This window comes from Microbacterium kunmingense (assembly GCF_023155745.1).
Lineage (GTDB): Bacteria > Actinomycetota > Actinomycetes > Actinomycetales > Microbacteriaceae > Microbacterium > Microbacterium kunmingense.
In genome coordinates this window covers 1-55,846 of sequence record NZ_JAKNUS010000011.1, presented here as the reverse complement: position 1 = coordinate 55,846, position 55,846 = coordinate 1, and the positions used below count along the sequence as shown (strand labels likewise).

General features: G+C 67.9%; 59 protein-coding genes (1 of these 59 cut by a window edge). 23 read left to right on the top strand and 36 right to left on the bottom strand.

The genetic code is table 11. The annotated features are described in order from the left end of the window. Both MA875_RS14675 and glgB read left to right on the top strand, forming a co-directional pair. Positions 1 to 1,821: the 3' portion of an alpha-1,4-glucan--maltose-1-phosphate maltosyltransferase gene (locus tag MA875_RS14675; protein WP_372492591.1), read on the top strand. The gene continues 267 nt to the left of window position 1, outside the view; the window shows 1,821 of its 2,088 coding nt (coding positions 268-2,088); the start codon falls outside the window, past its left edge; the stop codon is at positions 1,819 to 1,821. After that, positions 1,818 to 3,998 carry a 1,4-alpha-glucan branching protein GlgB gene (gene glgB, locus MA875_RS14670; RefSeq protein WP_248243004.1) on the top strand — a complete coding sequence of 727 codons (2,181 nt, stop codon included), beginning with the start codon at positions 1,818 to 1,820 and terminating at the stop codon, positions 3,996 to 3,998. Before MA875_RS14675 ends, glgB begins: the two co-directional genes overlap by 4 nt. 34 nt (positions 3,999 to 4,032) lie before the next feature. On the opposite strand, the gene MA875_RS14665 is transcribed toward glgB, so the two are convergent. Both MA875_RS14665 and MA875_RS14660 read right to left on the bottom strand, forming a co-directional pair. Next, on the bottom strand, positions 4,033 to 4,992 hold the full coding sequence (locus MA875_RS14665) for a tetratricopeptide repeat protein (protein WP_248243003.1): 960 nt from the start codon (positions 4,990 to 4,992) through the stop codon (positions 4,033 to 4,035). Continuing rightward, the gene (locus tag MA875_RS14660) at positions 4,989 to 6,860 is read right to left on the bottom strand and encodes a DUF8094 domain-containing protein (protein ID WP_248243002.1); all 1,872 of its coding nucleotides are present in this window, start codon (positions 6,858 to 6,860) and stop codon (positions 4,989 to 4,991) included. Before MA875_RS14660 ends, MA875_RS14665 begins: the two co-directional genes overlap by 4 nt. Before the next feature lie 191 nt (positions 6,861 to 7,051). Between MA875_RS14660 and MA875_RS14655 the strand changes: the two genes are divergently transcribed. Further along, a complete protein-coding gene (locus tag MA875_RS14655) occupies positions 7,052 to 8,122 on the top strand; it encodes an AI-2E family transporter (protein WP_248243001.1) in 1,071 nt (356 codons plus the stop codon). 12 nt (positions 8,123 to 8,134) lie between these two features. Here the strand turns inward: MA875_RS14655 and MA875_RS14650 are convergent, their stop codons facing one another. The 9 genes from MA875_RS14650 to rpsB form a co-directional block, all read right to left on the bottom strand. Further along, on the bottom strand, positions 8,135 to 8,863 hold the full coding sequence (locus tag MA875_RS14650; protein ID WP_248243000.1) for an alpha/beta hydrolase: 729 nt from the start codon (positions 8,861 to 8,863) through the stop codon (positions 8,135 to 8,137). Next, positions 8,863 to 9,147, bottom strand: a complete 285-nt coding sequence (locus MA875_RS14645) for an Rv1322 family protein (RefSeq protein ID WP_248242999.1) — start codon at positions 9,145 to 9,147, stop codon at positions 8,863 to 8,865. Before MA875_RS14645 ends, MA875_RS14650 begins: the two co-directional genes overlap by 1 nt. A gap of 4 nt (positions 9,148 to 9,151) precedes the next feature. After that, a complete protein-coding gene (locus MA875_RS14640; RefSeq protein ID WP_308221537.1) occupies positions 9,152 to 9,967 on the bottom strand; it encodes an aggregation-promoting factor C-terminal-like domain-containing protein in 816 nt (271 codons plus the stop codon). Positions 9,968 to 10,024: 57 nt separating this feature from the next. Continuing rightward, on the bottom strand, positions 10,025 to 10,618 hold the full coding sequence (locus MA875_RS14635) for a DivIVA domain-containing protein (RefSeq protein WP_248242998.1): 594 nt from the start codon (positions 10,616 to 10,618) through the stop codon (positions 10,025 to 10,027). Further along, positions 10,615 to 11,664: a phosphatidate cytidylyltransferase gene (locus MA875_RS14630; protein WP_248242997.1), complete on the bottom strand. Its 1,050-nt coding sequence runs from the start codon at positions 11,662 to 11,664 to the stop codon at positions 10,615 to 10,617. Before MA875_RS14630 ends, MA875_RS14635 begins: the two co-directional genes overlap by 4 nt. Before the next feature lie 7 nt (positions 11,665 to 11,671). Further along, on the bottom strand, positions 11,672 to 12,226 hold the full coding sequence (frr, locus tag MA875_RS14625; RefSeq protein ID WP_248242996.1) for a ribosome recycling factor: 555 nt from the start codon (positions 12,224 to 12,226) through the stop codon (positions 11,672 to 11,674). Between the two features lie 90 nt (positions 12,227 to 12,316). Beyond that, the gene (gene pyrH / locus MA875_RS14620; RefSeq protein WP_248242995.1) at positions 12,317 to 13,036 is read right to left on the bottom strand and encodes a UMP kinase; all 720 of its coding nucleotides are present in this window, start codon (positions 13,034 to 13,036) and stop codon (positions 12,317 to 12,319) included. An 86-nt stretch (positions 13,037 to 13,122) separates the two neighbouring features. Continuing rightward, positions 13,123 to 13,950 carry a translation elongation factor Ts gene (tsf, locus tag MA875_RS14615; RefSeq protein ID WP_248242994.1) on the bottom strand — a complete coding sequence of 276 codons (828 nt, stop codon included), beginning with the start codon at positions 13,948 to 13,950 and terminating at the stop codon, positions 13,123 to 13,125. Between the two features lie 85 nt (positions 13,951 to 14,035). After that, positions 14,036 to 14,956: a 30S ribosomal protein S2 gene (rpsB, locus tag MA875_RS14610; RefSeq protein ID WP_248242993.1), complete on the bottom strand. Its 921-nt coding sequence runs from the start codon at positions 14,954 to 14,956 to the stop codon at positions 14,036 to 14,038. A 323-nt stretch (positions 14,957 to 15,279) separates the two neighbouring features. Here rpsB and MA875_RS14605 point away from each other — a divergent pair, with 323 nt between their 5' ends. Further along, positions 15,280 to 15,840, top strand: a complete 561-nt coding sequence (locus tag MA875_RS14605; protein ID WP_248242992.1) for a murein hydrolase activator EnvC family protein — start codon at positions 15,280 to 15,282, stop codon at positions 15,838 to 15,840. A 12-nt stretch (positions 15,841 to 15,852) separates the two neighbouring features. On the opposite strand, the gene MA875_RS14600 is transcribed toward MA875_RS14605, so the two are convergent. Next, the gene (locus MA875_RS14600) at positions 15,853 to 16,764 is read right to left on the bottom strand and encodes a tyrosine-type recombinase/integrase (RefSeq protein WP_248242991.1); all 912 of its coding nucleotides are present in this window, start codon (positions 16,762 to 16,764) and stop codon (positions 15,853 to 15,855) included. A 54-nt stretch (positions 16,765 to 16,818) separates the two neighbouring features. Beyond that, positions 16,819 to 17,298: a DNA-processing protein DprA gene (locus tag MA875_RS14595; protein WP_372492590.1), complete on the bottom strand. Its 480-nt coding sequence runs from the start codon at positions 17,296 to 17,298 to the stop codon at positions 16,819 to 16,821. Here MA875_RS14595 and MA875_RS14590 point away from each other — a divergent pair. After that, positions 17,289 to 18,608 carry a recombinase family protein gene (locus MA875_RS14590; protein ID WP_248242990.1) on the top strand — a complete coding sequence of 440 codons (1,320 nt, stop codon included), beginning with the start codon at positions 17,289 to 17,291 and terminating at the stop codon, positions 18,606 to 18,608. The genes MA875_RS14595 and MA875_RS14590 overlap by 10 nt on opposite strands. Here MA875_RS14590 and MA875_RS14585 read toward each other — a convergent pair. The 5 genes from MA875_RS14585 to MA875_RS14570 are packed head-to-tail and all read right to left on the bottom strand — an operon-like array spanning position 18,550 to position 20,745. Next, positions 18,550 to 18,846 carry a hypothetical protein gene (locus tag MA875_RS14585; RefSeq protein ID WP_248242989.1) on the bottom strand — a complete coding sequence of 99 codons (297 nt, stop codon included), beginning with the start codon at positions 18,844 to 18,846 and terminating at the stop codon, positions 18,550 to 18,552. The genes MA875_RS14590 and MA875_RS14585 overlap by 59 nt on opposite strands. A 16-nt stretch (positions 18,847 to 18,862) precedes the next feature. Then, positions 18,863 to 18,997 carry a hypothetical protein gene (locus tag MA875_RS17630; RefSeq protein ID WP_282449147.1) on the bottom strand — a complete coding sequence of 45 codons (135 nt, stop codon included), beginning with the start codon at positions 18,995 to 18,997 and terminating at the stop codon, positions 18,863 to 18,865. After that, positions 18,994 to 20,406 (bottom strand): AAA family ATPase, encoded by a 1,413-nt coding sequence (locus tag MA875_RS14580; protein WP_248242988.1) that lies wholly within the window; start codon positions 20,404 to 20,406, stop codon positions 18,994 to 18,996. Before MA875_RS14580 ends, MA875_RS17630 begins: the two co-directional genes overlap by 4 nt. Then, positions 20,396 to 20,587: a hypothetical protein gene (locus MA875_RS14575; RefSeq protein ID WP_248242987.1), complete on the bottom strand. Its 192-nt coding sequence runs from the start codon at positions 20,585 to 20,587 to the stop codon at positions 20,396 to 20,398. Before MA875_RS14575 ends, MA875_RS14580 begins: the two co-directional genes overlap by 11 nt. Then, positions 20,584 to 20,745: a hypothetical protein gene (locus tag MA875_RS14570; RefSeq protein ID WP_248242986.1), complete on the bottom strand. Its 162-nt coding sequence runs from the start codon at positions 20,743 to 20,745 to the stop codon at positions 20,584 to 20,586. Before MA875_RS14570 ends, MA875_RS14575 begins: the two co-directional genes overlap by 4 nt. 1,651 nt (positions 20,746 to 22,396) lie before the next feature. Between MA875_RS14570 and MA875_RS14565 the strand changes: the two genes are divergently transcribed. The 14 genes from MA875_RS14565 (at position 22,397) to MA875_RS14505 (ending at position 34,211) form a co-directional block, all read left to right on the top strand. Next, positions 22,397 to 22,678: a hypothetical protein gene (locus MA875_RS14565; RefSeq protein ID WP_248242985.1), complete on the top strand. Its 282-nt coding sequence runs from the start codon at positions 22,397 to 22,399 to the stop codon at positions 22,676 to 22,678. Between the two features lie 2 nt (positions 22,679 to 22,680). Continuing rightward, positions 22,681 to 22,815 carry a hypothetical protein gene (locus MA875_RS17625; RefSeq protein ID WP_282449146.1) on the top strand — a complete coding sequence of 45 codons (135 nt, stop codon included), beginning with the start codon at positions 22,681 to 22,683 and terminating at the stop codon, positions 22,813 to 22,815. A gap of 88 nt (positions 22,816 to 22,903) precedes the next feature. Then, positions 22,904 to 24,463: a hypothetical protein gene (locus MA875_RS14560; protein WP_248242984.1), complete on the top strand. Its 1,560-nt coding sequence runs from the start codon at positions 22,904 to 22,906 to the stop codon at positions 24,461 to 24,463. A gap of 119 nt (positions 24,464 to 24,582) precedes the next feature. After that, the gene (locus MA875_RS14555) at positions 24,583 to 25,656 is read left to right on the top strand and encodes a hypothetical protein (protein WP_248242983.1); all 1,074 of its coding nucleotides are present in this window, start codon (positions 24,583 to 24,585) and stop codon (positions 25,654 to 25,656) included. Next, complete coding sequence (locus MA875_RS14550) at positions 25,649 to 27,385, top strand: hypothetical protein (RefSeq protein ID WP_248242982.1); 1,737 nt, start codon at positions 25,649 to 25,651, stop codon at positions 27,383 to 27,385. The genes MA875_RS14555 and MA875_RS14550 overlap by 8 nt, the downstream gene beginning before the upstream one ends. Before the next feature lie 15 nt (positions 27,386 to 27,400). After that, positions 27,401 to 27,934 carry a hypothetical protein gene (locus tag MA875_RS14545; RefSeq protein ID WP_248242981.1) on the top strand — a complete coding sequence of 178 codons (534 nt, stop codon included), beginning with the start codon at positions 27,401 to 27,403 and terminating at the stop codon, positions 27,932 to 27,934. Then, the gene (locus tag MA875_RS14540; protein ID WP_248242980.1) at positions 27,924 to 28,325 is read left to right on the top strand and encodes a hypothetical protein; all 402 of its coding nucleotides are present in this window, start codon (positions 27,924 to 27,926) and stop codon (positions 28,323 to 28,325) included. The genes MA875_RS14545 and MA875_RS14540 overlap by 11 nt, the downstream gene beginning before the upstream one ends. A gap of 3 nt (positions 28,326 to 28,328) precedes the next feature. Next, positions 28,329 to 28,733, top strand: coding sequence for a hypothetical protein (locus tag MA875_RS14535; protein WP_248242979.1), 405 nt, complete (start codon positions 28,329 to 28,331; stop codon positions 28,731 to 28,733). Between the two features lie 188 nt (positions 28,734 to 28,921). Next, positions 28,922 to 29,236: a hypothetical protein gene (locus MA875_RS14530; RefSeq protein ID WP_248242978.1), complete on the top strand. Its 315-nt coding sequence runs from the start codon at positions 28,922 to 28,924 to the stop codon at positions 29,234 to 29,236. Positions 29,237 to 29,265: 29 nt separating this feature from the next. After that, positions 29,266 to 30,426: a hypothetical protein gene (locus MA875_RS14525; protein WP_248242977.1), complete on the top strand. Its 1,161-nt coding sequence runs from the start codon at positions 29,266 to 29,268 to the stop codon at positions 30,424 to 30,426. A 1-nt stretch (position 30,427) separates the two neighbouring features. Further along, positions 30,428 to 30,790, top strand: a complete 363-nt coding sequence (locus tag MA875_RS14520) for a hypothetical protein (RefSeq protein WP_248242976.1) — start codon at positions 30,428 to 30,430, stop codon at positions 30,788 to 30,790. 61 nt (positions 30,791 to 30,851) lie between these two features. Further along, positions 30,852 to 33,158 (top strand): hypothetical protein, encoded by a 2,307-nt coding sequence (locus MA875_RS14515; RefSeq protein WP_248242975.1) that lies wholly within the window; start codon positions 30,852 to 30,854, stop codon positions 33,156 to 33,158. A 10-nt stretch (positions 33,159 to 33,168) separates the two neighbouring features. Beyond that, positions 33,169 to 33,369 carry a hypothetical protein gene (locus MA875_RS14510; RefSeq protein WP_248242974.1) on the top strand — a complete coding sequence of 67 codons (201 nt, stop codon included), beginning with the start codon at positions 33,169 to 33,171 and terminating at the stop codon, positions 33,367 to 33,369. A 2-nt stretch (positions 33,370 to 33,371) separates the two neighbouring features. Further along, complete coding sequence (locus MA875_RS14505) at positions 33,372 to 34,211, top strand: fibronectin type III domain-containing protein (protein ID WP_248242973.1); 840 nt, start codon at positions 33,372 to 33,374, stop codon at positions 34,209 to 34,211. On the opposite strand, the gene MA875_RS14500 is transcribed toward MA875_RS14505, so the two are convergent. The 8 genes from MA875_RS14500 to MA875_RS14465 all read right to left on the bottom strand — a co-directional run bounded on the left by MA875_RS14500 (position 34,208) and on the right by MA875_RS14465 (position 39,930). After that, a complete protein-coding gene (locus MA875_RS14500) occupies positions 34,208 to 34,969 on the bottom strand; it encodes a DNA-processing protein DprA (protein ID WP_248242972.1) in 762 nt (253 codons plus the stop codon). The two genes, MA875_RS14505 and MA875_RS14500, sit on opposite strands and share 4 nt — an antisense overlap. After that, positions 34,966 to 36,492, bottom strand: coding sequence for a YifB family Mg chelatase-like AAA ATPase (locus tag MA875_RS14495; protein WP_248242971.1), 1,527 nt, complete (start codon positions 36,490 to 36,492; stop codon positions 34,966 to 34,968). Before MA875_RS14495 ends, MA875_RS14500 begins: the two co-directional genes overlap by 4 nt. Further along, positions 36,489 to 36,851, bottom strand: a complete 363-nt coding sequence (locus tag MA875_RS14490) for a YraN family protein (protein WP_248242970.1) — start codon at positions 36,849 to 36,851, stop codon at positions 36,489 to 36,491. Before MA875_RS14490 ends, MA875_RS14495 begins: the two co-directional genes overlap by 4 nt. A gap of 101 nt (positions 36,852 to 36,952) precedes the next feature. Next, positions 36,953 to 37,276 (bottom strand): DUF2469 family protein, encoded by a 324-nt coding sequence (locus MA875_RS14485; RefSeq protein WP_124293411.1) that lies wholly within the window; start codon positions 37,274 to 37,276, stop codon positions 36,953 to 36,955. Positions 37,277 to 37,335: 59 nt separating this feature from the next. Further along, entirely contained in the window at positions 37,336 to 37,995 is a 660-nt protein-coding gene (rnhB, locus tag MA875_RS14480; RefSeq protein WP_248242969.1) for a ribonuclease HII, read from the bottom strand. Positions 37,996 to 38,006: 11 nt separating this feature from the next. Next, positions 38,007 to 38,768 (bottom strand): signal peptidase I, encoded by a 762-nt coding sequence (gene lepB, locus MA875_RS14475; RefSeq protein ID WP_248242968.1) that lies wholly within the window; start codon positions 38,766 to 38,768, stop codon positions 38,007 to 38,009. 149 nt (positions 38,769 to 38,917) lie between these two features. After that, the gene (gene rplS / locus MA875_RS14470; protein ID WP_124293414.1) at positions 38,918 to 39,265 is read right to left on the bottom strand and encodes a 50S ribosomal protein L19; all 348 of its coding nucleotides are present in this window, start codon (positions 39,263 to 39,265) and stop codon (positions 38,918 to 38,920) included. A 176-nt stretch (positions 39,266 to 39,441) separates the two neighbouring features. After that, positions 39,442 to 39,930 (bottom strand): MFS transporter permease, encoded by a 489-nt coding sequence (locus MA875_RS14465; RefSeq protein WP_248242967.1) that lies wholly within the window; start codon positions 39,928 to 39,930, stop codon positions 39,442 to 39,444. 107 nt (positions 39,931 to 40,037) lie between these two features. Between MA875_RS14465 and map the strand changes: the two genes are divergently transcribed. Continuing rightward, the gene (gene map, locus MA875_RS14460) at positions 40,038 to 40,820 is read left to right on the top strand and encodes a type I methionyl aminopeptidase (RefSeq protein WP_248242966.1); all 783 of its coding nucleotides are present in this window, start codon (positions 40,038 to 40,040) and stop codon (positions 40,818 to 40,820) included. Between the two features lie 7 nt (positions 40,821 to 40,827). Here the strand turns inward: map and treZ are convergent, their stop codons facing one another. The 7 genes from treZ to rpsP form a co-directional block, all read right to left on the bottom strand. Beyond that, complete coding sequence (gene treZ / locus MA875_RS14455; RefSeq protein ID WP_248242965.1) at positions 40,828 to 42,552, bottom strand: malto-oligosyltrehalose trehalohydrolase; 1,725 nt, start codon at positions 42,550 to 42,552, stop codon at positions 40,828 to 40,830. Further along, a complete protein-coding gene (treY, locus tag MA875_RS14450) occupies positions 42,549 to 44,987 on the bottom strand; it encodes a malto-oligosyltrehalose synthase (protein ID WP_248242964.1) in 2,439 nt (812 codons plus the stop codon). Before treY ends, treZ begins: the two co-directional genes overlap by 4 nt. Then, positions 44,984 to 47,188 carry a glycogen debranching protein GlgX gene (gene glgX, locus MA875_RS14445; protein ID WP_248243067.1) on the bottom strand — a complete coding sequence of 735 codons (2,205 nt, stop codon included), beginning with the start codon at positions 47,186 to 47,188 and terminating at the stop codon, positions 44,984 to 44,986. Before glgX ends, treY begins: the two co-directional genes overlap by 4 nt. A gap of 140 nt (positions 47,189 to 47,328) precedes the next feature. After that, positions 47,329 to 48,006, bottom strand: a complete 678-nt coding sequence (gene trmD, locus MA875_RS14440; RefSeq protein WP_248243066.1) for a tRNA (guanosine(37)-N1)-methyltransferase TrmD — start codon at positions 48,004 to 48,006, stop codon at positions 47,329 to 47,331. A 19-nt stretch (positions 48,007 to 48,025) separates the two neighbouring features. Further along, positions 48,026 to 48,688 carry a ribosome maturation factor RimM gene (gene rimM, locus MA875_RS14435; protein ID WP_248242963.1) on the bottom strand — a complete coding sequence of 221 codons (663 nt, stop codon included), beginning with the start codon at positions 48,686 to 48,688 and terminating at the stop codon, positions 48,026 to 48,028. After that, the gene (locus MA875_RS14430; protein ID WP_248242962.1) at positions 48,681 to 48,911 is read right to left on the bottom strand and encodes an RNA-binding protein; all 231 of its coding nucleotides are present in this window, start codon (positions 48,909 to 48,911) and stop codon (positions 48,681 to 48,683) included. The genes rimM and MA875_RS14430 overlap by 8 nt, the downstream gene beginning before the upstream one ends. A 13-nt stretch (positions 48,912 to 48,924) precedes the next feature. Continuing rightward, positions 48,925 to 49,347, bottom strand: a complete 423-nt coding sequence (gene rpsP, locus MA875_RS14425; protein WP_248242961.1) for a 30S ribosomal protein S16 — start codon at positions 49,345 to 49,347, stop codon at positions 48,925 to 48,927. Between the two features lie 189 nt (positions 49,348 to 49,536). Between rpsP and MA875_RS14420 the strand changes: the two genes are divergently transcribed. Beyond that, positions 49,537 to 50,706 (top strand): glutamate--cysteine ligase, encoded by a 1,170-nt coding sequence (locus MA875_RS14420; protein WP_248242960.1) that lies wholly within the window; start codon positions 49,537 to 49,539, stop codon positions 50,704 to 50,706. Between the two features lie 100 nt (positions 50,707 to 50,806). On the opposite strand, the gene ffh is transcribed toward MA875_RS14420, so the two are convergent. Then, positions 50,807 to 52,378 (bottom strand): signal recognition particle protein, encoded by a 1,572-nt coding sequence (gene ffh, locus MA875_RS14415; RefSeq protein WP_248242959.1) that lies wholly within the window; start codon positions 52,376 to 52,378, stop codon positions 50,807 to 50,809. 61 nt (positions 52,379 to 52,439) lie between these two features. Then, entirely contained in the window at positions 52,440 to 53,411 is a 972-nt protein-coding gene (locus tag MA875_RS14410) for a TetR family transcriptional regulator (RefSeq protein ID WP_248242958.1), read from the bottom strand. 77 nt (positions 53,412 to 53,488) lie between these two features. Between MA875_RS14410 and lipB the strand changes: the two genes are divergently transcribed. Both lipB and lipA read left to right on the top strand, forming a co-directional pair. Continuing rightward, positions 53,489 to 54,127, top strand: a complete 639-nt coding sequence (gene lipB / locus MA875_RS14405) for a lipoyl(octanoyl) transferase LipB (protein WP_248242957.1) — start codon at positions 53,489 to 53,491, stop codon at positions 54,125 to 54,127. Next, a complete protein-coding gene (gene lipA, locus MA875_RS14400) occupies positions 54,124 to 55,125 on the top strand; it encodes a lipoyl synthase (protein WP_248242956.1) in 1,002 nt (333 codons plus the stop codon). Before lipB ends, lipA begins: the two co-directional genes overlap by 4 nt. An 18-nt stretch (positions 55,126 to 55,143) precedes the next feature. Here the strand turns inward: lipA and MA875_RS14395 are convergent, their stop codons facing one another. Further along, entirely contained in the window at positions 55,144 to 55,644 is a 501-nt protein-coding gene (locus MA875_RS14395) for a DUF2004 domain-containing protein (RefSeq protein WP_248242955.1), read from the bottom strand. Between the last annotated feature and the right edge of the window lie 202 nt (positions 55,645 to 55,846).

Below are 55,846 nucleotides of genomic sequence, written 5' to 3'. Positions count from 1 at the left end.
TCCCTGCACCGGCTGTCCCCCCTCAACGACGGCTTCGACCGTTGGACGACGACCGTGGCGCCCCTGGAGACCGGTGTCTGGCGCTTCCGCTTCGAGGCCTTCAGCGACGATTTCGCCACCTGGCAGCACGCCGCCGACATCAAGCTCGCCGCCGGCCTCGACCCCTTCGTGATGCGCGAATCCGGCGCTCGCCTGTTCGACACCGCGATCAGCGAGAAGGGCCGCTCCGCCGCCGAGCGGAAGCTGCTGATGACCGCCGCCGCACGGTTGCGGGCCGAGGACGTCTCCGACGCCGAGGCTCTGGAGATCGTCCGCGACGAGCAGATCGCCCGCCTGTTCGCCCTGCGTCCGACCTCGGCGATCATGAGCGCCGGCGAGGAGGCAGAGCTCCTGGTCGAGCGCGAGCGGGCCGGCGTCGGCGCCTGGTACGAGTTCTTCCCCCGCTCCGAGGGCGCCACCCGCAACGAGGACGGCTCCGTCACCAGCGGCACCCTGCGCACGGCGATCGACCGGCTTCCCGGCGTCGCGGGCATGGGCTTCGACGTCATCTACCTCCCGCCCATCCACCCGATCGGAACCACCAATCGCAAGGGCCGGAACAACAGCCTGACCTCCGAGCCCGGCGACCCCGGATCGCCCTATGCCATCGGCTCCCCCGAGGGCGGCCACGACGCCATCCATCCCGATCTCGGCACGGAGACGGATTTCCTGGCGTTCGTCGACGCGGCGCGCGAGCACGGACTGGAGGTCGCGCTGGACCTCGCCCTCAACGCCTCTCCGGATCATCCCTGGGTCACCGAGCATCCCGAGTGGTTCACGACCCTCCCCGACGGTTCGATCGCCTTCGCTGAGAACCCGCCGAAGAAGTACCAGGACATCTACCCGCCGAACTTCGACAACGATCCCGCCGGGATCTACGGCGAGATCCTGCGGGTGGTCCAGCACTGGATCGGCCTGGGCGTGAAGATCTTCCGGGTCGACAACCCCCACACCAAGCCCGTGCAGTTCTGGGAGTGGCTGATCGCCACCGTGAACGAGGCCGATCCGGACGTCATCTTCCTCTCCGAGGCGTTCACGCGCCCCGCGATGATGCGCGGGTTGGCGATGGCGGGCTTCCAGCAGAGCTACACGTACTTCACGTGGCGCAACACGAAGTCCGAGCTCGAGGAGTTCTTCACCTCGATCTCGCACGAGACCTCCGACTTCATGCGGCCGAACCTCTTCGTCAACACGCACGACATCCTCACCGAGTACCTGCAGTACGGGGGACGGCCGGGGTACCGGATCCGCGCCGCGCTCGCCGCCACGGCGTCACCGACGTGGGGCGTCTACGCCGGGTACGAGCTGTTCGAGAACGTCGCCCGTCCGGGCTCGGAGGAGAACATCGACAACGAGAAGTACGAGTACAAGTTCCGCGACTGGGACGGCGCAGAGGCACGGGGCGACTCCCTCGCACCGTGGCTGCGGCGCCTGAACGAGATCCGTCGGGCTCATCCCGCGCTCCAGCAGCTGCGCAACCTCGCGGTGCACTGGAGCGACGACGAGGCGATCCTCGTCTACTCCAAGCATCTGGATGCCGCGCTGTCGCCGACCGGCGAATCCGACACCATCCTCGTGGTCGCCAATGTCGATCCGCACTCCACCCGCCAGACCATGGTCCACCTCGACACCCGGGTGTGGGACGTGACCCCGGGTGAGCCCTTCGAGGTCGAGGACCTCGTGACCGGAGCGCGATGGACCTGGTCAGACCACAACTTCGTCCGCCTCGACGCCTTCACCGAACCCGTGCACATCCTGCACATCACAAAGGACCGCGCATGACCGCCACACCCTCTCCCCTCGATGCCGGACTCCTCGACGCCGTCGCCCACGGCGCCCACCACGATCCGCACTCCGTGCTCGGCCTTCACGCCCGCGACGGCGCCGGATGGGTCGTCCGTACACGTCGGCCGCTCGCCGACACCGTGGTCGCCGTTCTCGACGACGGCACCCGCGTTCCGCTGAGCCACCAGCACGCCGGGATCTGGGAGGGCGCTCTCGACGCACGCCCGCGTGCGTACGTCATCATCGCCACCTACCCCGACGGCTCGGAGTACACCGCGGACGACCCCTACCGTCACGGACCCACCATCGGCGAGCTCGACCTCCACCTCGTGGGAGAGGGCAGGCACGAGGAGCTGTGGAACGCCCTGGGTGCGCATCTTCGCACCCACGACGGTGTCGACGGCGCGTCGTTCTCGGTCTGGGCGCCGAACGCTCAGGCGGTCCGCGTCGTCGGAGACTTCAACAGCTGGGACGGCACCGGGCATGCGATGCGGTCGATGGGCGGCAGCGGGGTCTGGGAGCTGTTCATCCCGGGGCTCCGCGCCGGCGGTCGCTACAAGTTCGAGATCCTCTCCCGCCACGGCGCCTGGGTGATGAAGGCCGACCCGATGGCGCGCCGTGCGGAGGTCGCCCCCGGCACCGCTTCCGTCATCGACGACTCGTCGTTCTCCTGGGGCGATACCGCCTGGATGAAGGAGCGCGCCGCCTCTCGTCCGGCCGGGAGCGCGATGTCGATCTACGAGCTCCACTTCGGCTCGTGGCGTCCGGGGCTGTCGTACCGTGACGCCGCCGATCCCCTGATCGAGTACCTGACCGATCAGGGATTCACCCATGTGGAGTTCATGCCCCTGGCCGAGCACCCCTTCGGCGGGTCCTGGGGCTACCAGGTCACGGGCTATTTCGCCCCCACCGGGCGGTTCGGAACACCCGACGATCTGCGGTACCTCATCGACCGCCTGCACCAGGCGGGCATCGGCGTGATCATGGACTGGGTGCCCGGCCACTTCCCGAAGGACGACTGGGCGCTGGCCCGCTTCGACGGCGAGCCCCTCTACGAGCACGCCGATCCCCGGCGCGGCGAGCACAAGGACTGGGGCACCTACATCTTCGACTACGGGCGCCGTGAGGTGCGCAACTTCCTCGTCGCGAACGCCCTGTACTGGCTCCAGGAGTTCCACGTCGACGGCCTGCGTGTGGACGCCGTGGCATCGATGCTGTACCTGGACTATTCGCGCAATGAGGGCGAGTGGCTTCCCAACGTCTACGGGGGCCGGGAGAACCTCGACGCCATCGCGTTCCTGCAGGAGGTCAACGCCACGGCCTATCGGCGCTACCCCGGAATCTCCATGATCGCCGAGGAATCCACCAGCTTCCCCGGCGTGACCGCACCCACCGACCACGCCGGTCTCGGCTTCGGTTTCAAGTGGAACATGGGCTGGATGAACGACTCGCTCCAGTACATCTCCCGCGATCCGATGTACCGCGGTCACCACGAGGGCGAGATGTCGTTCTCGTTCGTCTACGCGTTCAGCGAGAACTACATCCTGCCGATCAGCCACGACGAGGTCGTCCACGGCAAGGGCAGCCTCTTCCAGCGGATGCCGGGCGACCACTGGCAGAAGCTGGCGAACATGCGCGCGTACCTCGCGTACATGTGGGGACACCCCGGCAAGCAGCTGCTGTTCATGGGACAGGAGTTCGGTCAGCTGTCGGAGTGGTCCGAATCCCGGGGTCTGGACTGGTGGCTCCTGGAACAGCCCCCGCATCGGCAGCTGCAGGACTTCGTGGCCCAGCTGAATCGCCAGTATCGGGCGCACTCCGCTCTGTGGTCGCGGGATGCTGACGGGTCGGCCTTCCACCGCCTCGGGGCACCCTCGTGGGACCCCAATGTCATCGCCTTCTCCCGTCGCGACCACCACGGGAACACCGTCGCGGTGATCGCCAACTTCTCGGGCGTGCCCATCCAGCCGTTCACCCTCGACCTGCCCGCACCGGGCGTCTGGGAGGAGATCCTCAACTCCGACGCCGGCGAGTACGGCGGTTCGGGTGTGGGCAACATGGGAGTCGTGCACGCCGACGACAACGGCCGGGCGACGATGGTGCTCCCGCCCCTCGGCGTCCTCTGGCTCCGGCACCGCACCCCGGCGCACATCCCCTCCCCGACCCGGGGGTGAGGCGGCGCGGGAGCGGCGGTCGAACCCGATCGGATCAGAAGAGCAGGGAGGCCAATCGGCCGCGTGCCCGGATGACCCGCGGGTCGGTGTCACCGATCACGCCGAACAGTTCCAGAAGGCGCTCACGAACGGGTGCCCGCTCATCATCGGGAAGCACGGCGAAAAGATCGAGAAGGCGCGCGAACGCGTCATCCACGTGTCCGCCGGCGAGATCGAGATCGGCGACCGCGAATTGGGCCTCGGGATCCTGCGGGGCCGCCGCGGCGGCAGCACGGGCGGCGGCGAGATCCAGACCCTGAACGCGCTGGAGGAGGCGCACCTGGCCGAGCGCCGCGCGCGCATCGGCGTCCCGCGGATTCTCGGCCAGCGCTCGCTCATAAGCGCTCACCGCGCGTGCGTAGTCGCCCGCCTCGATCGCATCCGCCGCTTCCGCGTGCAACGGCGGCAGCTCCGGTTCCGCGGGGCCCTCCGACTCGGCGCCGTCCGCGTCCGCTGCGACGCTGCCGGTCACGCCGTTCTGGGAGGCGAGCTGGAGGAACTGCGCGAAGACCTCTCGCACCTGCTGCTCGGGTACCGCCCCGGTGAACAGCGGCACCGGCTGACCGGCGATGACACCGACGACCATCGGGATCGACTGGGCGCGGAAGGCCTGCGCAAGTTGCGGGTTCGCGTCGACATCGACCTTCGCCAGGACGATGCGACCGTCCAACTCACGCACCACGCGCTCCAGCGCAGGGCTCAGCTGCTTGCACGGACCGCACCACTCGGCCCAGAGGTCGACGACCACCGGGACGGTCCGCGAAAGCTCCAGGACCTGGCCGAACGTCGCGTCGGTGACGTCCATGACGAGCGAGGCGACGCGTCCGGACGGAGCGGCCGACACGCCTTCCGCCGGTGGTGACGCCGCACCGGTAGCCGGGGCGGCGGGACGGTTCCGGAGGGAGGAGAGGTCGACGGCGCCACGGAGCGTCGCGCCAGGAGAGACGTCGGTCACGGGATCACCTTCGCGTTCAGGATGTCGGATGCATACCCGAGAAGGCGGATCTTCTCGGTGGAGCCCTGGCCGGGCACGTAGAAGAACAGCTGGTCGGTGTAGGTCGTGGTGAAGCCTGTCGGCGACTGCTCGGCGCCCGAGAGCGTCCGCACCGTGGGGTTGTTCTCGAGCTTGATGACGGCGTCGGGGTTGGTGGGCTTCACCGTGTCGATCTCGTCGATGTTCACCGCCACGATCGCCCCGCTCTCCAACGTCGCCAGCGCCCGAGGTTCGAAGGAGCCGGGGGCGGCCTGGAACGTCAGCTCTCCGGTGGAGGCGCCCGTCTGGTTGAACTCGTCCAACCGCTTCTGCCGGTCACCGGCCACACTCACCCGGAACTGATCGCTGGCGACGTCGAAGAGGTCGTAGTACTGGCTCTCCTCCCCGGCGTTCAGGATGTCGGCGTAGGCCTCGGCGAGCTGCGCGGGAGGGAGAAGGAGGAACGGGGAGTCCGGCGCGGGCTGGACCGCCCCGATGTAGGCAGGGGCGACGACCGGGAGCTCGGTCGCGGCCTCAAGGCTCGCCAGGTAGGTCAGCTTGTAGGGGGACCACTGATCCTGCTGCGTGAGCATCATGATGCTCGAGGTGTTGGCGGCGGTGTCGTCGACGACACCGACGATCGACCGCGGCCACTCGTCGTACGCCTGCGGGAGCACCAGCGTCAGGGGCTCGGCGGGCAACGCGGCGGGCGCCGGATAATCGCCGATCGCCGCGCGCAGGGCGTAGTTGGTGGAGCGGGCGGCGAGGACGGCGCCGTCGAGGCGGGTCGCCGCGAGGGTCTCGTCCGCCGCCTCGTCGGCCGCGGCGACCGTCTCGGCGATCCTCGTCCAGATCCGGTCGGCCTGCGCCTCGGTGACGACCGGGGCCTGCTGCCCCTCGGGCACGATCACCGACGCGGACGGGGTCGGCGACGGCGACGGCGCGAACTGCGGCCACGCCTCGGAGGAGCATCCGGCGAACAGCAGCGCGGACACCGCGACGGCGGGCACCACGATCAGACGACGCCGACCCCCGGTGAGAGCACGACGACCGCTCGCGCTGATCACCCCCTTGCCCTTGCCCTCGACGGCGAGGTCGATCGGCTCGGTGACGGGCACCGGAAGGCCTTTGCGGCGCGGGCCGCGGGAGCGGCGCAGGTGACGGATCGCCAGGATGTACAGGAAGACGCCCACGGCCATCATCACGCCGCCGGCGACGATGAGCGGACCTGCCCAGGGCGTGGCGTTGGCGATCGGCCACGAGACGGTGATGTCGGCGGGCGCCGGCTCCGCGCCATCCGCCGCCACGAGGACGCTCATCTCCTCGGGCAGCTGAAGCGGGGCGATCAGCACGTCCTCCTGCTGGAATTCGTCCAGCCAGAGGTCCGAGCCGACCGGGCTGCGCGCCTCGTCCGCGCTCTCCTCGGCACCGGCGGCGGACTCCTCGACGGCGGCCTCCCCCTCCGGGGCGGCGGACTCCTCGGGCGCCGGGGTCGAGCCCTCGTCGGTCTCGTCCGCCACGGCGAGACTCGGCGTGACCTCCTCCGCCTCCAGGGCACCGTCCTGGTCGACCGTCACCCGCGTGTAGGGCGTGTCCGAGAGCCAGGCCTCGAGGTCTGCCGTGCGGCCGTACGCGGCGAAGATGGTCCCCTCCCCCTGCGCGCGCAGCGTCTGGGAGCCGGGGCGGCTGTTGAGCACATCGCCCTCGACGAGCACATACGGCGTGTCCTCCTCGAGCGAGAGCGCCGCGGTCTCGGTGTCAGGACCCTGGAAGACCGTGCGCTGGGCGATTCCCACGCCGATCATCAGCGCCGCCAGCACGAAGGCCGCCACAGCCCACACGAAACGCACGAATGCCTCACCTCTCCTCGCTCCGAAACCGATCAGGACGCGGTGGAGCGCAAAACTCGACGTTCCAGACTACCGAAGGGCGCCTGGATGTCGCCCGGGAGCGAGTGGTGCCCGGTGTGATGACCGGCTATCAGTATCCTGACAGGGCCGGACGCCCACGCGCCGGCTCAGCCGAGAGAGGGCGCCCGCCGATGAAGATCCACAATCCGTTCCGCGTGGCGCTCGTCGCCACTCTCGGGGTGGGTCTCGGGCTCCTCCTCATCGCGAGCATCCAGACGCTCTCGACGATCCTGCTCTATGTCGGGACGGCGCTTTTCCTGTCGCTGGGCCTTGATCCGATCATCTCCTGGTTGGAGCGACGCGGACTCCCCCGCTGGGCGGCCGTGCTCATCACGATCCTCGGGGTGCTCGGCATCTTCGCCGGCATCGTGCTCATGGTCGTCCCGATCATCGTCGCGCAGATCGCCCAGCTCGTCGAGGCCATTCAAAACCTGGTTGAGAGTGGGTCGTGGGATCCTGTGAACGCGATCCAGGACTGGCTTCGCGACACCTTCCCCGCTTTGAACGTCGATCTGGTGTGGGGATACGTCGAAGACTGGTACACCTCGCTCGATCTGCAATCGATAGGCACCACGATCGGCGAGGGTGTCCTCGGCGCTGTCGGTGCTGTCATTGCGGGCCTCGGCGGCGCGTTCATCGTCCTCATCCTGACCATCTACTTCACCGCCTCGACCCCGAACCTGAAGAAGGCCGTCTATCAGCTGGTGCCGGCCTCCAAGCGCCCGCGGTTCATTGACCTCGCCGAGCAGATCACCGCATCGGTGGGCTTCTACGTCATCGGTCAGCTGAGCCTCGGCGTGACCAACGGCATCCTCAGCTTCATCTTCTTGTCGATCATCGGCGCGCCCTTCACCGCGGTGCTCGCCGTCATCGCTTTCTTCTTCTCGCTCATTCCCCTGGTCGGCACCCTCACCGGTTCGACGATCATCGTGCTGACCTGCCTTATCCCCGGCGTTGGGTCGCCGACCACCGCGCTCGTCGCCGCGATCTACTACCTGATCTACATGCAGATCGAGGCGTACATCATCTCCCCGCGCATCATGAACCGGGCGGTGTCGATCCCGGGTGCGGTCGTGGTCATCGCCGCCCTCGCCGGAGGCTCGCTGCTCGGACTCCTGGGTGCTCTCGTCGCGATCCCTGTCGCCGCGAGCATCCTGATCATCTATCGACAGGTGATCATCCCGCGCCAGAACGAGCTCTGACGCGGCTGCCGATCACGCAGGATCCGCGGTGGGCCCGTCCCACTCCACAGGGAGCGGAAGGGCATCGGGGTTCACCACCGCGACGATCTCGGTGAGAACGCGCCGGGTCTGGTTCTCGCCGACCCAGAGATGTTTTCCCCCCTCGACGGGGATCAGCGTCGCATGCGGGATCGCGGCGAACCGCTCCCGGGCGGCGTCGGGTCGAAGGTAGTCGTCGAACTCCGGGATCAGCGCGATCACGGGACGCAGATCGTCCGCCCAGCCTGCGAGGTCGTGCGGTGTCGCGCGGTGAAGCGGGGGCGAGAGCAGGATCACGCCCTCGACGTCGTGGTCACGACCGTACTTCAGCGCCAATTCGGTGCCGAACGACCAGCCGACCAGCCACGGACGTGGAAGCCCGCGCTCCCGGACGAAGGCCATGGCCGCAGCCACATCGAAGGCCTCGTTGCGTCCCCCGTCGAAGGATCCCTCGCTCGTGCCGCGCACGGATGTGGTCCCCCGGGTGTTGAACCGCAGCACGGCGAGATCGGCGAGAGCCGGCAGCCGACCCGCCGCCTTGCGCAGGATGTGGGAGTCCATGAAGCCGCCCGCGGTGGGGAGCGGATGCAGCGTGACGAGGGTGGCGACCGGCGCCGCGCTTTCCGGCGAGGCGAGCTCCCCCACGAGCGTGAGGCCGTCGACAGTGCGAAGCTCGATGTCCTCGCGGCGTGCGGGCAGCAGGACGGGTCCGCGAATCTCCATCAGGCGATCCTCCAACAGTGCGTGTGCCAATGACGCCGATCGGCGAGGGCGGCCGCGTCGCCGAGGATGCTGTCGGCCCGCCAGACCACCACGTGCGCCGTCGACGGCGGGATCTCCTGGCTGCATCCGGGGCACACGTACGACTTGGCGGCCTGCCCCGTCGAGACGGGCTGCACCGTCCAGGTCGCGCCGCGGCGCTCTTCCGTCCGCTTCCAGCCGGCGAGCAGCCGTTCGAAGGAGTCGTCGCGCGCGGGTTCCGGGCGACGACGGTGCGAGCGCGGCATCGGGTCAGTACCACCCGGTGCGGGTGGAGTGATCCCACGCCCCGCACGGGGTGCCGTAGCGTCCGGCGATGTAGCCCAGGCCCCAGGTGATCTGCGTCGCGGGGTTGGTCTCCCAGTCCGCTCCGGCGGAGGCCATCTTGTTGCCGGGGAGCGACTGCGGGATCCCGTACGCTCCGCTGGAGGCGTTGTAGGCGTTCACGCGCCAGCCGGACTCCTTGTTCCATAGGGCCACCAGGCAGCTGAACTGGTCGTCGCCCCAGCCGCGGGCGAGAACCATGTCGTAGGCGATCGCCTGGGCGCTTCCGGGATCGGGAGTGACGAAGGGCGGCACCCAGCCACCCGATCCTGACGAGGACGCAGCGGAGGCCGATCTGGTCGCGGTCGGCGTGGGCGTGGGGGTCGGTGTAGGGGTGACGTACACGGTGTAGCCGCTGCGGTCGAGCGAACGGGCCTCGCCCTCGGCCCCGGCGTCGACGGTGACCGCCTGCACGTCGCCGAGGGTGCTGGCGTAAAGCGAGATGGGAGGCACCTCCTCGGCACTCGCCCGCGAGAGGGCCGCACCGGTCGGACCGATCCAGGCCGCGGCGAAGGCCACCGCCGCGAAGGCCGCGAACGTCGCCACCGTGCTCCGTCGCCGGGACCACCGGGCGGCGGGGCGCGCCGGAGCGCGACGGCGTTCGATGCCGCCGTCCGCGCGGGTCAACGCCGCCGTGCGCCTGCCGGCGATGTCACGACGCCTCGTCGGGACGACGGCGCGAGCGTCCGCGGCATCCTCATCGGATGCCGGCGTGTCGTGTGCAACGGGACCGTCGGAAGTCACAGTGTCGCCGAGTCTACCGACCCGATTCCGGTCCCGCCATGAGCGCCCGGCACGTGGTCACGACACCGCGAGCATGACCTCGACGACGGAGTCCAGCACGGCATCGACCTGCTGCTCACGGTAACCCCCGCGCTGCATGCGGAAGGCGACCGCGCGGACCTGCTCGACCGTCACGGTCTGGCCCGACTCCAGGTAGCGGCAGATCCGGTCGGCAACGAGGTCGACCTCGTCCACCCGGTATCCGAAGCGGAGCACGCTCACGCGATCGAAACGGCGCCCCGGCGGACGAGACAGCCGGTCCAGCACCTCCTGTGCGAGCTCTCGGGTGCGCCCGACCCATCCGGCGGCGCCCAGGCGACCGACTTCGGCCTCCCGCTCGCGGGCGGCGAATGCGTCCTCGATGCGGCCGAGGGCGGAATCGACGGCGTCGATCGCGTAGCCGCCCCGGACCAGCGCGAACGCCGCGTGGCGGACATCCCAGGAGGTGAGGGGCTCCGCAGAGCGCCCCTCGAAGGACTCCCGGGCGCGCAGGAGGAAGTCGTCGACCGCGTCGCGGTCGTACCCCTTCTCGCGGCCGCGCGTGACGGGGAACGCGGCGCGAGGGCGGGCGTGTCCTTCGCCGGCGGTGTCTGTCGGTCGGAGATCTGTCATGCGACTCCCAGGGGAGAGAGCAGGTAGTACAGCGCGAGCGCGGCCGTCGTGGAAGGGAGGATCGAATCGAGGCGGTCCAGGACTCCCCCGTGACCGGGAAGCCACGAGCTCATGTCCTTGATGCCGAGATCCCGCTTGATCATCGACTCGCCGAGGTCTCCGGCGGTCGCCGTGCCGAGGATCACCAGCCCGATGATGACGCCGGTCCAGATCGGCAGACCGAGCATGAGCGGAGCGAGCAGCAGCCCGGCCACGACGGCCGCCACCGCCGCCCCGGCGAAGCCCTCCCACGTCTTCTTCGGGCTGATCCGCGGGGCCATCGGGTGACGTCCGCCCCGACCGAGGGTGAGTCCGGAGACGTAGGCGCCGGTGTCGGACACCACGGCGACGATGATGAAGGCCAGCACCCACCACTGTCCGCCGTCCTGAGCGAGGAGTGCGACGCACAGGCTCGCCAGGAACGGGACGTAGAGCTGCACGAGCGCGGCGATGAGGACGTCACCCAGAACGAGCCGGTGGGGTCTGCCGTCGTCGGCGAACAGCTGCGCCACCCGGCGCCACACGACCACGAGTGCGACCGCGGCGAACGCGCCGATCCAGTGCAGCCACGGCTGGAGGAAGAAGCCGGCGACGACCAGAAGAGTGCCCGCGACGAGCTGAGCGACGATATCGACCTTGCGGCCCGACGCCCGCAGCGCCCTGCTGAACTCGAAGGTGCCGAGGGTGCTCGCGGCCAGCGCGAACAGGACGAACAGCTGCTTGAAGAAGATCAGGGAGGCCAGGACCACCACGCCGATCGCGAGCCCGATGAGGATCGCCAGGATGAGGTTGCGGCCGGTGCGCTGCGTGATGCGGGCATTGGCCTCCTCGAACTCCGCTCGCGCATGGGCGAGTTGGGTCTCGAGTTCGCTGCGTGCGGCACGCACGTGCGTCTGGAACCCGGGCTCGCCGGCGACCATTCCCCGTCGGGCCGCCGCGGCCTTACGTCGGGTCGCGGGAACCTCGGGGGCACCACTGCCCCGCTCTCCGCCCGCGGTGTCTGTCATGGCCGGCTCACACTTCGAGCAGCTCAGCCTCTTTGCGCTTGAGCGCGTCATCGATGGCGTCGACGTGCGTGCGCGTGAGAGCGTCGAGCTCCTTCTCGCCGCGGGAGATCTCGTCCTCGCCGACCTCGCTCTTGAGCGAATCGAGGTCATCCTTGGCCTTCCGACGGATCCCGCGCACGTGCACCTTGGCGTCCTCGCCCTTTGCGCGGACGATCTTGACGAATTCCTTCCGGCGCTCCTGTGTGAGCTCGGGCAGGGTCACCCGGACGATGTTGCCGTCGTTGGTGGGGTTTGCGCCCAGATTCGGGCTGTCGCGGATCGCCTGCTCGATGGCCTTCAGCGCCGACTTGTCGTAGGGGGTGACCACGAGCGTGCGCGCCTCGGGGTTGTTCAGCGAGGCGAGCTGCGCGAGGGGCGTGGGCGACCCGTAGTAGTCCACGAGGATCTTCTGGAACAGCTGCGGGTTGGCGCGCCCGGTCCGCACGGTCGCGAAGTCCTCCTTGGCGGCCTCGACCGCACGGTCCATGCGGGAAGCGGCATCTGCCAGTACGTCGGCGATCACAGGAACTCCATTCTCCGAACTCATCAGAAGTCTAGTGCGCGTCCTCGGATCGACCGGGGCAGCGCACCGTGGCGGGTAGGTCTGCCGTGCTCAGACGGTGACGAGGGTGCCGATGGATTCGCCGAGCAGGGCTCGGGTGACGTTGCCCTCCGGTTCCATCCCGAACACGCGCATGTCCATGCCGTTGTCCATGCAGAGGCTGAAGGCCGTCGAATCGACCACCTTCAGGCCACGCTGGAGCGCATCGATGTAGGTGATGCGATCGATGCGGGTCGCCGTGGCATCCTTGCGCGGATCGGCCGTATAGACACCGTCCACGCCGTTCTTGGCGACCAGGACCTCGACGGCGCCGATCTCGAGCGCGCGCTGGGCGGCGACCGTGTCGGTGGAGAAGTAGGGCAGCCCGGCGCCGGCACCGAAGATCACCACGCGCCCCTTCTCCATGTGGCGCTCGGCACGACGAGGGATGTAGGGCTCGGCGACCTGGGTCATCGAGATCGCCGACTGAACGCGGGTGGCGGCGCCCGCCTGCTCCAGGAAGTCCTGCAGGGCGAGGGCGTTCATCACGGTCCCGAGCATGCCCATGTAGTCGGCGCGCCCCCGATCCATGCCTCGCTGGCTCAGCTCGGCTCCCCGGAAGAAGTTTCCTCCGCCCACGACGACGGCGATCTCGACGCGGTCGACCGCCGCGGCGATCTCGCGGGCGATCTGGCTGACGATGTCGGGATTGACACCGAGCTGTCCTCCGCCGAAGGCCTCTCCGGACAGTTTCAGCAGTACCCGACGGCGGCGGCTCGTCTCATCGATCACAGATCATCCTCTCGTCCAACGCAGACTATCGAAGCGTGAGAAAGGGCCCGCATCGACGGTGTATCGATGCGGGCCCCGGTGCGGTCTCAGGCGCCGACCTTGAAGCGGGCGAACCCGGTCAGGGTCAGTCCGGCGTTCTGCGCGACCTGCGCCACCGACAGCTTGTTGTCGCGGGCATAGTCCTGGTCGAGCAGCGACACCTGCTTGAAGAAGGCGTTCACGCGACCCTCGACGATCTTGGGCAGTGCCGCCTCCGGCTTGCCCTCGTTGCGAGAGATCTCGGTGACGATCTGACGCTCCTTCTCCACGTCCTCCTCCGGTACCTCGTCACGGGAGAGGTAGGAGGGGTTGGCGAAGGAGATGTGCTGCGCGAGGCTGCGCGCGGTCTCGGCGTCCTCCCCCGAGTAGGCCAGGACCACACCGACCTGCGGGGGCAGGTCCTTGTTGGTCTTGTGCAGGTAGATCTCGAAGTTGTCGCCGGAGAGCGTCCGCACGCGGCGGAGCTCGACCTTCTCGCCGATGATCGCGGCCTCGTCCGAGATGAGCTCGGCGACGGTCTGCGAGCCGGCAGGAGCCGCGAGAGCGGCCTCGACCGAGTCGGCGCCGGCGTCGGCGGCCGCCTGGACGACCTTGTCGGCGAGCGCGACGAAGCGGTCGTTCTTGGCGACGAAGTCGGTCTCGCAGGCGAGCTCGATCATCGTGACCTTGCCGTCCTGCTCGCGTGCCGCGATGAGACCTTCGCTCGTGGAGCGATCGGCGCGCTTGGCGTTGCCCTTCGCGCCCTTCAGACGCAGGATCTCGACGGCCTTCTCGACATCGCCGTCGGCCTCCTCGAGGGCCTTCTTGGTGTCGACCATTCCGGTGCCGAGCTGCTCGCGCAGAGCCTTGATGTCGGCGATGGTGAAGTTTGCCATGGGTGGCGGCTCCTTATGTGGCGGGTGCTGTCGTGTGCATGCGTGTCGTCGGGGAGGGGGTTTCCCCTCCCCGAGGACGAACGCCTTACTTCTCTGCGGCCTCGGTCGACTCGGCGCCGGCGTCCGTCGCCTCGGCGGTCTCGGTCGACTCGGTGGTGACGGCCTCTTCCGCCGCCGCGGCCCCGGCCTCGTCCGCCGGGGTCTCGGTCGCGGCGACCGAGACGTCGGCGGCGCCGGTGACGGTCGAGCCCTGCTCGAGGAGCTCGCGCTCCCACTCGGCCAGGGGCTCTGCGGCCTCGTCGGCGTCGGCGGGCTGGTGACGCTGGATGAGACCCTCGGCCGCGGCGTCGGCGATGATGCGCGTCAGCAGCGACACCGAGCGGATGGCGTCGTCGTTACCCGGAATGGGGTACTGGAACTCATCGGGGTCGGCGTTGGTGTCGAGGATGCCGATCACCGGGATGCCCAGCTTCGTGGCCTCGTCGACGGCGAGGTGCTCGCGCTTGGCGTCCACGACCCAGATCGCCGAGGGCGTCTTGGACATGTTGCGGATTCCCCCGAGCGACTTGTGCAGCTTGTCGAGCTCGCGCTTCTTCAGCAGCAATTCCTTCTTGGTGAAGCCGCTGGCTGCCGGGTCGTCGTAGTCGAGCTCCTCGAGCTCCTTCATGCGGGCCAGGCGCTTGGACACGGTCTGGAAGTTGGTCAGCAGACCGCCCAGCCAGCGCTGGTTGACGTAGGGCTGGCCGACGCGGGTCGCCTGCTCGGCGATGACCTCCTGGGCCTGCTTCTTGGTGCCGACGAAGAGGACGGTGCCGCCGTGGGCGACGGTCTCCTTGACGAATTCGTACGCCTTGTCGATGTAGGACAGCGACTGCTGGAGGTCGATGATGTGGATCCCGCTGCGCTCGGTGAGGATGAAGCGCTTGACCTTCGGATTCCACCGGCGGGTCTGGTGTCCGAAGTGCACGCCGCTGTCGAGCAGCTGGCGAATGGTGACGACGGCCATGGCCGTTCTCCTTCTCTGGCGCGTCCGCGCCGTTTCGGTTTCCTTCCGGTCGATCGACCGGCATGCCTGGTGCCCGACCGCCTTCCGCTCGCACACGACGATGTCGGGTGGGAGACCGTGGGAAGGATGCCACGCGTGGCGGGACCGAGGCCACCGCACCGCGCTTTGGGCACGCGTAGTCACCCCGGTGTCGGGGTGCAGGGGAAGTCTATCAGCGCCGGGGCCATCCCGTCCTCTCCTGCCCAGGTGGGCCGGCGGGTGCAGTCCCCACAGATTCGGTCCGCCCTCCCCCGCCGCGTCCCGGGTAGGACGAGTGTGAGGCCATGTCCCCGCCCGTACGCGGCCGTCGCCCGGGGCGCACCGGGGTGGCCGCCCTTCTGGTCGTCCTCCTCGGTATCGCTCTGGCAGGCGCAAACCCGGCCGCCGGCCGTGCCGCCGAAGGGACGGACGGCGTGTCCATTCCGCGAGCCGGCGCGTGGGAGTGGCCACTGGATCCGTTCCGGCTCATCCAGCCCTATCTCGCCCCCGCACACCGATACGCGCCCGGCCACCGAGGCATCGACATCGCTCCGACCGGTTCGACAGCGGCGGCGCAGATCGTCGCACCTTCGGACGGAGTCATCGCCTTCAGCGGACAGGTGGCGGGGCGCCCGGTGGTCACGATCGACCATGGTGGTGGTCTCGTGTCGACTCTGGAGCCTGCCGCCGGTGTCCTTCCACCCGGCGCAGCGGTCCGACGCGGCGACGCCGTCGCGACACTCTCGAGAGGTGGCCACAGCGCCCCCGGTACGCTCCACTTCGGGGTGCGACGGGACGGGGAGTACATCAATCCGATGCTGCTGTTCGGCGGCGTTCCCCGCGCCGTCCTCCTCCCGTGCTGTTGAGGACGCGCAGGTTCACGCGCGCGGATGCGCGAGGCGGTAGGAGGCGGTCAGCCGCTCATGCGAGACGTGGGTGTAGATCTGCGTCGTACCCAGATTCTCGTGCCCGAGAATCTCCTGGACGCTGCGCAGGTCGGCACCGCCGTCGAGCAGGTGCGTCGCCGCGCTGTGCCGGAGCGCATGCGGACCGACAGGCCGGCCGACCAGCGGGCCGACGGTGCGGGCGACCAGATCGTAGACGGCGCGCGGACCGATCCGTGACCCGCGCGCGCCGAGGAAGAGTGCGCACTCCTGGACTCCCGGATCCGTCCGCCGCGCGATGATCGCCGGCCGAGCGCGGACGAGCCAGGCCTCGACGGCCACGGCGGCAGGTCGGCCGAAGGGGACGACCCGCTCCTTCGACCCCTTCCCCCAGACCCGCACGGTGCGCCGTTCACCGTCGAGATCGTCGAGATCGAGGCCGCAGAGCTCGGAGACACGGATACCGGCGCCGTAGAGCATCTCGAGGATCGCATGGTCGCGGAGCGCGAGGGGATCCCCGCTCTCGGACGCCGTGCTCTTCAGATCGGCGAGCGCGTCCGCGAGGGCGTCGGCGGGCGCGACCGTCGGGAGCGTTCGACCCCGTTTGGGGGTGATCAGCTGGGCGGCGGGGTCTGTCGGAACCTCGCCCGCGGCGACCGCCCACCGGAAGAGCCCGCGCGTCGCCGCCGCCCTGCGGGACAGCGTCGCGCGGGACGCGCCGCGCTCCTGCGTGTGCCACAACCACTCTCGGAGGTCATCGCGCCCGATCTCGCCGATCTCAGGATCGTCGAGCACGTCGACGAGGTCGCTGAGGTCGGCGCGGTAGGCGCGGACCGTCGCCGGGGAGAGCCGCCGGACCTCGCCGAGGTGTGCGAGGTGGCGCTCGATCACCGCCGAGAGTCTCATGGCTCCAGCATGCCCGACGCTCTCGAGCCGTCGTGCTGCCGCGCGGGGCGCGGGTCACCTCGCCCGGGACACGACCCTGCGCCAGCCACGCGAGCCCTGCTCAACCCCACCGGCGAGCGCGAGCAGGCCCAGCTCCACCTCGACCTCGGCCGGCGCGAGACCGGAGGACCGGGCGATCTGCGCGAGATCCTTCTCCGTGCGGACGCTGAGCGCATCGATGACCCGGGTCGTGCGATCGGTGCGGTCGTCCATCGGGTCGGGGAACAGGGCGCCGTCCCCCCACCCGGCGAGCTCTCGGACATCGTCGGACGATGTGATGCACCGTGCGTCGTACTCCCGCATGAGCCGGTGACACCCGGCCGAGGCCGTGCTCGTGATCGGTCCGGGTACCGCACCGAGGGGTCTTCCGAGCGCGGCGGCATGACCGGCCGTGTTCAACGACCCGCTCCGCCAGCCCGCCTCGACCACCACCGTCGCATCCGAAAGGGCCGCGATCAGTCGATTGCGCTGGCAGAATCGACAGCATGAGGGCAATCGTCTACACCCGTCAATCCATCGACAAGGCGGAAGGCATCGACCGCCAGAAGGCGCGATGCCTGGCGCTGGCCTCCTCGCGCGGGTGGGACGTGCTTGAAGTATTGGAGGACAACGCCACCTCCGCAACCAAGACCCGCGGCAAGGGCTCAGCCTGGGACCGCCTCCTCCGCTCTGACGCGGACGTGGTGGTAGCCGTGAATATGGACCGCTTGCTCCGCGGACAGGCTGACCTTCTCAAGCTGGTGGACTCGGGCCTCCTGGTGGCAACCGTTGAGGGTGACCTTGACCTCACCACCGCTGAGGGGAAATTCCGCGCCGAGCTTCTGACCAGCCTGGCGAGCTTCGAGACTCGCCGGAAGGGTGAGCGTCAGGTACGCGCCAACGAGTCCCGCGCCACCAACGGCATGCCGGTGCCGGGTAAGCGCCGCTACGGCTACAAGCCGGGCAACGTGGAGGCACACCCCGAGGAGGCGCCGGTAGTCGCGGCCATGTTCCAACGGGTCCTAGACGGGGAGTCCATCTTCTCCATCGCCAAGAGCCTGGGGTGGCGCACGAGGCGGGTGCGCGAGACACTGACCAACCGCTCCTATGCGGGCTACGTCACGCGCAAGGGTGAGTGGTTTACGGCAGACCCGCGGGTAGCGCGCCTGGTGGATGAGAAGACGTGGACCGACGTGCAGACGCTCCTTGCCGACCCCTCCCGCAAGACCTCACCCGGTAATCAGATTCGATTCCTCGCCTCCGGCATCGCCCGCTGTGGTGTCTGTGAGGCGCGCATGGTGCACCAGTCCGGCAACTACCGATGCAAAGATCACCTGTCACACCCCACCATCAAGGCCGCGATGCTGGACGAGGCGCTTAAGTGGGATGCGTTCACGCTGGTGGCCTCCCAGGAGGCGCAGGGCGGCGAGATTCTGACGCTTGCCGCAGAGCTGGCGGAGCTGGTGCGTAAGCGTGAGGTCCAGCAGGACATGGCCACGTGGCCCGGTGCCAACCTCGCCAGTATTAGGAAGGAGGTCGCGCGCCTGGGCACCGAGATTGAGCGGGTGGAGTCTCAGCTTGCCGCCCTCCGCTCCTCCCTCATCGCTGAGGACGTGGCGCAGGCACTTCGGTCAGAAATGACCGATGAGGAGGGCGCTGACTGGTGGGAAGCAAAGTGGAAGGAGCTGCCTCTTGAGAGTAAGAGACAGCTCCTTGCCGGTCTGCATATCCGGGTCTTCAACGGGCGGGGCCTGGACCGCGTAGAGGTCACTCGCCGAACACAAGGCGATAGTTCTCCGCGTACTCCTCAGTCCACGTCTTCGTAAAGGAGCGCTCCCCAGTCTCGGTAACCCATCGGTGGCAGGACTGTTCGGGCGTTTGCTCAACCTGCCCCTCGCCGTCTGGATCGGCGTAGAGGCCCGTGTCCGGGTGCGCGCCGATGCACAGCGCCCACGCCGCCTCAAACGGGTCTGCCGTTGCGGTGGGCGTCGGCTCCGGTGCCGCCTGGGCGGCGCAGCCGGTGAGCAGCAGAGCCGCAAGGGCCAGAGGGGCAAGACGCTTCATGGGGTGGACCTTAACATCACTTCTCATGGCGCGCACGCTCACTTTCGTAGAGGCGCTTCCACAGCTCCACGGATGCGAGGGCCGCGTCAAGCTGAACCTGGAGGGTGTGGGCCTGGAGGCGTAGCAGCTCCTCCCGCTCTTCGGCGCTCACGCGGTCACCTCCTTGATAGTTGGGATTAGTTGATTAGTGGTTAGTGGATAGTCGGTATTAGTTGCATGGTTGACCTTCCCCAGCTCCCCGGGGAAGGTCGGGGAGGGTGCCTCCACCTTCCCCAGCTCCCCGGCCCCTATAGGCCGGGAACTGGGGAGGGTCAGGACCTTCGATCCACGGGGGCCGTTGCTTTCGAGCAGTTCGCCCTTCTCGATGAGGTCAGCGAGAGCGTCAGCGTACGGTCCAAAGTTGTTACCCCGGAGGCCGACAGCCTCACGGAGACCAGTGCGGGTGATGCCCTCAGCAGGTACCGCCTCCAGTAGCCGTGTGCGATAGCTCCGTGCCTCCTGTGCGGCTCGGGCTATCTGTGTACTCACATCGGGGGCACGCAGCTCCCAGAGCGACTGACCGGGGACGGTGGAATCGAGATGGAACTCCGCGGCAAGGTCGCCCTTGTGGAGGCCCAGCTCGCCGCCGTTGTCCTTCGCCAGCTTGAGGCTGAGATAGCCGTAGGTGCTCTGAGTTAGCCCGCCGCCCTTTGGGGCCTCCAGGAGGTACACAGCGCCCTTATAGCCTGCGTACTTCGCCTGAGAGCCGATGGGGTAGAGCGGGTTGTCTCCGCTCTTCGTGATGTGGTCCACCACAAGGACGCATGAGCCGGTGCGAGCAAAGGCGCGCGTGAACGGGTGCCAGTCAGTAACGTCGTCCGTCTCGTTGGACGCGCCACCAGTCACCATGCGGATGGACTCGCCTACGGTGTCCACCACTACGAGGTCATAGCGGCCCTTCACCAGCGCCTCCAGGTCAGCCTCTGAGGGCTTCGTCTCGGGCTGGATGTAGTGGAACCCCTCGCGTATCTGTTGCGCTGTCACGCCGAGGCTTAGGAGGCGTAGGACGATACGTCCGCGGTGCTCTTCGTGGTCGATGTAGAGGACGGTGCCGCCATCACGCAGCGTCTCCGCCGCGACCGACAGCGCACACCAGGACTTACCAATCCCGGCCTCAGCGTGAATCTCATTGACCACGCCGGGGTAGAGCAACCCGGTACCGTCCGACCGCACCCACACGGTGGGCTTCGGCGGGTCATAAGAGCCGCTGAGTACGTCCTCTAGGTCCTGTGGCTCCCATCCCCCGGTAGGGAGTTGCGAACCGCTCTTCATCTCCTGGAGGATTTCCGCCTTAATCGCGGTCCCCTCCTCGCCCGGCAAGAAATTGCTACCGAGAAACGCGACCTTCTGACGCACAGTCAAACCAGGCTCCGCGAGAACAGTACGGACCTGACGCTCGATGTCGGCAGGCACGGTGATGACAGAGGGCGTCACGGCTACTTGCTTCTGGGCGAACAGCTCATCCATGCCGGTGAGGTCGCCGCGTCGGGCACGGCTGTATGCCTCTTCCTCAGTGATCACGGTCCACCTCCAGACGTACCGGGGCTTCCCACGTGCGGCGGTGAATCTCATCACCCGTGAGGGTGTCGTCCTGCCATTCGGTGTTTACCCATGCGTCCAGGTATTCGTCATAGACGTAGAGTCGCCCCTCAATGTGGAGGCGGTAGTTGAGGCCGTTGAGCGGGTGGTACTGGGCACTCACTTGTCTGCCTCCCTTACGGATACGACATTGCCCCAGGGGTAGAACGTGGGCTTGCCGTCCTCACGGATGCAGATACCCAGACCATCGGTGTAGATGACCTTGCCGTAGCCGTGCTCATCTAGTTCGTTCTTCACCACGAGCGTCACGTCCACGACCATGCCGAGTGGGTAAAGCGCTGCCAGGTTTCCATACCTAGCATTCTGAATTGTTGACATTTCAACCTCTTGAGATAGAAAGCCCCGCCACAGGGAGGTTGAAACCTGAGGCGGGGCGCGTGAGCAGTGAGTCAACCATCTGCGGGGACCTACCGCTCACCCGGCTCTAATGTCCGGCGATCTTTAAGTTATGGGGACCGGGGGGATGGAAAGCCGCTGGTGCTTTCCGCGTTTCCCGGTGCTTCTATTCTACCAGATAATATGCACCACTATATGTAGTGGTGGAAATGCAATATAGACGCTAATGGGTTAATTGTGTCAAGTTTGTGACGGGTGTGACCCCCCTTTCGGTTAAGCGCCTATAGATGCATGTATAGAGGTTTAACCAACCTACCCGTCACACCCGTCACACCCTTATATGAGTTATCTAATACAAAGTCACTTTCTGAGTATATGCGATAATAGTTAGCATGGCTAAGAAGTTCACCCACGGTACCCGAACGGGTTACCGGCACTGCGCCCAGGCGAATGGGCGCGCGTGTGCTGAATGCCGTACCGCGTGGGCGGATTACTGCCGAGAGTTGCGCGCCCGCCGCGCAGCGAAGCACCCCGAGCTGAACCCCTCGCTACCGCACGGCACCGGATCAACGCGCATCAATCACGGGTGCACCTGCGATAGGTGCGTGCGTGGCTGGGCTGACTACATGGCTGAGCGACGCGCCGCCCTACTGAAGGCGGAGGTGCACTCATGAGTGATCTAGAGCACGGCGCGGTGAAGACGTACGGCGGCACCAGCCGGTGCCGTTGCGAATACTGCACCGCCGCCGCCCGCGTCTACGGGCGAAAGGGTGACCAGACGCACCTTCTCGCGCTCATTCGAGAGGCGGCAGTAGCTGGCGATCCGATACCCGCGGAGGCCGTCACCCAGCCCCGGACATCTCGCAAGGCCCACAACGCCGCTGAGAGCGCCGTGGCGGGCGGTGTGGCTGCACGGTCACACCAGGCGCGTTTGCGCGCTGTAGAGCATGCAGGCGGCTCGGTAGCGGCTCTGGCGATGCTGAGCGTGGCTGAGTACACAGATGACCCGATCCGCGCCGCACGATACGAGCGCGTAGGGCGCCTTCTCGCTGAGGAGGTGAGCTAGCTATGGAATTTCAGCACGCATTCAGCGGCACGGTCGGAAGCACGCCTACCAACCCCACCCCTGGGGAGGAGGCCGTAGAGCCGGATACCCGCCGCATTGAGCTTCTATCCGTGACGCAGGGTGACGCCCGTTACGTCAACGAAGGGGACGCGGCAGAGGGTGACGACTGGCCCAACCTCACCGAGGTCTTCGAACAGGCGCTGACCGATGACTGAGAAGCACAGAAGCGCCGAGTGGCAGCGCAACTCCAAGCACGTACGCAGCCGCGTGCGGGCCGCATGGGCGGCAGGCGATGAGCCGGAGTGCTGGCGCTGTGGGCGCCCCATCTATGAGGGTGCGCTCTTCGATGTCGGACATATCGATCCATTCGGGGGTGAGGGCCTGGAGAACCTGGCCCCAGAACACCGAGGAGAAAACCGCCGCGCCGGGGGGCGCGTCGGTGCCCGTATCACCAACGCCGCTAAAGGCGGCTCAACATTCCAGGCTCTGCCCTGGGCATAGGAGACACACGTGAACGATGCAATCCGTGCGCTGATTACGGCGCGTATCGAGGAGCTGGACGCTCAGATTGCTGAGGCAGAGGAGGCGGTGGCATCGGTCATCGCTGGGCTGTCTGCCATCCACAAGGAGCACAGCGCCCGAGCAGCAGACCTAGCCGAGCTGCAAGAGCAGCGGGCTGAGCTGGCCGCAGCGCTAGAGCCGAGCAACACCACCGTGACCGTAGAGGTAGACGCCACCGACTGGGACGAGTGGACCCCCACCCCTGCCGCGGATGAGGAGGCAGAGCAGTGAGTGTGTCAACCACCGCAGACCTGGAGGCGATGACCCTCACCATCCAGGCCGACACGCTGCAAGAGCTGGTGCTCATCGCTCGCCTCCTCACCGAGCTGGAGAAGGTAGCCCGCCGTCATTCATCCGAGTCCAATTGAAAGAACGATCGGTCAGTTTTTTGTAGCTGGATCGGAACAACCCCCGCCTTCGGCTCTTCACGCATCTCTCCCTCCGTCTGGACACACCATGCCCGCACCGCCCGATGAAATAGCAGATCACCCGCTCCGTACGGAGTCCTCATGGCTAGCCAAGCGCGATGCGGCAATTGCACCGCTCTACGAGAGCGACCTAGTTACAACCCAGCAGACCCGGGACGAACTCCTCACCGGAGCATGGCTCCTGGGCCTCCTGGACACGCTGCACCCGCAGATGCTCCGCGTTGCCGACATGCTCGCCGCGGGACACCTCATGAACGCGGTCATTATGCCCCGCCGTTCGTCCAAGACCACCACCCTCCTCTGTATCCTCCTGGGCCGGTGCTATCTGCGCCCCGTCTACCTCGCCGGATTCACGCTCCTGACAACCGCGCAGAAGGCGCGAGAGCGCTACCGGCTAGATATCTACTCCCCCATTGCCCGCCGCTTCCCCGAGTCGGTGGAGCGTGAGGCCTTCGACAAGGGCGCGCCGGTCAAGCTAGTGAAGAGTAACGGCTCTGAGCGCGTCGAGTTCTCTAATGGAAGCGTCCTATCCGTCCTGTCTCCGGACGGTGACGCGGTGCGATCCGGCGCCTATGACTGCCTCCTCCTGGACGAGGCGGGTGAGGCTAGCCCCGAGCGCTGGGCTGACATCATCTCTGCCGTCATTCCCGCCTTCGACACGCGCCCTGAGGGCCAGCTAGTCCTAGCCGGTACGGCTGGGGATTACCGTGACGGCTCCGAATTCTGGAAGACGCTGCACGATGAGCGCGCGGGCCGGGTGGCGTACATGCTCGCCGACGACACCGACCCCGACGCCCTCGCGGACTGGGAACCCACCGAGCACAACCCGCACGGCGCCGCCCGCGCCCTCACGCTCGCCATGCACCCCGGCATTGGGACCCTCACCACCCTGGAGCGCATCCAGAACTCTTACGAACGCCTAGGCGTTCGTAAGTACACAAGGGAGTATTTCAATCTCTTCGGCGAAGAGGGGTCCAATACTGCGCTCATCCGCCAGCCGCTGTGGCAGGCCAGCGCCCTCCCGCTCCCTGAGGCGGGCATGCAGGTGCCCGAGGTGTTCGCCCTGTCGGCGTTTGTGCACCCTGACGCCGCCTGGGCCTCTGTGGGCGCCGCCTGGATTGGGCCGGATGGTCGGGTGCACGTGGGCCTTTTGCACCACCAGGAGGGCGTACAGGGCTTCCGCCAGCGCCTTCTCAACATCGCCCGCAAGCACCGCCGCCCCATCACCTTCGACGCGGGCAGTAACGCCACGGAGGTGGAGATGCGCCAGCTCCGGGAGGCCCGCCCGAGTCCAACGGAGCGCCCGCTCCTGACCCGTGACATTGGCCGCGCCGCGGTGCACCTGGTGAACCTCATCAATGAGGACAAGCTCCGTCACTTCGACCAGCAGGAGCTAAACGCCGCCGCGGAGATTGCGGTCAAGCGCGCCTTTGGTCAGTCGGGCGGGTGGGCCTTCGGACGCCCCGACGTACGGCACCGCCCGGACCAGGACATTACGCCCATTGAGGCCATTTCTATTGCCGCATATGTGCTGGATCAAGAGCGCCCAATTGGTAAAGCACGTATCGATTTCTTCAACGCGGCCTGAAAATATCACCTCTCAAATAGTTGATATAATTAGTCTTGCTAACTAGTTTATTCAGAACCGCCCGCCCCCGGGAGTCTTTCTCTCTTTCTGGCCCGGGGGCGGGCACCTAAAGGAGCATCGTGGGATTCTGGCGAGAAACATTCTTTGGCTTGCCGCCAAAGGTTGATTCCCTGCCCGCTAACCTTGCCTCCCCGTGGGCTGAACCGAACAGCCTTATGCCCGCCATCGTGGGTGACCTGTGGGACTTCCCTGTTGAATTGGTTACCCCGGAGATTGCCCTCCGCGTGCCTGAGGTCAACCGCGCGCTCCAAGCTCACCAGGCGCTGGTATCGCCGCTCAAGTTTGTTGTGTATCAGGACGGAGCTGAAGCTCCGTCCCAGCCCTTCTGGACCGGCAATTCCGACACGGGTATCTCTCCATTCATTCGCTGGAATGGCGTAGTCAAGGACCTCTTCCTCCACGGCGCCGCGGTGCTGGGTGCGGAGCTGGATGCATTCGGACTCCCCCGTGACCTTCTGCATATCCCCCGCCAGCATTGGGAGATTGACAAGGAGACCGGCGCAGTAAACGCCGATCCAAGCGTTATCCCCGCTCGATTCCGTCAGCGCCTCATCTATGTGCCGCTCGGTAGCAATGGTCTCCTGACGGACGGTGTGGACTCCATCCGCCAGGCGCGAAAGCTGGAGCAGGCGCGCCAGGCCCGCCTAGACGCCCCGCCCGCCGCCACGGAGCTGCACCTCACGGACAAGACGTTTGACGAGATGACCACGGCGGAGAAGGAAGAGCTGTCCAAGAGCTACGCCGCCAACCGCAATAAGTACGCGGTGAGTGTGACCCCGAGCTACGTCCAGGTGATTGACCACCAGGACAAGGCTGTGGACCTCTTTGAGGCGGGCATGAACAGCCTGAGAATTCAGCTCGCCATGCACACAGGTGTGCCCGCCAGCTTCCTGGAGGCGGGCCGCGAGGGCGGCACCCCGGGCCAGATGTCCTACGTCAATGAGAACGGCAAGGCCAGTGAGCTGTGGGTCTTTGGCTCCGCTCGCTTCGCCTACGCCATCACCGCCGCCCTGTCGATGGACAACGTAGTTGGCCCCAACTCCGAGGTGCGCGCTGATCTCAGTGACTTCATGGTCCCGAACCCTGACCAGCTTTCCCCCGAGTCCCCCGTAACGGAGAACCCCGATGCCTGAAGACCTATCCAACCCGGCAGAGAACCTGCCGGGTGACAGCACCCCTGAGGCGGGCCTCTTTGCCCGCGTCGAGAACACACGCAACATTCGCGGGTTGCTCCTCCCGTTCGGTGAGTTGAGCCGCCCCAACGCCTCTGGCAACGCCCCGGTGATGTTCACCAAGGGTTCCGTGAAGCTCCCCCGGGACCACTCGGTGGTGACGCTCAACACCGAGCACGACCGCTTCAACCCCATCGGGCGCGCCATTGAGCTACGCGAAACCGAGCGCGGCATTGAAGCCACCTTCGCGCTGGCTGACACCGACGAAGCAGACGCCTGGCTCGCACAGCCCACCCGCAAGCTGAGCGCCGAGGTAGCGGGCCTAGTCCGTGACGGCATCGACAAGGTACGCGCCACCTTCGCGCGGCTCACAGGCGCCGCCGTCGTGGTTGACGGGGCCTTTGAAAGCGCCGCGCTAGAGGGCGCCCTCTTCTCCGTGGCCCCCGACGACGAGGCCAAGGAGCGCATCGCTGACCCCGATGACTACGCCGCCTTCATCCAGGAGGTGGAGGCCCACATCAACGCCGCCAAGGCGCTGATTGAGAACCGACTTTCCGAGTCCGACGAGGACGAGGAGCAGACCCCTGACGCCGCCCCGGCGCAGGTAACCGAAACAGCCGACAACGAGGAGTTTTCAATGGCTGACACCAATGACGCTGGGGCAACGGTCCCGGCAACGCTACTGGGCAACGCACCCGCGCCCAAGGCCCTGGACCTTAACGCGGTCTTCGGCGCCATCGCCGCCATCAAGAGTGGCACCCCCGGTCAGACGGCAGAAGCAGAGACCATGCTTGCCGCGCTGGCTGACATCAAGGCCGAGAGCACAGGCGGTCTGACGACCGCAGGCTCCGGCGTTATCCCGCCCACCTTCGCCGGTCGCCTCTGGCAGGGCAAGCGCTACCAGAGCCGCTACATCGACCTGGCCAACCACACCTACGGCGGTATTGCCCTGGGTGGACGTAAGGGCTTCAAGGTCGCGCAGGGCACGGCTCTTGTGGCTGAGGTTGCCAACGCCGCTCAGAAGGTTGAGCTGCCGACCGGTACCGCCTCCACCAGCCTGTACGGCTCCACCCTTCGCAAGTTCGGTTACGCAGCCGACTACGCGCTGGAGTGGCAGTACCTGGAGGGTGGCGCTGACGTTATGCAGGCCTTCTTTGAGGGCGTCGTGGATAGCGCCGCCAAGATCATCGACGAGAGCGCGCTAAAGGATATCTTCACCGTTGCCTCCCGCGGATCGGGCGCCGCTCTGTCGCGTCTGGTTGCTCCTGCGACCTACCCCACCCAGTACCCCGCCGCTATGGGCCAGCTCATCCAGGGTATTGACCTCATCGCTGACAACGGTGATGACGCCACGTTCGCCATCGTGAACCCCACCGCGTGGACGCAGCTCCTTTACACCCCGAAGGACCTTGTGCCCGAGTTCGTGGAGTTCGGCGTAGGCATCGGAACGGGTGAGGCTACCGCGGGCAAGGTCCGCGTGGTCAAGGCTCCCGCCTCCTTCTTCACGGGTCTGGGTGCTGCAAAGCCTCAGGTCATCGTCGGCGCCAAGAACGCCATTGAGTTCCGTGAGCAGCAGGCCGAAATTGACGCCCTCGAAGTTGCCAAGTTCGGTGTGGACCGCGCGCTGGTCGCCTTCCTGGAGACCTTCGTGGTCCGCGAAGAGTCTGTCTCCATCATCGGCGCCGTCTGATCGGCAGGGGCGTAGATGAGCAATTGGTACACCAACACCACGCCCGAGGAGGCAGACCGTCTCCTCGCGGCGTGGCCTGGCGCGCCCATTGAGAACGCGGAGCTTTGCTCATTCCTTCTCGACGTGGCGCGTGACCAGGTGCTCAGCTACGCCCCCACCCCCGCCGAGGAGGAGGAGGTGACGGAGGTCAACGTCCGCATCACGTATGAGGACGGGGTACAGACCGGCGTAGAGCTTCTGTGGTCTGCCGACGTGGCACCTGACTTCACCGGCACCGAGACATACCCGCTGAGCGCGCGTGGTCTTCGCCTGGAGGTCACGTACACCGATGGCCAGCCCACCGGGCAGGTGCTCACCACCGCGCCCGAGGTGGTGCCGAGCAACTACGTCTACGCCCAGCTCCAGCAGGCGCGAAACCTCTGGAACGCGGGCCGTGCGGACGAGAGCGGCAACGTCGGCACGGAGGGCTTCAGCTTCACGCCACGCCCTCTGGACAAGACCATTCGCTCCATCATCCGCCCGACGAGCGGAGTCGCCAATGTCCTTTGAGTTTGCGACCGTCTCCCAGGACCTCGCCGCGTACCTCACCGAGAACGTGCCCGAGACCTGGCAGGTACTGGACGCCGAGAAGATCACCGGCACACCCAGCCGCACGCTCCTGACCTTCAGTCAGGGCAACGTCACCACGACCGTAGACGGCTCCGTGATGCCGCCCCACGCGCTGGGCGTGGAGTTCCTTCTGGAGCTTTCGGTACCCGGCACCGACGCAGCCAAGGCGCTGCCAAAGCTCAACACCGAATTGCCCCGCCTTATCGCGGTGCTTGACGCCCACCCTCAGCTTCTGTGGACGACCGCCGAGCGCGGACGCACGCAGGGCGGGGAGTCCATCTACAGCCTCACAGTCCAGGCCATCACAACTATCACCCCCATCCAGGAGTAAGAAATGCCCCTCATCGCAAACGCCGCATACTTCGGCACCACCGGAAAGCTAGAGGTGGGAACGGACGAATACACCACGTCTGTCACCTCCTGCGCCCTGGTACCCAACACCCCCAAGGCTCAGACCACCGACATTGGCGGAGGCGTTACGTCCTTCGTTGGTGCCGCTCAGTGGTCCGCACAGATCACCTTCAAGCAGGACTGGAGCACGGCTAACAGCCTGTCTCAGCAGCTCATTGCCTGGCACGGTACGCCAAAGATTTTCAAGTACACCCCCAACGCTGGTGGCAAGGTCGTGACGTTCACCGTCATTGCTGAGGCCGCGCAGGTCGGTGGCGGTGCCAACAGCATCCACGAGGCCACCGTTACCCTCCAGATCGTCGGACAGCCGACCTTCGCCGCGAGCTGACCGTGAGGGGCGCGGGTTCCATCTCGCTCCTCATCGACAGCCCTCTCCAGACGCTTGCACGGTCTCTGAGGGCCGTTGGTCCGGAGACGCGAAAGCAGATCAACGCGGCGACTAAGGCCGCTGCAAATCCCATCTGGAAGGACGAGACGGCTGGGCGTGCGGTCACGCGCATGCAGCAGACGGGCCTTGTGTCCACCGCCTCCGTGGGTGTGTCCAGCCGTAACGTCACCCTCCGCGCGGGTGGTCTCACCTTCAAGGGTGGCCGCTCCGCCGACCGCATCACGGGCGCGCTGGAGTTCGGTGGCGGCGCGGACAAGGTGATCACCTCGCGCTCCAGGAAGGGCAAGGCGTACCGCCGCCGTCTAGGCCCCGCGTTCGGTCCGCCGTACAGAAACGGACGGGTGGTCTACCCCGCTGCCCGTGACAGCATCCCCCGCTTTGCGTCGCTGTGGGTACAGACCGCACGCCGCACCATTCATGAGGCCATCGAGGAGGTGGGCTAATGGCTCGCTCAGGAGCAATCGAAATCCCGATGGCCGTCGATACCGGCGGCGTGGAGAAGAGCATTCAGAACGGACTCATTGAGCCCATCGAGGACGCCCACGACGCGCTGGAAAAGCTCGGTGACGGCAACTACGGGCGCGACATTGAGCGCGAGCTAGACAAGGCCCAGGACGCCACCGAGGACCTAGACACCGAGCTGGAGCAGACCCGTAAGGAGCTGGACAAGCTGGGCTTCGCCGCAAAGGACGCGGGTGACGCCGGACAGCGCGGCATGCGCCGTCTGGGCGATGCAGGTAACGAGGCATCCGGTGAGCTGAAGCAGAACCTAGGCGAAACCTTCTCCAGCTTCCGCGGCGATTTGGAAGACATTCCGCAACTCGCCCAGGACGTGTTTGGGGGTCTTGCCGGGTCTGTCGGTGGCCTCCTGCCCGCGTTCGGACTCGCTGCCGGTGCTGCCGGTATCGGTCTCCTCATCGAGGCATTCAAGGTTGCTGAGGAGCAGCGCAAGGCGCTGGAGGACCGCGCCAACGATCTAGCCACCGCGTACATGGAGGCAGGCTCCACGGTGCTGGACGAGATGGCCGTTATGGCGTCCGTCAATGACATCCTCACCAGCTCCGACCAGGGCGTGAAGGACAATCTGCGTGACCTCACCACCGCCCTGGGCGACCGCTCCATGGCGGCGCGTGCGCTCGCTGGGGACACCAACGCCCTGGCCGCTGCCAATGAGCTGGTGGCGGCAACGGATGAGGAGTACCTAAGCCTCACGCAGCGCCAGACGCAGGGCTACACCAACCTGTCCACCGCCGAGACGCAGCGCCTGAAGGACCTTCAGCTCCTGCGCGGAGAGGTGTACGAACTGAACACCGTGCAGGCCCTCGCCACTCAGAATTTCCAGGACTCCCAGGCCGCGCTCAAGGGCCTCATCGAGGACGCCGGGACCGCCACCTATGAGGTGGACGAGCTGGGTAACCAGCTCTACACCCTGCCCTCTGGCGTCCAGATCATGGTGGACGCCAAGACCGGACAGGCCACGGTCGACGTATCCAACTTCAAGGGTGACGTAGACGGCATCCCCGAGACCGTCGAGACCTACGTGAAGCTCCGCGTGGATGACAGCGAATACCGCCGCTGGCAACCCAACCCGAAGACCGGACGCGTAAACATGCGCGTCAACCAGGTGGTGTGACATGCACACGATTACAGCCAACAACGGTGGCGGCTCCACCAGCCCGCTCCAGGTCATCGACTACAGCGCCGAGCTGAGCAGCCGAAACGTGACCTTCGACCTTCTCGACGGCTCGCTAGGCACGGTCTACGTCGCGCCCCGCCCGCGCGCCGGAACGCTCCGCCTGGTGTACCAGGACCGCGCCGAGGCACACGCCGCGGTCGCCCTCCACAAACAGCCTGCGAGCTTCACCTACATCTCCAGCGACGTGGCTGAGGTGTCGATGACGTACGCCCTGGAGGGGTCCATCCGCCTCCAGCAGGACCCCAGCGTAGGCCTGTGGTACGTGGAGGTTGGATTCCAGGAGGTTACGAGTGGCCTTTGAGATTCACCCTCGCGCCCACGTCAGCCTGGCCGGTGACAACCTCCCCGTGTCAGACGGTGACGTGGAGCTGAACCTGAACGCCGCACCGTACGGTGTGGCGCGCATCACCGTGCCCCAGCTTGACCCCGAACTCGCTGAGGATATCGACCCCTACGCCGGTCAGCGCCTCCAGATCACCGCCTCCTCACGCGGCTCCTGGACGATGGCGCCGCCCGTCTACAGCGCCTGGACCGAGGTGCGCCGCAACTACGCCCGCGTCCCGCGCGGCACCTCCAGCTTCTCCACCTTCTGGAGCAGCGCAATCGGCACCCTGAGCACCCGCACGGATATGCCCGGGGACATCACCACCGCCGTACGGTGGGCGCGCAACGCGACCGGCGCGGGGCGCTTCACGCATCGCGTCGGCACCACCATGCCCAACGCCGGTCAGACCATCCGCGTACAGGCCCGCGTACGGGCCTCAGTCGCCCTCTCCGACGTCCAGGTGGTCGCACGTGCCACGGACTCCTCCGCGACCGGACAGAGCATCCTAGGCACGCTCAACCTGCCTGCCGGGGTGTCTGACATCGACGTGACCGGCCCCACCTTCAACGCCTCCACCACCAGCACCTCAGGCGTGGCGCTCATCATCCCCTCCGGACAGGGCGCCGTGGGCGCAACCCTGGACATTACCGCGCTCAACATCGAGGTGGGCGCGGGCGGGGCCTTCTTTGACGGGGCCACACCCGATGAGGAGCTGACCCGCTACGAGTGGACCGGCACCGCTGAGGGTTCACCCTCCATCATCCAGACGCGCACAATCACCACGCCCGCGCAGCCGGTCTGGAACCCCTCCGATACCCGTAGCTTTGACCTGTCGATTCTCAACCGCGAGGTGAGCCACGACGGGCGCGAGATTGCCGTTGAGGCCGCAACGGATGAGGCGATCCTCCAGACCTACGCCCAGACCACCCAGGACGTAGGCGCCTTCGCCCACCAGTCCAGCTTGCGGGCGGTCTGCAACTACGTGATTGGCAAGGCCATCCCCGGCGCTGCCCTCCAGCCGGGCACGCTCGATGCGAACGTGACCACCTACACCGACGCCACCAACCTCTTCAAGGACCCCCGCTATGCACGCACTCCGGGCGGTGGCTATAGCCAAGAGCGCATCCAGACCATGGTGGACTACGACTTTCCCAACCCTGTTGAGGGCGTAGAGCACTACGGCGTGCATCTACACACCCCCACCAACGCTGACTCCTTCCTCGGTCTGAACGGTGTGACCGGCACGATGGCTGAAGGACTCCAGGCGGGAAAGACCTACACCGTTAGCGCCGAGGGCTCCGTCCGGATGACCATCACGGGTGAGGCCCCCGCAGAGCCTGACGCCATTAAGCCTGGTCTTCACGGACGCGCGCGGGCCATCGTCATCCACACCCGTGTTGGGACAGGTGCCTATCAGGTATGGCACTCCGCCCAGGTTCCGAACGTCGTGCAGACCGGCCCCAACACCGGCACGCAGGGCACGCGCGTAAGCGTGACTTTCACGGTCCCCGCTGGTGCCACGGAGGCCTTCATACGCTTCTATCACGGCGGCACGGGCGGCACGATCACCTGGGGCAAGTTCCAGCTTGTGGAGCATGACCCCCGCCCCGGCGTGGACAACGCCGAATACTTCTGGGGCGGCAAGCCGGACACGGCGGAGTACCTGTATGAGTGGACCGGAGACCCGGACATCTCCAGCACGCGCCGCGTCGCCCTCATAGACCGTGCGCCGGAACTTCTCATTTGGGACCCCGCCGAAACCGCCTGGGATTTCCTGGTGCCTATCGTCGGGTCAGCAGGGTACCGGCTGTACTGCGATGAGCAGCGCCGCTGGTGGCTCATCGACCCGGCAGAGTTCGCCATCCCGGGGCGCTTTGTGGCGCAGCCCTCCAACACCATCAACGGCACCGACACCATCGCGGTGGACTCCGGCCTCTACGCCACGGGTGTGATTGTCCGCTACACCTGGCGCGACTTTGAGGGCGTGGAGCAGACCCAGGACGACGTAGCGGGCACCGGCCCCTACGTGGACCTCCTGGAGCTGAGACGCCCCTACCCCGGCCCTGGCCTTGCCGCCGCACGTCTACGCACCCTCCAGACCCGAGGACGCACACAGGCCGTCACGACCGGCGCGGACTACACCCTGACCCCCGGGCAGGAGGTCGCCATCAACCTGCCCGGAACCTACGCCCAAATCGGACAGCTCACCGCCGTCTCCTGGCGCCTCACCGAGGGCACGCAGCAGGTGGAGAGCGCCAACCTCCAGGAGACCCCGCCCGGGGCCATTGACCTCCTCAGCGGGTCTATCGACTCGCTGACCGGCTCCATCGACTCACTCACGTAAGGAAACACCCATGGCAATTGGAGACACAGCAGCAGCCGCAGGCCTGCCCCTGGTATCGGGCACGGTCGCCGCCAACACCATCGACACCGAGGAGAACCGCACCCGCGACTTCATCGGCCAGATCATGCTCAACAACCCCAAGAAGATCACCGTGGCGCCCACCGCCCCGGCCTCCCCCAGCGTCGGCGACGTGTGGATTAAGCAGGTGTAACCATGGCCTACTCAGAGGGCCAGCTCAACGGTGGTGCCAACTACCGTGTGGGCATCGAGGTTTGGTACTCCGGTACCCAGGACTGGAACGCCAACACATCGCGCTTTGATTGGCGTGTGCTCCTCCAGCGTGGGTCTGACGGCTTCGCGTACTCAGGCTCTACGCAGTACTGGAGCGCCAGCATTGGCGGCACACCATACAGCGGCACCTTCGTGCTCAACCAGTCCGAGGCGACCGTAGCCACGCGCGTCGTCGGTGCAGGCTCCACCTGGCACGGGCACGACTCCGAGGGCTACCGCCCCGGCTTCCCCTCATCGGCGTACATTGACACCAACCACGGCAACGTCGGTGACGGTGGCTCAGGTGACGCCTGGGTGGACGCGCCCCGCATCCCGAAGACGCCTGCCGCCCCGCACTCGCTCTACGTAGACCTGTCCACGATCCGGCCCTCTAGCTTCGGTGTCCGATACACCCGAGGCGACGCCCGCGGCGCTGGCATCGACTATGACCACGCGCAATGGGCCACGGACTCCAGCTTCACCAACGTGGTGTGGAACGACACCCCGCCCAGCGGTAATCCCAACGGATACTCCAACCCGTCAGGAATCAACCCGCCCGTGAAGCTCCGCCCCGGCACGGTCCATTACGTCCGCGTGCGCTCACACAACAGCCGCGGGTGGTCGCCCTGGTCGGGTACTGTCTCCGCCCGCACCCTCTCGGGTGCCTACGTCTGGAACGGTACGGAGTGGCGCCCCTGCGAGGTGCGCGCCTGGACCGGCACGACGTGGGCTACGGGTGAGGTGCGGAGCTGGACCGGCACGGAGTGGAAAGAGGCGTCCTAACGCGCATACCGTCGATTCTTGTGGAGGAACCGCCACTTGGTCGGTGCGGCGCCGCTCGGAGTCTCGCTGACGACCACGCCGGTGGCGGCGATCCGATCAATCAGACGGCTGTGCCCGGCGGGGTAGGCCCGATCGGCGCCACCGGCGAGGAAGGCGATGGTGGTCCCGGCGGCGGCGAGAGCGGCGCGGTGCGCCGCTCCGTCGATGCCGTACGCGGCTCCGGAGACGATCGTCGCGCCCGTCCGGCACAGCTCGGCGGCGAGCTCTCCGGCGACGTGCTCACCATAGGATGTCGCGGCCCGCGCACCGACCAGCGCGACCGCGCCACTCGACGGCTGCAGCAGCCGGGCGTTCCCGCGTACCCAGAGACAGACCGGACGGTGCCCCTGGAGGTCGTCCACCGACGCGGGCCACGAGGCATCGCCCGGGACGACGAGCTGTACCCCCGCGCGCACGGCCGCGGCGCAGGCATCCCTCGCCCCCTCGGGTCGCCACCGCGGCATCCAGCGCTCCCTGGCCCGCGCGATGTCCTCGGCGAGGTGTGCCGGCGCGGGGCGACCTCCCACGGCGATCTCGAGCCCGTGGGGAGCACCGACTTCGGCGATGAGACGCCCCGCCGAGCCGTCCCCGGGCTCGGTGAGCAGGTTCCAGGCCACGCGGGCCCAGACCTCCCGGGCGTCGTCATCGCCGAGCGGGAGCCCGCGCACGCCCTCGAGTGGGTCGCGCGCGAGAGCGAACGAGTGCGAGAGGGCGCTCACGAGGCGATTCCCTTCTTCAGGAACAGCGCGCGTCCGATGTGGTCGACGCTCAGCTGTGGCCGCGCGTCGAGATCGGCCAGCGACCAGGCCACGCGAAGGACCCGGTCATACCCGCGCAGGGTCAGCGCTCCTCGATGCAGCGCGGCGTCCAACGGGCGACGGACGATGGGCGGGGGTGCCATCGGTCCCTGGCGGAGCCAGTTCCCCGATACCTCCGCGTTGGTGCGCCACGGGGTCTCTCGAAGGCGACGGGCAGAGCGTTCCCGAGCCTCCCGCACCTGGGTGTGTGCCAGGGCGGTCGTGGTGCCGCCGGTGTCGTCCCTGCCCGGCGCGACCGACACCCGGCGCAGCGACAGCTCGATATCGATCCGATCCAGGAGCGGACCCGACAGCCGGCCGAGGTAGCGACGGATGGCGATCGGCGGGCAGACGCAGGACCCGCCCGGCACGGCGTACTGTCCGCACGGGCACGGATTGGTCGCCGCCACCAGCTGGAAGCGCGCCGGGAAGTCCGCCACGGCTCCGGCGCGGTGGATGGTGATGCGACCGCTCTCCAGCGGCTGGCGCAGCGCATCAAGGGCATGCGCGGGGAACTCCCCCGCCTCGTCGAGGAACAGGATCCCGGTCGCCGCGCGAGCGATCGCCCCGGGCCGGATGACCCGCGAGCCGCCGCCGACCAGCGCGGCCACACTCGCGCTGTGATGGGGCGCCTCGAACGGCGGTGTCCGGCAGAGCGCCGTGACCGCCTCGCCGGCGAGAGACCGGACGGATGCGGCCAGGAGGGCCGCCTCCTCGTCGAGCGGGGGCAGGATGCCGGGGAGTCGGCGCGCCAGCATCGTCTTGCCGGCACCCGGGGGGCCGCTCATCAGCAGGTGATGGCCACCCGCCGCGGCGACGATCAGTGCGGTCACGGCCTCCCGCTGACCCACGACATCGGCCAGCTCCAAGGGCTCGCCCGTCTGGTGATCGGCGCGCCCGATCGTGACCGGCTTCTGCTCGGGGACCGCTACCGACCCGCCGTGGAACGCCACGGCTTCGGCGAGGTTCACGGCGCCGAGGACGTTCATCCCCCTCACGAGCTGCGCCTCATCGCGGTTGGCCCAGGGCACCACCACCCGACGGATGCCCGCGCGTGCGGCGGCGAGGACGGCGGGGAGTACGCCGGGCACCGGACGCAGGCGCCCGTCCAGACCCAGCTCGCCGATGTGGACCGTTGCATCGAGCGACTCCCGGGTAAGCGGGAGCTCGGTGGCGATGGCCGCCACCGCGATGGCGACGTCGAACCCGGAGCCGTTCTTGGGAAGGCTCGCCGGTGACAGATTGACGGTGAGCTTGCGCCGAGGAAGGGTCAGCCCGTTGTTGGCGCAGGCGTTGTGCACCCGCTGGACGGCCTCGCCGAGCGACTTGTCCGGCAGCCCGATGATCCGGAAGTCGGGGGTCTGCTGCGTCAGATCGGCCTCGACCTCCACGACCGCCCCGTCAAGGCCCGTCAGGGCCACAGCGCGGGTTCGCACGACGGTCATCGCAGGTCCCGCAGATGCTCGATCGTCGCCGTCCGCGGATCGGGTCCGAGCACCGCTACGGCGTCGATCCTCAGACGCCTGCCCTGCGCCTGGTCGGGATGAACCGCGATCCAGGCCATCGCGAGCCGCCACAACCGCATGCGCTTGCGTGTGTCGACGGCTTCGAAAGGGTGACCGAACCGCTCACCGCGCCGTGTCTTGACCTCGACGATGACGAGGTCGCGCCCGTCCTCGGCGATCACATCGATCTCGCCGGAGGCGCAGCGCCAATTGCGCGCGACCAGTGTCCATCCCTGCTCCCGGAGATATTCCGCTGCCCGGTCTTCTCCGGCCCTGCCGATCTCGTCTTTGCGTGCCATGGACCGATGGTGATCGGTCACGCTCAGCCGTGGCGACCGCTCCGCGGCATCCGTGCAGAGAATCGGGAAATCGACGGCTGTGCAGGAGAGGACGCGGGGCGTCAGCTGTCGAGCGAGAGCTCCTCGGGCAGCTGGAAGTCGCGGCGGGAGAGCTCCTCGACGTTCACATCCTTGAACGTGAGCACCCGAACCGCCTTGACGAACCGGTCGGCGCGATAGATGTCCCACACCCAGACGTCGTTCATCGTGATCTCGAAGTAGAAGTCGTGCTCGGTGTCGCGGCGCACGACATTGACCTCGTTGGCCAGGTAGAACCGCCGCTCCGTCTCGATCACGTAGGCGAATTGGCCGACCACGTCGCGGTACTCGCGGTACAGCGCCAGCTCGAGCTCGCGGTCGTAGTCTTCGAATACCTCGTCGTCCATGGTGAGTCCACTCTAGATCGCCGGCGGCTCATCCTCGCCCGCGACCGAACGGGCCCGCATCAGAACAGCGTCGGTGCGTCCGCGATCGACCAGGAGGCGCGGTGGTGCCGACTCAATCCCTCGGCGCGGATCGCGGCGCGGTGCTCAGGGCTCGCGTACCCCTTGTTGCGCACCCATTGATACGCCGGCGCCTCGTCGTGCAACCCCGTCATCAGGGTGTCCCTCGCCACCTTGGCGATTACCGACGCGGCCGCAGCGCTCGCGCAGTCGCGATCGGCCTTGATGACCGGCCGCACCCGCAGGTCCCTCGCCCCGGCCGGGGTGATGTAGTCGTAGTTGCCGTCGAGGATGACGATCGCCTCCTCGGGGATCACCCCGTGGACGCGGAGGTCCGCCAGCGCGCGGATCGTGGCCAGGCCCAGTGCGCGCATGATCCCGATCTCGTCGATCTCATCGGCCGAGGCCCACCCCACGGCGCTGGCCGCGACCCAGGAGGCGGCCCGGGCCGCCACCGCCGTGCGGTGATGCTCGGGCACCAGCTTGGAGTCGCGCAGCCCCTGCGGCACGCGCTTGCGCGACCGCGGCGCGTCGACGGCGACCGCGCCGACCGCCACCGGTCCCGCGAGCGCACCACGCCCGACCTCATCGCACGCGATGACAACCGGATGCTCGCGCAGGAGCCTCCGCTCGAGAGTGAGACGCGGTTCTATCACTGTCATGGCGCGCGTGGTCAGGGCTGATCCGCGGGCTCGGGAACACCCGCGAACACCTCGTGGTGGAAGTCCAGCAGCCCGAAGCGAGACAGCGGCCAGGTCGTCAGGAAAGCCCGGCCGACGACGTTCTCGAGCGGGACGAATCCTTCGCCGGGCTGATCCTGATTGAAGCGGGAGTCCCGGGAGCTGTTGCGGTTGTCGCCGAGAACCCAGAGGCGGTCCTCGGGAACGGTGACGTCGAAGTCCTCCGCTGAGGCGCGACTGACCCCACCCGGGAGCTTCAGGTAATCCATCTCGTCGATCGGCACGTCGTTGATGGTGATCTGGCCGAGCGTGTTGCAGCACACGACGTGGTCGCCCGGCAGCCCGATGATCCGCTTCACCAGATGGTCATCGCTGTCGGGCGCGGCCAGCCCGACGAGGGAGAGCACCCACTCCACCGCGTCGACGAACGGGCCGCGGCTGGGCGACTCCGACGGCGGGAGCCAGCCGCCCGGATCGCGGAACACGACGATATCACCGCGCTCGTATCCGCCGAAGCGCGGCGTCAGCTCGTCCACCAGGATGCGGTCGTTGACGTTCAGGGTGTTCTCCATCGACCCCGACGGGATGTAGAACGACCGGACGACGAAGGTCTTGACCAGGAAGGACACCACGAGGGCGATGAGGACGATGATCAGCACGTCGCGCAGGAACGTGCCCCACCCTCGCTTGCGCGGCTCGGGCTGCGACCTTCGGGAGGGGAAGCGGTCGGCCGTCGCGTGCTGCTCGGTGGTCATCGGATCCTTCTCGGGGCCTCCCGCCCCGGTCGGTGCGGCGTTCTACCAGGGTGACACACTCGCGCGCCCTCGTCGGTCTCCTGCTGCGGAGAATTCGCCCGGAACGACGAACGCCCCGGCGATGACCGGGGCGTTCGGGGCGAGCACGCTCAGCTGTCGCGCTTCTCCTTGATCTTGGCCTTCTTGCCGCGCAGAGCACGGAGGTAGTACAGCTTCGCACGGCGCACATCGCCGCGCGTGACGACCTCGATGTGGTCGATCACGGGGCTGTGCACCGGGAAGGTGCGCTCCACACCCACCTGGAAGCTGATCTTGCGGACCGTGAAGGTCTCGCGGATGCCGTCTCCCGAGCGGCCGATGACGACGCCCTGGAAGATCTGGATGCGGGAGCGGTTGCCCTCGGTGATGTTGACGTGCACCTTCACGGTGTCACCGGGGCCGAAGTCGGGGATGTCGGAGCGCAGCGAGGCTGCGTCGACGGAGTCGAGGATCTGCATGAGGGATCACTTCCTGCGGCCGCCACAGGTCGACCGCGTCACGATGACGGGATGGTGTGCCCGAGCCGATCGCCGATGTCGGCGGACGGCGTGCTCCCCTGAGGCAGAGCCGTGCAGGGCACAAACAGCCATTGTGCCATGGATCCCGATGCCGGCAAAAACGTCGGGCGTCGAGATCACCGGGAGTCGCTGCGCTCCTGGATCACGACGACATCGCCGCGATCCGTCCCGGATGTCGCGCCCTGCCCGCCGAGGGTGCCGGAGGATGTCGCGCGGAAGGCGACGAGTCCCGCAGGTCGCGCTTCGCGCCACAGCTGCCACAGCTCGGTCCAGAACAGGACGAGGGCGACGACGATGGTGAGACCGAACGCCGCGCCCCACCACCAGGTGCCGAAGAACCCGAGGGAGATCGTGAGCGCGTGGAGCACCGCGAATCCCGCGACATCCGGCCACGACACCGCGCGCTCCGCACGCACGGTGCCCCGCGCGCGGACGAGCAGTGTCAGGACCGTCTGTCCGATGAAGACGGAGGGGATGCCCAGAAGCAGCACCCACACGAACGCCCACCCACCGGCACCGGAGATCCCCCACCCGACGAGCAACCACACGGGCAGCACGAAAGCGGCGGGGAAGAGCCACCGGTAGACCGCGCGACGGATGACCATACGCCGATGCTACGCCCGCCCCCGCTCGCCCGGCGGGGTTCCCCGACGGCGGAGGGCCATCTCCCAGCCCGCACTCCGGGAGAATGGAGCACGACGGAAGGATTCGGATGATCGAGTTGCGCACCCCGGCCGAGATCGAGGCGATGAGACCTGCGGGACGATTCGTCGCGGAGGTCCTGGCGACCCTTCGCGACGAGACGAAAGTGGGAACGAATCTGCTCGCCCTCGATCGCCGCGCGCACGAGATGATCCGGCGAGCGGGTGCGCAGTCGTGCTACATCGACTACCACCCCTCCTTCGGCGCTTCGCCCTTCGGGAAGGTGCTGTGCACGTCGGTCAACGACGCGGTCCTCCACGGCCTCCCCTTCGACTACGCCCTTCGGGACGGCGACCTGGTGTCCTTGGACTTCGCCGCCGCCGTGGACGGGTGGGTCGCCGACTCCGCCGTTTCGTTCGTCGTCGGCACGGCCCGTGACGAGGATCTGTCCCTGATCGACACCACGCAGCGCGCACTCGCGGCCGCCATCGATGCCGCTCACGCCGGAAACCGGGTCGGTGACATCTCCGCGGCCGTCGCCGCGGTCGCTCGCGCGGACGGCTACCTCATCAACACCGACTTCGGCGGCCACGGCGTCGGTCGGACCATGCACGGCGACCCCCACGTGCCCAACGACGGGAAGGCCGGACGCGGCTATCCGCTGCGCGCGGGCCTCGTGCTCGCCCTCGAACCGTGGTTCCTCGCCACCACCGACGAGCTCATCACCGATCCTGACGGGTGGACGCTGCGCAGCGCCGACGGCTCGCGCGGTGCGCACTCCGAGCACACCGTCGCCATCACCGAGGACGGACCTGTCGTCCTCACCGACCGCGGGTTCCTGGGCGTGGACTGACGCGGCGTCAGCGCGTCATCACCGCGGCGCTGCGCGCCGGCAGGGTGATCCGGCCGCTGTGCACCGAGACCGCGTCATTCGTCGTCAGGACCAGGGTCTCGGTTCCGGTCTCCATCGCGACCGCGTCGGTACCGAAGTTCACCACGATGTCGACCGCCCCGCGATGCAGCACGAACGTCCGCGCGTCCTCGTCCGCCTCGGCGGACAGCGCGGCGAAGTCGGGATCGGTGAGATCGGGCAGCGTGCGGCGGAGCTCTGCAAGCCGCCGGTACAGGTCGAGGGTCCGCCGATGGCGCGGGTCGGAATCGGGCGCCGCGACCTCGGCCCAGTCGAGGTGCGAGCGCGCGAACGTGTCCGGGTCCTGCGGGTCGGGCACGACGGACTCGTCCCAGCCCATGGCTTCGAATTCCGCCAGTCGCCCTTCGGCTGTCGCTTTGGCGAGTTCCGGCTCGGGATGCGACGTGAAGAACTGCCACGGCGTGCTCGCCGCCCACTCCTCGCCCATGAACAGCATCGGAGTGTACGGGGCGAGCAGGGTCAGCACGGCGGCGATGCGCAGGCCTCCCTCGTCCAGCGTCTGGGACAGCCGGTCGCCGGCAGCCCGGTTCCCGATCTGGTCGTGGTCCTGGCTGTAGGTCACCAGGCGCCAGGTCGGGATGCGCGGGTCGATCGGTCGGCCATGGTCACGACCTCGGAACGAGGACCATGTGCCGTCGTGGAAGAACCCGCGTGTCGCGGCCTTGACCAGCGCCGACAGCGGCGCGAAGTCCGCGTAGTACCCGACCGTCTCGCCTGTCAGGGCGACGTGGAGAGCGTGGTGATAGTCATCGCTCCACTGCGCGGTCAGGCCGTAGCCGCCGGCTTCGCGCGCGGAGATCAGCGTCGCATCGTTCATGTCGGACTCGGCGATGAGCGTCAGCGGGCGTCCGAGGTGGGCACTCAGCGCATCGGTCTGCTCGGCAATCTCCTGCAGGATGTGGCGGTCGGTCCGATCTAGCAGTGCGTGGACGGCATCCAGGCGCAGCCCGTCGACGTGGTAGTCCCGCATCCACATCAGCGCGTTGTCGACGATAAACGAGCGCACGGCGGCCTCATCGAGGTTCACCGAGGAGCCCCAGGTGTTGCGTTCGGCATCGCGGAGGTAGGGACCGAACTCGGGCAGGTAGTTGCCGCTCGGCCCGAGATGGTTGTAGACGACATCCTGGATGACGGCGAGCCCGCGTCCGTGGCACGCGTCGACGAACCGCTGGTAGGCGGCCGGTCCGCCGTACGCCTCGTGGACGGTGTACCACAGCACACCGTCGTAGCCCCAGTTCCAGACCCCGTTGAATCCGTTGACCGGCAGGAGCTCGACGTGCGTCACACCGAGGTCGACGAGGTGGTCGAGCCGGGCGGCAGCGGCATCCAGCGTCCCCTCGGGGGTGAAGGTGCCGATGTGCAGCTCGTACACGACGCCGCCCGCGAGCTGACGCCCGGTCCACGCGTCGTCGTTCCACTCGTACGCGTCGGCGTCGAACCAGGCCGAGAGGTCGTGCACGCCGTCGGGCTGACGACGCGAGCGCGGGTCGGGACGCACGGCATCGCCGTCGTCGAGCACGAAGCCGTATCGGTCTCCGTCGGCGAGCGGCGCGTCAGCGCGCCACCATCCGCCGCCACCCGGGTGCAGGTCGAGGTCTCCCCCGGCGTGTCGGAGCCGCATCCGGGAGGCGCGTGGTGCCCACACTTCGATCATCGGGAGCTTCCTTCCTCGAGCCGGCGCGCGTCGACGAGGAGTGCGACCGGGTAGGTGTCCAGGACATCCGACAGTGCGATCGATCCGCCTGCGAGACGACGTCCCGTGAGCACGTCGACGACCTCGCGATCGGGCAGCAGCATCTGCGTCCCGCCCCAGCCGCCGCGGTGGCAAAGTCCGACCGGCAGCCGGGTGGCGACCGTCGTCGCGCCGCCGCGGTCGAAGGCGACGGCATGGGCCGCAGCCGCGCCGATCGCGGTCACGGGGCGGTGGATCGTGAACAGGTCGGCACGATCGCGGCGCAGGCGCAGCGCCCGCGAGGTGACGAGCATCTTCGCCCGGCCCGAGGTGTCGACCGGCGGCAGCTCTCCGCGGGAGAACGCGGCGTCGATCTCGGCGAGCATCCTGCTTCGAAGGGCGAAGTCCACGTGCCGGCGGTTGTCGGGATCGACCAGCGAGGTCTCCCACAGCTCGGAGCCCTGGTAGACGTCGGGTGCGCCCGGTGCGGTGAGCTGCACCAGCTTCGCCCCGAGGGCGTTGCTCCACCCGAACGGGGCGATCTCGGCCACGATGTCGTCGATCAGCGGACGGGCATGCGAGAAGGCGGCATCGACGAGCGCGTGCATCCGTTCCTCGAAGGCCGGGTCCGGGTCCCACCACCCGGTCGCCTCCGCCGCCTCGCGCGCGGCCTTCTCGGCGTACGCGTGAAGACGATCCGCCGAGGCGGGCCACGCGCCGATCACGGCCTGCCAGAGGAGTGCGTCGAAGGGGCCGTGACCGGTCGTCGCGACCGCACGCAGACGGTCCAGCATCAGGCCCCACCGGTGCGGGATCTCGGCGAGCACGATCAGTCGGGCGCGGACGTCCTCGCCGCGCTTGGTGTCGTGCGTCGACAGTGCGGTCATCGCGTGCGGCCAGGCGGCCAGGCGCTTCTGCTGGGCCGCGTGGAACGCCGAGGGCGCCATCGAGAAGACCGCCGGGTCGCCCCCGACCTCGGTGAGCGAGCCCAGGCGCGTGAACCGGTAGAAGGCCGTGTCTTCGACGCCCTTGGCCATCACGGGCCCCGTGGTCTGCTGGAAGCGGCGCGCGACCTCGAGGGACGGGTCGCTCAGGACCAGGCGCAGCGCCGCGAGGCTGGCGCCGAGGTCGGGACGACGCCGGGTCGCCTCGGCCACCGCCCAGTTCAGGTTCTCCTCCCCGGCGGGAAGGTAGGACCGGTACACCGGGAAGCAGGAGAGGAGTTCGGCCAGCGCGTCGGCGGCATCCTCGATCGGCGCGGGCAGGCACCGCACGAGCCGTGCGATCTCCGCGCGCTGGATCGTGTCGCCGATCATGCGCTTGGTGGTGTGTATGAGATCCGGCCACGCGGCGCCCGGGACCCCCGTCTCGGCCCGCAGCCGCGCGTCGAGGTCGTCCAGGGGGCCCTCCCCCGCCGGATCGATGAAGAGTCGATCGATCTCTCCCAGGGCGTCGTACCCGGTCGTTCCGGCGGTGCGCCACCACGCCGGAAGGTCTTCGCCGTGCTCGAGGATCTTCTCGACGAGCACGTGCGTGGGTGCACCGCGGGCCTCGCCGGCCGCGACGGCCAGTCGTTCGAGGTATCCACCGGGGTCGAGAAGGCCATCGGGGTGGTCCACGCGCAGACCGTCGGCCAGACCCTCGCGCAGCCAGCGCAGGATCTCGGCGTGCGTCGCGTCGAAGACCGACGGCACCTCCACCCGCACGCCCGCGAGTGTGGTCACGGCGAAGAACCGTCGGTAGTTCAGGTCCTCGGCCTCGGTGCGCCAGAACGCCAGACGGTAGTGCTGCCGGGCGAGTACGGCGCGGACCGCCGCGGCATCGGAGGTCTCACCCTCGGGTGCCGACCCCTCGGCGAGAGGGAAGGCGTGCTCGAAATACCTCAGCACGCCGAAGGGGAACAGATCGCGGTCCTCGGCATCGGGCGAGACGGAGATCTCCCCCGCCTCGACCACCGCGTCGACGTCGTCGCCCAGGATAGGAACGAGCACGCGGTCGTCGCCGAACTCCCAGTCGATGTCGAAGGCGACAGCGTGAGGGGAGTTCCGCCCCCGGAGGAGCACGTCCCACCACCAGCGGTTCTCGGCGGGTGCGGAGATGCCCATGTGGTTCGGGACGATGTCGACGAGGATGCCGAGCCCCGCCCGCCGCGCGGCGGCGGCGAAGCGGACGAGTCCGTCCGCGCCGCCCCGCTCGGGGTCGACCCTCGAGACGTCGACGACGTCGTAGCCGTGGTCCGATCCCGGTGTAGCCGCCAGAAGCGGGGAGAGGTAGGCCCACGACACCCCGAGGTCGCGCAGGTAGTCGACCACGTCGGCAGCGGCGTCCAGGTCGAACGACCGTCGGATCTGCAGGCGATAGGTGGATTCCGGATGCCGGTGCTCCCGCGCCTCCGCCGGGATACCCGCCGAGCTCACCGACCGGCCTCGGCCTTCGGCGAGGTCGGGGGCACCTCGGAGTCGGCGAGGAGCACCAGTGACGCGGCCACGGAGTGGTCGACCTCGGGCTCGGGGACCTCGTGCTCGCACAGCACCATCAGCGACTTCGCCGCGAGCGGCACCGACTCGCCCGGTGCGAGCGGCTCGGAATCGGCGCGCTGACCCGCCGTATCGACCACCGTGTCCCACTTCGGGCTGAATTCCACCGCGGGCAGATGGAAGTCCACCTCTTCGTCTCCGGCGTTGAACAGGATCATGAAGTGCTTGTCGGAGATCGGCTCGCCGCGCCGATCCCGTTCGCGGATGCCGTTGCCGTTGAGGAACACGCCGATGGCCCGGCCGAATCCCGAGTCCCAGTCCTCGGGCTGCATCTCCGAGCCGTCGGGCCGGAGCCACACGATGTCGGGGATCCGAGCCCCCTCCTCGCGACGCACCGGACGGCCGTTGAAGAACCGGCTGCGACGGAACGTGGGATGCTCGCGGCGCAGCCGCGCCAGCGCGGCGGTGAACTCCAGCAGGGGCTGGTCCACGGCATCCCAGTGCACCCAGGTCAGCTCGTTGTCCTGCGCGTAGCCGTTGTTGTTGCCCTGCTGCGTGCGGCCGAGCTCGTCGCCGTGGAGCAGCATCGGCACGCCCTGGCTGAGCATCAGCGTGGCGATGAAGTTCCGCTGCTGGCGGGCGCGCATCGTCAGGACGTCCGGGTCGTCGGTGGGCCCTTCGACGCCGTGGTTGTACGAGCGGTTATGCGATTCGCCGTCGTTGTTGTCCTCGCCGTTGGCGTCGTTGTGCTTTTCGTTGTACGACACCAGGTCGCGCAGGGTGAAGCCGTCGTGGGCGGTGACGAAGTTGATCGAGGCCACGGGCCTGCGGCCCGAGTGCTCGTAGAGATCGGCCGATCCGGTGAGGCGCGAAGCGAACTCGCCGAGGGCCTGCGGCTCGCCGCGCCAGAAGTCGCGGACGGTGTCGCGGTACTTGCCGTTCCACTCCGTCCACTGCGGCGGGAAGTTGCCCACCTGATATCCGCCGGGGCCGACGTCCCAGGGCTCGGCGATCAGCTTCACCTGCGAGACCACCGGGTCCTGCTGGACGAGCTCGAAGAAGGTGGCGAGGCGATCGACGTCGTAGAACTCCCGCGCGAGGGTGGAAGCCAGGTCGAATCGGAAGCCGTCGACATGCATGTCGAGCACCCAGTACCGCAGGGAGTCCATGATCAGCTGCAGCGCGTGAGGGTTTCCCACATTCAGGCTGTTGCCGGTGCCGGTGTAGTCCGTGTAGTACCGCTTGTCGTCCTGCTCGAGCCGGTAGTAGGCCTCGTTGTCGATACCGCGCATCGACAGTGTCGGACCCATGTGGTTGCCCTCGGCGGTGTGGTTGTAGACCACGTCGAGGATGACCTCGATGCCCGCGGTGTGGAGGGCACGCACCATCCCCTTGAATTCCTGCACCTGCTGGCCGCGCTGGCCGGTGGAGGCGTAGGTGTTCTGCGGGGCGAGGAAGGCGATGGTGTTGTACCCCCAGTAGTTCGCCAGACCCTTGTCCTGCAGGGTGGAGTCGTTGACGAACTGGTGCACCGGCATCAGCTCGATCGCGGTCACACCGAGCTTGAGGAGGTGATCGATCACGGCCGGATGCGCGATTCCGCTGTAGGTGCCGCGCAGCTCTTCGGGAATCAGCTCGTTGAGCTTGGTCAGACCCTTGACGTGGGCCTCGTAGATGAGGGTCTCGGCGTACGGGGTCTTCGGCTGGCGGTCCCCGGTCCAGTCGAAGAACGGGTTGACCACGACGCCCTTCATCATCGCGTCGGCGGAATCCTCGTCGTTGAACGAGTCAGGGTCGCCGAAGGTGTACGAGAAGACCGATTGGCCCCACGTGATCTCGCCGTCGACGGCTTTCGCGTAGGGATCGAGCAGGAGCTTGCTCGGGTTGAAGCGCTGGCCGTTGGCGGGGTCGTAGGGGCCGTGGACGCGGTAGCCGTAGCGCTGGCCCGGCCCGACGTTGGGAAGGTACACGTGCCAGACGAACGCATCGACGTCGCGCAGCTCCACACGCGTCTCGGCGCCGTCATCGTCGAAGAGGCAGAGTTCGACACGTTCCGCTCCCTCACTGAAGACGGCAAAGTTGGTGCCGTTTCCGTCGAAGGTGGCGCCGAGGGGGTACGCCGACCCCGGCCAAGCCTGCAGCGTCATTCGTGTCCTTTCATGGTCGAGCGCACGCCGCACGACCGGTTACGAAGGACCTGAGCATATCGAGGCCGGATGACACGCCGGTGCCTCTTGACGCCGAGGTCTCCCGAGGGGGTCTGCCGCGGCATCCGATCTCTTCACTCGAGCAGGTCGGGTCGGTGCGCCCGGGTGCGGGCGAGGCTCTGCTCCTGCCGCCAGCGCGCGATCTCGCCGTGATTGCCGCTCAACAGGACCGGCGGCACTTCCCGTCCGCGCCAGGACGCAGGCTTGGTGTAGCTGGGGTACTCCAGCAGCCCCGCCTCGTGGGACTCCTCCACAAGGCTCTCGGGATTGCCGACGACACCGGGGACCAGGCGCGACACCGCCTCGACGATTGCCATGGCGGCGACCTCGCCGCCGTTGAGCACGTAGTCGCCGAGACTCACCAGACGCACCCGCCCATGAGTCGCGTAGTGGTCGATGACCCGCTGGTCGATGCCCTCGTAGCGGCCGCAGGCGAAGACGATGTGGGACTCCTCGGCGAGAGCCCGCGCGAGAGGCTGGCTGAATCTCTCCCCGGCGGGCGAGGGGACCACGAGCAGCGCGTCGGGCGTGAGCACCTCGTCCAGCGCCTCACCCCAGGGCTCGGGCTTCATGACCATTCCCGCACCCCCGCCGTACGGCGTGTCGTCGACGGTGCGGTGCCGGTCGTGCGTCCACGCACGCAGATCGTGCACGTGGATGTCCAGCAGACCCCGATCACGTGCCTTGCCGATCAGCGAGACGTCCAGGACGTCGAAGAAGGTCGGGAAGATGGTGACGATGTCGATGCGCATGCCGGCGTCGATCCGCACGTCAGGATGCGTCCGTCGGGCCGTCCTCGGCTCCGGCATCCGGTGCATCGGCGTCCTCGGCGCCTCCTGGAACGTCTTCGAAGAGCCCCGGGGGCGGGGTGACGGTGATGCGGCCTGCCGCGATGTCCACCTCGGGCACGATGGCCGAGACGAACGGAACGAGCAGTTCGCGATCGCTCTCGCCGCTCGGGCGGACGATCAGCAGGTCCTGTGCGGGCAGATGGTCGACCCGGATGATCCGTCCGACCACGGTGCCGTCGCGCACCACGTCGAGACCGACGAGCTGATGGTCGTACCAGGCATCGGCTTCGGTCGAGGCGGCGGTGGTGTCCTCATCGATCCAGAGGATGGCGCGTACGAGGCCCTCGGCGGCGGTGCGGTCGTCCACCCCCTCGAAGAAGGCGACGGGATGCGAGTTCATCCAGCGGAACTCGCGGACGGTGAGGGGCTTGCCGTGCCACGGGGAGGTCTCGGGCACCTGGAGGGTGAAGGTGGCGCCGGGCACGAACCGACCGTCGGGATCGTCGGTGTACAGCTCGATCTTCAGTGCACCCTTGAGACCGTGGGCCTTCACGAGGCGACCGACGCGCAGCTGGGTCCGCTCCCCCGCACGAGCACGCGCGGCGGGTGTCGTGGTCGGCTCTTCGGCGGCCACGTCAGTCATCCGCGACGTCGACGCGCACGCGGCGTCCGTCGGCGAGAGCGCTGACGAGGGTGCGCAGGGCTTTGGCCGTGCGGCCGCCGCGCCCGATCACGCGTCCGCGGTCCTCCGGGTGCACGTGCACCTCGAGGACGTCGCCGCGGGGCGACGTGGACGACTGGATGCGGACGTCGTCAGGGTGATCGACGATCCCCTTGACGAGGTGTTCGAGCGCGGCGGCGAGCACGACGGCGAGGGTCTTACTCGGCGGCGGCGTCGGCCGGAGCCTCAGCCTCGTCGGCGGGAGCCTCGGCGGGCTCGGCAGCCTTCTTCTCGGCCTTGGGCTTGACGACGGACGACTTCGACGAGTCCAGCTCGAAGGCCGGCTTGTCCTCGCGCGTCTTCACGGTCGACGTCGCGTCCTTGTCGCCTTTGAAGGTGCCCCAGTCGCCGGTGAGCTTGAGGATGGCTCGCACCTGCTCGGTCGGCTGGGCTCCGACGCCGAGCCAGTACTGCGCACGCTCGGAGTCGACCTCGATGAACGAAGGCTCCTCGGTGGGGTGGTACTTGCCGATCTCCTCGATGACACGACCATCGCGCTTGGTGCGCGAGTCGGCCACGACGATGCGGTAGTAGGGCGCACGGATCTTGCCCAGGCGCTTCAGACGGATCTTGACAGCCACGATTCTCCTGAATGTGTGGAAGGGATGAACTGGTCGACCGGGAGGTGGGGTGCAACACCCGGTGGAAGCTCTGCGGAGGACGGCGGGCTGGATAGAGGGTCGAGTCCGGCGTCCGACCCTCTATTCTGCCAGACGACACGAACAGTCGCGAACCGTCGACCGGCCGTGTCGGCGTGCCACACTGGGCCCATGACGGAGCCTTTCGCCCGGTCGGCGCGGTCCACCGTGGGGATCGAGTGGGAGCTGATGCTCGCGGACGGCGAGACCGGCGATCTCGTCGCTCGGGCTCCCGAGGTGCTGGACGCGCTCGGCGAGGACGCCGCCCTAGAGCGCTACACCATCACGCAGGAGCTGCTCACCAACACCATCGAGCTGACCAGCGGCATCGGCGACACCGTCGCCGCCGCGGTCGACGACATCGGCGACGCCATCGCCGCGGTGCGCTCGGTCACCGACCCGAGGCGGATCGAGCTGCTGTGCGCGGGAAGCCATCCCTTCGCACAGTGGTACGACCAGGAAGTGACCGACAAGACCAGGTACCACAGCCTGATCGAACGCACCCAGTGGTGGGGGCGGAACATGATGATCTGGGGCATCCACGTGCACGTCGGGGTCGAGGATGTCGCCAAGGTCTTCCCGATCATCAACGCCCTGACGGTCTACCTCCCCCACCTCCAGGCGCTGTCGGCCTCCTCGCCGTTCTGGGCCGGGGAGCGGACCGGCTACGCCTCGAACCGCGCCCTGGTCTTCCAGCAGCTCCCCACGGCGGGACTGCCCTGGCCTCTTCCCGACTGGGCGGCGTTCGAGGGCTACCTCGACGACATGATCGCGACCGGGGTGATGGAGGATGCCACCGAGGTCAGGTGGGACATCCGCCCCGCCCCGCGCTGGGGGACGATCGAGGTGCGCGCGTGCGACGGCATGTCGACGCTTCCGGAGCTGGCGGCGATGGCGGCCTTCGTGCAGGTCATGGTCGAGCACTTCTCACGCCTCCTGGACCAGGGCGTCGCGCTCAGCGGCATCCAGCCCTGGTTCGTGCGGGAGAACAAGTGGCGTGCCGCGCGTTACGGACTGGACGCCCGGGTCATCGTCGACCGGGACGGAACGCAGGTGCCGGTGCGCGATCATCTGCGAGCCACGATGGACGAGGTCGCCGACATCGCCGTGGAGCTGAAGTGCGCCCGCGAGTTCGCCGGACTCCACGACATCCTCGCGGGTGGCGCGAGCTACGCCCGGCAGCTCCTCGTCGCCGAGGCCGCCGACGGCGACCTTCGAGCGGTCGTGCATCACCTCATCCGCGAGTTCCGCGCCGGCCCGACGCTGCGCGACCACCTCGCGTCGTTCCGCGTCGGCGGCTGAACGCGGGTTCATCCGTCGCAGATGTCCGCACCCGGCCCCTGGGGGCGTGCATCTGCGACGAACGAGCGCGACGCAGACCCCAGTCCCGCGAAGGGGCGGCTCAGCCCCGGCCGAGGAGCTTCTGCAGCTCGGCCAGGTCTTCAGCACTGGGCGCGGCCTGACCACCGCCGGCGCCGCCGCCGAGCCCGAAGCCCGTCCCCGCCGGCGCGGCGGGTGCCGACGCGGCGATCCCGGCGTTCTCCGCGGCGCGCTTGGCGGGGTTGCCCGAACGCGATCCCTTGGCCTTCTGCTGCTTTCCACGCTTGGCCGACGCGCCGGGACGCCCGGCGCCGGGCACCGGACCCATGCCGGGGATGTTCGGAACGCCGCCCCGGGCGACGGTCTTCATCATCTTCGCGGCCTGGTCGAAACGCTGGACCAGCTGGTTGACGTCTGTCACCGTCATCCCCGATCCCCGGGCGATGCGCAGGCGCCGGGACCCGTTGAGGATCTTCGGGTTCCGCCGTTCCGCGGGCGTCATCGAGCGGATGATGGCCTCGGTGCGATCGATCTCGCGCTCGTCGAAGTCGTCGAGCTGCTGCTTCATGCCGCCCATGCCCGGGAGCATCCCGAGCATCTTCTTCATCGACCCCATCTTCTTCAACTGCTGCATCTGCTGCAGGAAGTCCTCGAGGGTGAACTGCTCGGTCGCGATCTTCTCGGCGACCTTGCGCGCCTCCTCCTCGTCGAAGGCCTGCTGGGCCTGCTCGATGAGGGTGAGGATGTCGCCGAGGTCGAGGATGCGCGAAGCCATCCGGTCGGGGTGGAACGGCTCGACGTCATCGAGCCCCTCCCCGGTGGAGGCGAAGATGATGGGCCGCCCCGTGACGGAGGCTACCGAGAGGGCCGCACCGCCGCGGGCGTCGCCGTCGAGCTTGGAGAGCACGACACCGGTGAAGTCCACGCCGTCCTGGAACGCCTTGGCGGTGTTCACCGCGTCCTGCCCGATCATGGCGTCGATGACGAAGAGGACCTCGTCGGGATCGGTGGCGCGGCGGATGTTCGCCGCCTGCTTCATCAGCTCGGCATCGACCCCCAGTCGTCCGGCGGTGTCGATGATGACGACGTCGTGCTGCTGCCGACGCGCGACCTCGACACCGTCCATCGCGACGCGCACGGGGTCGCCGACGCCGTTCCCCGGCTCGGGGGCGTACACCGCGGCCCCGGCCTGGCGTCCGACGACCTGCAGCTGATTCACGGCGTTCGGACGCTGCAGGTCGGCGGCCACGAGCAACGGCGTGTGGCCGTCCTTCTCGAGCATCTTCGCCAGCTTGCCGGCGAAGGTCGTCTTCCCCGATCCCTGCAGGCCCGCCAGCATGATGACCGTCGGGGGGTTCTTGGCGAACTGCAGTCGACGCTGCTGGCCGCCGAGGATGCCGATGAGCTCCTCGTTGACGATCTGGACCACCTGCTGTGCCGGGTTCAGGGCGCGATTGACCTCGTCGCCCAGCGCGCGCTCCCGGATCTTGGCGGTGAACTCCTTGACCACGGGGAGGGCGACATCGGCGTCGAGCAGTGCTCGGCGGATCTCTCGCACCGTCCCGTCCACGTCGGCGGGGGTGAGCTTCCCCTTCGTGCGCAGATTGCGGAAAGTCTCGGTGAGACGGTCGGAGAGCGTGCCGAAGGTAGCCATGGTCCGGCAATTCTACGCCGAAGGGCCTCCGCCCCCTCTCGCTCGGGGGGGCGCGGCGCCCTCACTCCGGGCCGAGCTCCTGGAAGAGGGTGAGCTGCACCCCGTCCGGCGCCCGAAGCCGCGCGTTGCGGGAACGCCAGGGCGTCGGGGTGGCCGCAGCCTCCCATCGTGCGCCCGCGCGCACGAGGGCTTCCGCGGCGGCGTCCGCATCGTCGACCTCGAGCGCCACCCGGAGGGCGTCGCTGCGCCCACCGTCGGTCTCGATCGCATCGATGAACCGGACCTGTGCGGCATTGGCCAGCTCGAGCGTCGCCCGGCCCGCATCGAGAATGGCCACGCGCGCGCCGTCCGGGCCTTCGAACGCCTCGGCCTCGGGCATTCCGAGCACGTCGCGGTAGAACTGCAGTGCCTCATCGAGATCGGCCGAGCTCACGACCAGGCGGAGCTGGTGCACCGTTCCTCGCGGCGTGAGAAGCGGCGCGATGACCGCGACCGCATCGTCCAGCGTGCGCGCGAGCGAGGTGCGCCCCGGCCCCGCGGCCGCCCAGGCACGCACCGCGGCGAGGACGGCTCCGCCCACGGCCGTTCCGGTCACATCCGCAGCGAGCGGGTCGCCTCCCCGGCGGAGCGCAACGGACACCGAGCGCCCGATCCGGCTCGTCCGGATCGCGGATTCGCGCTCCAGCTCATCCTCCAGCCCCATCGCGGACGCATTGGCCATCGCCAGAGCGAGGGAGTCGGGGGCGAAGTCCGCCGCGAAAGCGCGAAGCGCCGAGGCTACCGCGGGAGGGCCCTCATCCGCGGCGTCGAGGTGTGCGCGAAGCGCGTCGACACGCGCGTCGAAGCTGGACCACAGGATGTCGGACTTCGAGGAGAAGTAGTTGAAGAAGCTCGACCGTGAGACACCGGCCCGCAGGGCGATGTCGGCGATCGACGTGGCTTCGTAGCCCCGCTCGAAGAAGAGTTCGCACGCGGCATCCGCGATGGTCGCGGGCGACGAGAGCCTCGGACGCCCGGAACGCTGCTCTGCCATGACATCACCCTAGGACGCGCGGTGCCGACAACGCGGAGGCGTATTGTTGGACGCGGTACAACAAGAGAGGTGCGCTGTTGCTCGAAACCATCACGGTGGGGCTGGACCCCGACTTCGTCCCGTACGCCGACGCGTGGGACCTGCAGCGGCGGGTGCACGCCGCGGTGGTGCGCGGCGACCGGCCCGACACCCTCCTCCTGCTCGAGCACGACGCGGTCTTCACCGCGGGCAAGCGCACCGCGCCCCACGAGCGCCCGACCGATGGGACACCGGTCGTCGACGTCGATCGGGGTGGCAAGATCACCTGGCACGGGCCAGGTCAGCTCGTCGGCTACCCCATCGTGCGGTTGGGCGAACCGGTGGATGTCGTCGCCCACGTCCGACGGCTGGAAAGACTCCTCATCGACGTGCTCTCGCGTCACGGCGTGGACGGCATCCAGGTGGAGGGGCGTAGCGGGGTCTGGGTGCACCGCCCACTGTCCACCGACAAGGTCGCCGCCATCGGCGTCCGCGTCGAGCGGGGCGTGACCATGCACGGATTCGCGGTGAACTGCGACAACTCCCTCGCGCCGTTCCGTCGGATCATCCCGTGCGGCATCACCGACGCCGGCGTCACGACGGTCAGCGAGGTCACCGGCGTGGAGACCTCGCCCCGCGACATCCTTCCGACCGTCACCGAGGTCTTCCTCGCCGCCGAGCAGGCGGTGGCGGCATGAGTGCGGCGGCACCCGACGGCCGGCGCCTGCTGCGACTGGAGGTCCGCAACGCCCAGACGCCGATCGAGCGCAAGCCCGAGTGGATCCGCACGAAGGCGAAGATGGGTCCGGAGTACACGGCGCTACAGGGGCTGGTGAAGGACGAGGGCCTGCACACCGTGTGCCAGGAGGCGGGCTGTCCGAACATCTACGAGTGCTGGGAGGATCGCGAGGCCACGTTCCTCCTCGGCGGATCGCAATGCACTCGGCGATGCGACTTCTGCCAGATCGACACGGGCAAGCCCGCCGACTACGACACCGACGAACCTCGGCGTGTGGCCGAGAGCGTGCAGCGGATGCAGCTGCGCTACGCCACCGTGACCGGGGTGGCCCGGGATGACCTGCCCGACGGCGGCGCCTGGCTCCACGCCGAGACCGTACGTCGCATCCATGCCGACAACCCCGGAACGGGGGTCGAGATCCTCGCCACCGATTTCAACGGTGTGCCGAGTCTGCTGGAGGAGGTGTTCGCGTCACGTCCGGAGGTCTTCGCCCACAACGTCGAGACCGTGCCGCGCATCTTCAAGCGGATCCGTCCGGCGTTCCGCTACGACCGCTCGCTGGGGGTGCTGACGAAAGCGCGCGAGGCGGGACTGATCACGAAGTCGAATCTCATCCTGGGCATGGGGGAAACCCCTGATGAGGTCATCGCGGCGTTGCACGACCTGCACGATGCCGGCACCGACATCATCACGATCACGCAGTACCTCCGACCGTCACCGCGACACCTCCCCGTCGACCGCTGGGTCAAGCCCGACGAGTTCGTCGCATTCAAGGAGGCGGCCGAGGAGATCGGGTTCCTCGGCGTCCTGGCCGGCCCGCTGGTGCGCTCGTCGTACCGCGCCGGTCGCCTCTGGGCGCAGTCGATGATCTCGAAGGGCCGCGAGATCCCCGCAGACCTCGCGCACCTCGCCCGCGACCTCGCCTCCGACGGGGCGGCTTTCGCTCAAGCCGTCTGACGGGACGCGCCGGGTCGGTCAGTCGGCACTGGTGACCGAGAGCACGGCGCCGGAGGAATCGAGATTCACCAGCAGGACGTCGTCGGTGGCATCCGGGTCGAGGGCGTACTCGAGCACCGCGAAGGGATCGGAGCCGCCGTGTTCGTCGGCGAGGATCGTCATGCTCATCAGCTGCAGCGACCGGATGACGTCGATGCGGATGTCGCCGGAGATGTCGACCAGGAGGTTGTCGATGTCTTCGCCGAGGGTCTCCTGCTGCTGGAGGATGTACTCGGTGACCTCGCTGGTGCGGTCATCGAGCTCGGACACCATCCCGTTGCGCGCGGTCCGGTCGATCACCTCGAGGGAGGACACCAGGCTCGCCGCGATGTCGAGGGCGGCCTGGGAGACGTCGTCCTGATCGGGCGCGGTGAGATCGACCGTGACCGATTGATCGCCCAGTTCGACGTTCTCGGACCAGAAGATCGAACCGTCCGGACCCGACTCGAGGAGTCCGAAGAAGTCGTGCTCGATCGCCATACGCCCATGAAACCAGCCTCTCGGCCGGTGCGATAGACCCGCGCCGCGCGTCGGCCCGATCGGGCGGGGAACCCGTCAGACCCTATGAGGGTGGGGGTTCTGAGACTCTTGTAGGCCCAGGGCCCCACGGTGCAGATTCGTGGATCATCCCGTGAGTGGCACGGGATGCCGACATGCAGCGGAGGCCCTGGTGTTCAACGAG

What these genes read in the sequence shown, in the direction of transcription:
- glgB (WP_248243004.1), top strand. Translation starts at nt 1,818, where the DNA reads ATGACCGCCACACCCTCTCCCCTCGATGCCGGACTCCTCGACGCCGTC.
- MA875_RS14655 (WP_248243001.1), top strand. Translation starts at nt 7,052, where the DNA reads ATGAAGATCCACAATCCGTTCCGCGTGGCGCTCGTCGCCACTCTCGGG.
- MA875_RS14650 (WP_248243000.1), bottom strand. Translation starts at nt 8,863, where the DNA reads ATGGAGATTCGCGGACCCGTCCTGCTGCCCGCACGCCGCGAGGACATC.
- MA875_RS14645 (WP_248242999.1), bottom strand. Translation starts at nt 9,147, where the DNA reads ATGCCGCGCTCGCACCGTCGTCGCCCGGAACCCGCGCGCGACGACTCC.
- MA875_RS14635 (WP_248242998.1), bottom strand. Translation starts at nt 10,618, where the DNA reads ATGACAGATCTCCGACCGACAGACACCGCCGGCGAAGGACACGCCCGC.
- MA875_RS14630 (WP_248242997.1), bottom strand. Translation starts at nt 11,664, where the DNA reads ATGACAGACACCGCGGGCGGAGAGCGGGGCAGTGGTGCCCCCGAGGTT.
- tsf (WP_248242994.1), bottom strand. Translation starts at nt 13,950, where the DNA reads ATGGCAAACTTCACCATCGCCGACATCAAGGCTCTGCGCGAGCAGCTC.
- rpsB (WP_248242993.1), bottom strand. Translation starts at nt 14,956, where the DNA reads ATGGCCGTCGTCACCATTCGCCAGCTGCTCGACAGCGGCGTGCACTTC.
- MA875_RS14605 (WP_248242992.1), top strand. Translation starts at nt 15,280, where the DNA reads ATGTCCCCGCCCGTACGCGGCCGTCGCCCGGGGCGCACCGGGGTGGCC.
- MA875_RS14600 (WP_248242991.1), bottom strand. Translation starts at nt 16,764, where the DNA reads ATGAGACTCTCGGCGGTGATCGAGCGCCACCTCGCACACCTCGGCGAG.
- MA875_RS14590 (WP_248242990.1), top strand. Translation starts at nt 17,289, where the DNA reads ATGAGGGCAATCGTCTACACCCGTCAATCCATCGACAAGGCGGAAGGC.
- MA875_RS14585 (WP_248242989.1), bottom strand. Translation starts at nt 18,846, where the DNA reads ATGAAGCGTCTTGCCCCTCTGGCCCTTGCGGCTCTGCTGCTCACCGGC.
- MA875_RS14570 (WP_248242986.1), bottom strand. Translation starts at nt 20,745, where the DNA reads ATGGTCGTGGACGTGACGCTCGTGGTGAAGAACGAACTAGATGAGCAC.
- MA875_RS14560 (WP_248242984.1), top strand. Translation starts at nt 22,904, where the DNA reads ATGCCCGCACCGCCCGATGAAATAGCAGATCACCCGCTCCGTACGGAG.
- MA875_RS14550 (WP_248242982.1), top strand. Translation starts at nt 25,649, where the DNA reads ATGCCTGAAGACCTATCCAACCCGGCAGAGAACCTGCCGGGTGACAGC.
- MA875_RS14545 (WP_248242981.1), top strand. Translation starts at nt 27,401, where the DNA reads ATGAGCAATTGGTACACCAACACCACGCCCGAGGAGGCAGACCGTCTC.
- MA875_RS14540 (WP_248242980.1), top strand. Translation starts at nt 27,924, where the DNA reads ATGTCCTTTGAGTTTGCGACCGTCTCCCAGGACCTCGCCGCGTACCTC.
- MA875_RS14535 (WP_248242979.1), top strand. Translation starts at nt 28,329, where the DNA reads ATGCCCCTCATCGCAAACGCCGCATACTTCGGCACCACCGGAAAGCTA.
- MA875_RS14525 (WP_248242977.1), top strand. Translation starts at nt 29,266, where the DNA reads ATGGCCGTCGATACCGGCGGCGTGGAGAAGAGCATTCAGAACGGACTC.
- MA875_RS14520 (WP_248242976.1), top strand. Translation starts at nt 30,428, where the DNA reads ATGCACACGATTACAGCCAACAACGGTGGCGGCTCCACCAGCCCGCTC.
- MA875_RS14510 (WP_248242974.1), top strand. Translation starts at nt 33,169, where the DNA reads ATGGCAATTGGAGACACAGCAGCAGCCGCAGGCCTGCCCCTGGTATCG.
- MA875_RS14505 (WP_248242973.1), top strand. Translation starts at nt 33,372, where the DNA reads ATGGCCTACTCAGAGGGCCAGCTCAACGGTGGTGCCAACTACCGTGTG.
- MA875_RS14495 (WP_248242971.1), bottom strand. Translation starts at nt 36,492, where the DNA reads ATGACCGTCGTGCGAACCCGCGCTGTGGCCCTGACGGGCCTTGACGGG.
- MA875_RS14490 (WP_248242970.1), bottom strand. Translation starts at nt 36,851, where the DNA reads ATGGCACGCAAAGACGAGATCGGCAGGGCCGGAGAAGACCGGGCAGCG.
- MA875_RS14485 (WP_124293411.1), bottom strand. Translation starts at nt 37,276, where the DNA reads ATGGACGACGAGGTATTCGAAGACTACGACCGCGAGCTCGAGCTGGCG.
- rnhB (WP_248242969.1), bottom strand. Translation starts at nt 37,995, where the DNA reads ATGACAGTGATAGAACCGCGTCTCACTCTCGAGCGGAGGCTCCTGCGC.
- lepB (WP_248242968.1), bottom strand. Translation starts at nt 38,768, where the DNA reads ATGACCACCGAGCAGCACGCGACGGCCGACCGCTTCCCCTCCCGAAGG.
- rplS (WP_124293414.1), bottom strand. Translation starts at nt 39,265, where the DNA reads ATGCAGATCCTCGACTCCGTCGACGCAGCCTCGCTGCGCTCCGACATC.
- MA875_RS14465 (WP_248242967.1), bottom strand. Translation starts at nt 39,930, where the DNA reads ATGGTCATCCGTCGCGCGGTCTACCGGTGGCTCTTCCCCGCCGCTTTC.
- map (WP_248242966.1), top strand. Translation starts at nt 40,038, where the DNA reads ATGATCGAGTTGCGCACCCCGGCCGAGATCGAGGCGATGAGACCTGCG.
- treZ (WP_248242965.1), bottom strand. Translation starts at nt 42,552, where the DNA reads ATGATCGAAGTGTGGGCACCACGCGCCTCCCGGATGCGGCTCCGACAC.
- trmD (WP_248243066.1), bottom strand. Translation starts at nt 48,006, where the DNA reads ATGCGCATCGACATCGTCACCATCTTCCCGACCTTCTTCGACGTCCTG.
- rimM (WP_248242963.1), bottom strand. Translation starts at nt 48,688, where the DNA reads ATGACTGACGTGGCCGCCGAAGAGCCGACCACGACACCCGCCGCGCGT.
- MA875_RS14420 (WP_248242960.1), top strand. Translation starts at nt 49,537, where the DNA reads ATGACGGAGCCTTTCGCCCGGTCGGCGCGGTCCACCGTGGGGATCGAG.
- ffh (WP_248242959.1), bottom strand. Translation starts at nt 52,378, where the DNA reads ATGGCTACCTTCGGCACGCTCTCCGACCGTCTCACCGAGACTTTCCGC.
- MA875_RS14410 (WP_248242958.1), bottom strand. Translation starts at nt 53,411, where the DNA reads ATGGCAGAGCAGCGTTCCGGGCGTCCGAGGCTCTCGTCGCCCGCGACC.
- lipA (WP_248242956.1), top strand. Translation starts at nt 54,124, where the DNA reads ATGAGTGCGGCGGCACCCGACGGCCGGCGCCTGCTGCGACTGGAGGTC.
- MA875_RS14395 (WP_248242955.1), bottom strand. Translation starts at nt 55,644, where the DNA reads ATGGCGATCGAGCACGACTTCTTCGGACTCCTCGAGTCGGGTCCGGAC.